Here is a 57,671-nt window from a genome sequence, read left to right as displayed (position 1 = left end):
ATTGTGAGGCTCATGGAGGAACAATAATAGCTGACGTAGTTGGGCTCGGAAAAACTGTAATCGCTTGTCTTGTGGCAAAGTCCTTAGGGAAAAGAGGTATTGTCATATGTCCTCCCCATCTTGTAGGAGATGAGAATAAAACTTCAGGTTGGAGAAAATATCTTGAAGATTTTAAATTATATGACTGGGAGGTAAGATCCTTAGGAAAATTAGAAGAAGTTCTTGAATTTGTAAAAGATAAAGAAGATATACAGGTAATAATAGTAGATGAAGCTCATCGTTTCAGAAATGAAGATACTCAAAGTTATCAGTACCTAAAGGAGATATGTAGGGGAAAAACAGTAATACTGTTAACTGCTACTCCTTTTAATAATAGACCTTCTGATCTATTTTCTCTTCTAAAACTTTTTACAGTTCCTAGAAGATCTTCCATAGTATTGGATGAAGATCTGGAAGGAAAATTTAATTTTTATCAAATATATTTTTATAGGCTTGCTTATATAAAAAATTATTGGAATTCAAGGGATAGAAAAAGAAAAAAAAGAGCAGAAAGATATTATCAAGAAATTTTTAGAGAAGACAAAATAGAGATAAGTAAAGTAAAATTTCTTACAAAGAAACTTGCTGAAGAAATCAGAGCCACTCTAGAACCTGTAGTTATAAGAAGAAATAGGCTTGATTTAAAATACTATGGGGAAAAAATAGATCTTCCTGAGGTAAAAGATCCCATAGAATGTTTTTTTGAACTCACAAAAGAAGAGTCAGAATTTTACGATGAGGTAATAAAAACCTTTGCTCCTTTGGAAGAAGGAGGAATATTTAAAGGTGCAATTTATTTTCCTGCTCGCTATGAGGAAACTGAACAAGAATCTTTATTAGAGGAAATATATGAAGGTAAAATTTCCCGCGAGGAACAATTTTTATACACTTATCAAAGAAATTTATATGATTTCATGAGAAGGCTACTTGTGAAAAGATTTGAAAGTAGTTTTGGAGCATTTAAAGAAAGTATTGAAAGATTTAGAGATGTGCATGAAACTGCTCTTGATTTTGTAAGAAAGACAAATAAATTCATTTTAGATAGAAAACTAATGGATGATCTTATAACTGCAGATCCAGATGCTATTCTCGAAGAATTAAGAAAATATGAGGAAGATTTAAAAAATAAAAATATAAACAGTAAATATTATAAAGTATATGATTTAGATAAATTTAAAGAAAAAACTAAATTTATAGCTGATATAGAAAACGATCTTAGTTTATTCAATGGATTAATTGAAAAGATTAAAAATCTTAAATTGTTAGAAAAAGATCCAAAGTCAGAAAAACTTATAGAAGAAATAAGATTTTACCTTCTTAAAAACAGAAAGGTGGTTATATTTACGGAATATCTAGATACTGCCATATATATAAAAAATATTCTAGAAAAGCATTTTCAAGACATTCTTCTTACTGCTTATGGTGATCTGAGCAGAAGAACAATCGAGGATATATACAAGAATTTTGATGCCCAGTACAAAAATCAAGAAGATAGGTATTACATATTGTTAACTACTGATAAACTTTCTGAAGGATTTAATTTAAACAGAGCTGGAGTTGTAATAAACTATGACATACCCTGGAATCCTGTAAGGGTAATCCAAAGAGTGGGAAGGATAAATAGGATCGGAAAAAAAGTATATGATGAGATATATATACTAAACTTTTTCCCCACAGAAAAAGGGGCAGATATAGTAAAATCAAAAGAAATTGCTCAGACAAAGATGTTTATGATTCACCATGTACTGGGAGAAGATGCAAAAATCTTTGATCCTGACGAAGAACCACAGCCTGCGGAACTTTATAGAAGGCTAAATACTTATATGGACGATGAAGAGGAGAGTTTCTTTACCACAATCAGGAAACAATATGAAAATATAGAAAAAGCTTATCCTGATATTATAGAAGAGATAAAAAATATGCCAGTAAGGGTTAAAGTAGCTAAAAAGGGAGATAAGGACGAGTTATTGGTATTTATAAAGAAAAACAAAGACCTATTTGTAGGTTATAAGGATTATCTTGAGAAGCAACCAATCTCCTCTACTTTCGAAGAAGTATACGAAAAAATCATAGCAGATAAAGATGAAAAAAGTTTACCATTGAGTGAAAATTTCTGGAGAAATTACCAATTAACTTTAGATAAAACAGCTTACAAGAGGCTTTACATCCCTAAAGGGAAAAGCTTAAGAGATAAAGCCTTTAACCTACTTAATTTCCTTTTACAGGAATGGGGAGGAAAAGAAAATAATCTCATAAGGCCTTATGAAAAGTTTATCTCAAATTTACTTGAGGATATTAGGAGTTTCGGTACTTTGTCAGACTTTACTTTATCTCAGATTGTAGAAATGGAAAAAATGAGCATTGAAGAAAAAATAAAAAGATTAGAAGAATTAAAAGATATTATAGGAGAGGACTTTTTGGAGAAGATAGATTTGAAGAATCATGCAGAGGAAGTTATAATAGCTATAGAAAATAGAAAAATACAAAATTCTTAAGAAAATGTCTAGCAAGCTTGAGTGTTTAATAGATAACCTAATAAAAAATTTTTCAAAAGAGAATTTAAAATCATATCTTGTCGGAAAAGACCCAAACTTCAATGTTTATGATAGAAATATTCCCTATACAGAAGAAATTTTTGAGGAAGTATACGAAATAGGAGAAAAAAGCCTTAGTGATAAAAATATAATAAAGGTTTATGCCATAAAAACAACAGGAGAGCTTAGTGAAAGAAGTAGTAAGAAGAAACAATATGAATTTGCTAAAAAATTATTAAAACTTGATGCTATTCAAGCTGGTATATTTGTATTTTTTGATGAAAAGCAAAATTTTCGTTTTTCTTTAATTTACTCGATCTTTTCTGGGGTAAAAAGAGACTTCAGTTATTACAAAAGGCATACATATTTTGTAACAAAAAACAAACCTTACCGTACCTTTAAAAAAGCTCTCTATGATGTGACCTTCGATACCCTGGATAACGTAATAAACGCTTTTAGCACTCAACCTATTACAAAAGAATTCTATACGGAAATTCAAAATTGGTACGCATGGTCTTTAAAACATGCTTATTTCCCAGGAGGTAAAATTGAGGAGAATCTTATAAGACTCCTTACTAGGATAATATTCGTATGGTTTCTTAAAGAAAAGGAGCTTATTCCAGAAGTAATCTTTGAACCTAATGAGCTTAAAAATATAGTAAAAGATTTTGGAATTAAAGATTATTATTATAATGTAATTCTTCAAAATCTTTTTTTTGCAACTCTAAATCAAGATAGAAAATTTAGGGATTTTGCTAAAGATTTAGGCTTTCCTGAAAATAGAAAAAATTTTGGAGTAAAAAATCTTTTTAGGTATGAAAAATATTTAAATATATCTGAAAGGGAGTTTATAAAAATCTTTGAGAAGATACCCTTTATAAACGGAGGACTTTTTGAGTGTCTTGATGACGATTCAAATTATATAGATGGATTCTCAAGGAGAGAAGATAAAAGAGCAAAAGTCCCAGATTTTCTATTCTTTTCTCCTGAAAGAACTGAAGATTTATCAGACTTTTACGGAGAAAAAAGAATAGTAAAAGTAAGGGGCTTGATAAATATACTTAATGATTATAATTTTACTGCCGATGAAAATACGCCTATAGATGTAGAAGTATCCCTTGATCCGGAGCTATTAGGACACATTTTTGAAAATCTTCTTGCCTCTTACAATCCAGAAACACAAACTACAGCAAGAAAAGCTACAGGCTCCTACTATACTCCAAAAGAGATTGTAGACTTTATGGTAGAAGAAGCCTTAATAGAATACTTTAAGACAAAAACAGAAATAAAAGAGGAAAGACTAAGAGAAATCTTATCCTATAAAGAAGATATAGATTTAAAAGAGGAGGAAAAATTTGCTCTTTTAAAAGCTATAGACTCAATAAAAGTTATAGATCCTGCAGTGGGCTCTGGTGCTTTTCCAATGGGAGTTGTACACAAACTTGTATATATACTCAATAGAATAGACTCTGATAATAAACTTTGGTATGAACTCCAGTATAATAAAGCTCTTAATGAGATAGAAAAAATACTTAAGATAAAAGATAAAGAAGAAAGGGAAAAATACCTAAAAGAAGTAAATGATAACTTTGATGAGAGTATAAATTATCCAGATTACGCAAGAAAATTGTACTTGATAGAAAACTCAATATATGGTGTAGATATACAACCTATTGCTGTCCAGATTTGTAAATTGAGATTTTTCCTCTCCCTACTTATTGATCAAAAGATCGATGAAAAAAAAGAAAATTATGGAATAAAACCTCTCCCTCATCTTGAAACTAGATTTGTATGTGCAAATACCCTCATAGGATTGGAAAAAACCAATCAAGTAAATATGGGAGACCATATACTAAAGGATTTAAAAGAACAGTTAAAAGATTTGTATAAGAAGCATTTTAATATAAAGACAAGAGATGAGAAAAAAAGACTTCAAAAGGAAGCTCAGGAAATTAGATATAAAATAAAAGAGATCTTGCTAAAAGAAGGTTGGAACGCTGAAAATGTAGAGAAAATAGCAAATTTTGATATTTTTGATCAAACAGCTCAAGGAGATTGGTTTGATCCAGAATGGATGTTAGGAGTAACCGATGGTTTTGATATTGTAATAGGAAATCCGCCATACGTAAGACAAGAAAAGATAAGAGATATAAAGCCTTTTTTGCAGAAAGAAGGATATAAGGTTTACTCTTCTACAGCGGATCTTTATGTTTATTTTTATGAGAAAGGATTTGATCTACTCAGAAAATCAGGTATCCTTAGTTTTATCTCAAGTAATAAATGGATGAGAGCTAAATATGGAGAAGGCTTAAGAAAATTCTTGAAAGATAATACTCAAATATTAAAAATAGTAGATTTTGGTGGATTTTCTGTTTTTGAACAAACAGTAGATACCTGCATAGTAATATTTAAAAAAGAACATCCTTGTAATAATCAAGTTAACTTTGTAAATGTTCCATCCATTATACCAAATCATACTCAAGTAATAGACTACATAAAATCAAACTGGAATAAAATAGAACAAAATTCATTTTCTGAAAAGAACTTTATTCTTGCAGATTACAGCATATTAAGATTAAAAGAGAAAATTGAAAAATTAGGAAAACCATTAAAAGAATGGGATGTAAAAATATACTTTGGAATTAAGACTGGCTTTAATGAAGCTTTTATAATAGATACTCAAACAAGAGACAAGATATTGAAAAATTGTAAAACTATTGAGGAAAGAAAAAGGACTGAAGATATTATAAAGCCTGTTTTAAGAGGAAGAGATATTGGAAGATATTGCTATGAATGGAAGGGACTTTGGATAATTAGTACATTTCCTGCTTTAAGCTTAAATATTAATAATTATCCTTCCCTAAAAGATTATCTACAAGGTTTTGGAGATAGACTTTTACAAGATGGAAGGCCAGGCCATAGAAAGAAAACTAACAATAAATGGTTTGAGACGCAAGATAATATAGCTTATTATCCAGAATTTGAAAAAGAAAAAATAGTGTGGCAAGAGATTGTTAGAGAACCTCAGTTTTATTATGATAAAGAAAAATTTTATATTGAGGCTACTGGTTTCATTATGACAGGTAACAACCTTAAATATCTCTGTGGTATTTTAAATTCAAATCCCGTAGCCTATATTTTCAAAAAGTTTTATTCAGGAGGAGGATTAGGAGAAGAAGGCTATCGTTATAAGAAAGCTTTCTTAGAGCAACTTCCTATTCCTCCAATTACTCCTCAAAATCTCAATATCATTAACCAAATTGAATCTTTAGTGGACAAGATTATAAAAATTAAGAAAGAGGAAGGCTGTCAAGCAGATACCTCCTATTTTGAGCAACAAATTGATCACCTAGTTTACAAGCTTTACGATCTAACAGAGGAAGAAATAAGCATAATTGAAAAAGGCGAATAGTTCCTTTTTTGTTTATAATATTCTTTATTCTAAAATCACTTCGATCTTTTTATACTTTCCTTCTCTTATCTCCTTTGAATAAGGTTCTGGAACTTTATCTCCTTTAATTATTATTTTCTCATCTTTATCTAAATCTGGATATAAAATATATTCTTTAATTTTTCCTCTTGCAATATCGCCAAAGGTAAAAGATCTTATTGGATTTATGTAATAAATAAGAATATCGTCTAAAAACCTTATCACATAAGAATTTTGGGGAATAAATATCTTTAATACTTTTCCATTGGAATAGTACTCAACTTCTTCATCTTTCTCAGTAAATAAGAATGAAGGCAAACTAGGTTCAAGTTTAAAGATTAATTTTTTATTTTCATCTAAATAAAAGGGATTTTTCCCAAGGGAAATTAGAAGAAGAATATTATAGAGTTCTGCTGTGCTTCCTGAAAGTCTTGCAGAAAATCCAGCCCCATGAATGCTAGGATCAGGATTTGCACTACTTACTATAAAGGATACATTTTCAAAGATGCTTCTTTTATATATTTTAGGATCCATAAAGGGAACAAGACAGGTCATCATATCATAAAAGAAATATCCTGGATCTGTTTTTAACATTTCAAGAAGATATTTATATTCCATATGAAGAAATATGCTTTCGTTTTCAAGCCATCCTGGAAGAAAAGCTCTCACTCTTCCAATCTCAAAAGAGGTATTCTCAAGGGGTTCGTTCAGCTTATACATTTTTAATTTTTTATCGTATATGTCACTTTTTTTCACATTTTCTATAATCTCAATCTTCTTTTGTATATCTTCTTCTGATTTTAGGAAATGTACTTGGGACTCAAGAAAAGAAGGTAGATTTTTTCTTTCAAATTTCTTAGGTTTTATAACAAGTTTTCCATCTTTTTCTATTATTTCATAATCAATAAGTTCATAATAAAAATAAGAATAGTAAATTCCCTTTTGTGGATTGAATGCTTGTTTTAGTCCCCTTTCAATTTTTTCTAAGAATAGATTTAGGTACTTTAGAAGATCTGATATTTTTATTGAAATTTCTTTTCCTTCTATTCCAAATCTTATTTTTTCCCTATAAATCTCCCTTTCCTTTGAGATTTTGTCCCAAAATTCAAAATTAGAAATCTTTTCATCAAGATTTTTAATTGTAAGCTCCATAAGAGAATTTAGTAAAGAATATACCTCAATAGGCAAGTTTATTTCCTTTTCTTCTAAATTATATTTCTCAACCCATTTTTTAATCATAAGAATTAATCTTTTTAATTCAAAGGTTTCATTTACTGATGATCCAAATATCCCTGGAAGCCCATTTAGAGCATCATTCCAGCCTGGTCTTCCTGCTTCCATTTCAATGCCAATATTATCTGGATCTAAAGTTGAGTATTTTATTGCAACAAGGGTTATAAGTTTTGAAAACAAATTAGTATAGTATATTTCTCCTCGTCCATTATCTTTTCTTACTTTATAAGGTTCTACATTTCTTGAATTTATAAGTCTTAACTTCTCTTCATCTTTAAATAAAGCTCTATACTGTCTTACTCCTTTTTCCGTTAATATATATCTCTCCTCTCTGGGAAGTACCCTTTCATAGTTGTCATAGTATGTAAATTCTTTTATGTTTAGTAATAAATCCTCCATTTTATCAGGAAATATAGATTCAAAGCTTTCTATAAGATCTAGATTGTAAAACCAGTGATCTATCCAATATCCTTCTCCAAATTCTGCATCTTCGGTTTTCTTACTGTTTACAAGTAGAAAGGATATAAACTCAATTATATCTCCTTTTTTGAGTTTAAAGTTATTTTTTTCTAAGATTTTTATTACATCATAAGGAATATAAGGTTTATATATTACTTTTTCTAGTTCTCTTTTTACATCTTCATCCACCCATTGGGATAGCTTTTCTTTCTCTTTCTCAAAAATATACTTTACCCCTTTAATTAGGAGAGGATTATATCCATCAAGCTGAATTAAATTCATAAAGTATAAAATGTTAAAATGTCCTACATTAGGATTAAAGTATATATCATTTCTTCTGTTTTGATTTATATCTCTAAAATTAGCATTTCCTTGAGAAAAATAATTTGCTTCAAGTCTAAAGAAGTTATAATCTCGCTCTAAATCGCCATGTTTTCTTGAAAAGAGATAAATAACATCCTTTTTATTTTCATATTCAATGGAAACGGGGAGTCCTCCTCTTAATACATTATCTAAAAAACTTTGTCTCACATATGAATTAAATTCTTTCACAGAAGTATAAACAAAAGCCTTATCTGTAATTTCTCTAATAATTAATTTATTCTCTTCTGCTTTAGCCTTAACAAAATCGATATTAGTATATTTTTTAACAAGCTCCTTTAATTGAGAAAGGGAATTGGCCCTTCCAAAAAAGGAAATTATTGCTCTTTCCTCAAAAGGATCTAAGTCGAAGGATATATAAGAAAAAGCAGAGGGAGTTCGGTTTCCATAATATACTGGCTTAGGCAACTCAAAATCCTTTTTTGAAAAATTCCAAGGATAGCTAAAATCGCTCGAAGGGAAAAATATTATATCAGGATCAATAACTACGGGAAGAAGATTTTTTTCTTCAGAAAAAGCAAAGTAAAAATGTCCCTCTTCTATAGGTTTTACTTCTGCTACATCTTGAAAGGATGTAGAAAGTCTATAATAAGGAAGGTTTTCTTCTAAATTATCTATTCGATACCAGGCTTCTATTGTTCGAGACATATTTTTCATAACTTCATTGGTTAAACCATAGGGTAGAAACTGAGGAAGTCCATCTATGATCTTAAGCTTTATTTTTTCTTTACTAAGATTTCTGATATTAAAAATACGTATTAAAGCTCCTACAGGTTCAGAGGGTAAAGTGAAATAGTTTACTTCGCAAGATAGATTTAAATTTTTATTTATTTCATATATAGTTAGATCATATGGGGTAATACTCATCTTATTTTCAATTTCAAAGTTTTTAAATCTTTCCGAAAAGGGCTCATATAAAATATCTTCTATTTTTATAAAGGTTCGAAAACCATATATGGGTGTAAGTCTATAGGCTTTATTAGCAGGATGAAATTCTAAAATTGCTCCATCTTTAGTTTCAAATCCAAAACTTGCAATACATTGTCCCCTATTCACGTAAAAGCACCACATTGGTATCCCTAAAATGCCAGCAATTCCTGGGAGAAAACTTGAAAAAGGAAAGGCATAGTTGTAATTGTAAATAATAAAAGTTAAATCTTTTTCGGGATCAAATCTGTAATCTACTTGGCGATTCATTCTTTCCTCCTATCCAGGAATAAGTTTCATACTAAAACTTAGTTTAGGTAATAATTAAAGACTTGTCAATTTATTCTAAGCTGATTAGTAGATAGGTACCAGTATAGTAATAGTAGAGGGAATAGAGAAGGAAGAGAGAAAGAAGAGGGAAAGAAAATAGAAAGGATTGAGGCTGCCCTCTCAATCCTTGATATAATTAAGTAATTGAACCTTTCCTTTCTTAATTAAACTCCTCCTATCTCTCTAAAAATACTATCAAAACTATTCTGAAAAGAAATAACTGGAAATCAGCTTTATACTAAACAATCTCTTGGATAAAAATTCCCTTCCTCTTTTTAATGGAATATTATGATGTGAAAAAAGAACAAGATTTATATCACATTCTATGGTTTAGAACTTATAATATCAGACATAAAATAGAGATAAGGATAGATAATGGGGAGGAATTTTGCTTAGGAAAGGAAGAATTCTTAGAGAAAGCTCAAAGATGGCAAGATACATGGAATTTAGCAAGACCAAGCTTTGGGATTGGCATGAATGGAAAATTTCTTAGTTCATCCTCATATTCTTGAGTTTCCTGTGATACTTATGTAGGAATTTATCTATATTTCTTAAAATTGGCACCTATGTCCATATCAAGTGCCATCTATAATGTTGCGATATTTTATTATCTTTAAATATTTTCTCTAATATGGATATTCCTTTGATAAACATTTATTACAGCTAAGAAAGAATATTATAAATTAATGCAAGGTTATCATTGTGATATAATATTGTATCAGATATATAAAAATTTTAGGAGAAAATATATTTATGTTTAGTAATCATAGAACTCATCATCTATTAATATTTGGTGATGCAGAGAATATGTATGAATTAAAGGATGAAAGTATTCACTTAGTCGTAACTAGTCCTCCTTATTATAATGCTCCTTTTGATTATCCTGATCTTTTTTCAAGTTATGATGAATATTTACATAAAATGAAAAAGGTCGTAAAAGAAATAAAGAGAGTATTAATTAATGGAAGGATTGTATGTTTAGTTTGTGATGATATTTTAATAAATAGTGAAAAATATCCTGTAGTTTCGGACTTAACACAAATTTTTTTGGAAGAAGGATTTATCTATAGAGATAAAATTATATGGCTCAAACCAGAGGGTTATGTCAGAATAAGTAGAAGAAGTGGAGTTCTCTTACAACATCCATATCCCATGTATTTTTATCCAGATAATCTTCAGGAAAGTATTTTAATATTTCAAAAGGGAAAAAAGTTTAATTATAGTTCTATTCCAGAAATTATTAAAGAAGCATCTAAAATTGATGTGAAAGAATATCTTGAAAATAAGTGGTATTTAAATGTGTGGAATATCACAAATGTTTTACCTACAAATAATCGGCTTGAAGAAGGTATAGCTGCATTTCCAGAAGAACTCCCTTATAGATTAATTAAACTTTTTTCATATGTTGGAGAAACTGTGTTAGATCCCTTTATGGGATCGGGAACAACCAACAAGATATCATTAATGTTAGGTAGAAATAGTGTGGGATATGATATTGATAAAGAACTTGTAAATATTGTAAAAGAAAAGCTTGGAATTAATAAAAATTGTTTATTCGAAAAGAATTATGAGATTGAAATAATAATTAGAGAAGATGCCAAGCAATTAAGAAGTTGGCTTTCTAATAAGGTTAATAAATTATTAAAAAATAATGGCAAAGGAAAAACAAAAAAAATTATCAGATGAGGATATTTTAAAAATTCTTGATTTATTGGAAGAATATGGAGAAAATCAATGGTTGATTTATTGGAAAAAACATTTAGCAGTATTAGACAATGATAAAATTATAAATGACAAAGAGAAAACATTAAGATATCTTTTATTAAGAGTTTTAATAAATCAACAAGCCCAAATAGATATTGTAAGAGCTTTGATTACTGAATTGTATAAAGAATTCAATGACTTACTTCTCTTTAAACCATATGTAATATCTGAATTAGATATAGTTAAGGTTTTTAAAAAAATATGTGGGGAAAGAGGATCGAAGTTATACAGAGTGGGCTTCTTAGGTGGTATTAAGCCTATCTCTCTTTTTACTTATAGATTTAAAGCATATGAAGGATTTATAAAATGGTTAGAGAAAAATAATATAACTTTTAAGGATTTTATGATTAATGAATTAATAAACAAAAGTCCCCGAAAGCTTTTTGATAAATTAAAAAAGCATGAAATTCTAAGTATAGGATGGGTAGGAAATGATCCTAAGGCATGCAGAATGTATATAAATTGGATTTTATTTTTATGTAAAAATATTTGGAATATATCTCAAATTAATCTTTATGATAGTTTTATGATTGTAGATGGTCATGTGGGGAAAATATTTTGTAGAACTGGTTTATTAGATGAAGTATTTTATGAAAGTAAAAGACCATATATAATAGAAGCTTCAAAAATGAGGAGTAAAATTGAAAATCTTGTTTTTATATATAAAAAAATCCCTTTTTATGTTGATAATGGAGCGTTTTTTATATATTCCAATGGATACTGCTTAGATATAGAACCAAATTGTAATAATTGTATTTTATACATTATTTGCAAAAAGTATATAAAATGGACTGCATATAGAAGATTTATTTAAACTTTACCAATCTTAAATTTAAGAAGTTCTTAAATAATATTTCAAGCTTATTTTAATACAATTTACTTATACTTTTAAATTGTTTCAAAATAATAAAAGTTACAAAAGTAAAAAAATTTTTAAATTTATGGTTTTAATCTTTCTATCAAATGATTTAAAAAAGCTTCATAATTCTTCCATCTTATAGCAACTTCTATCTCTTCTCCATCTTCGTCAGGTACAGTTAATCCTTCATCTGTAATTTTTAATTTAATAGGTTCTATCTCAAGAAAATTTTGAGAATATGCTAAATAAATAGCTACAGTATCAAATAGAGTAGATGACTCTATTTGATAATCTACCTTTGTCCATGGAACAAGCTCTGACCAAATTTTATAATTCTCAATAAGAGCTTTTAAAAGAGGATTTTCCGAGTTCAAGATCTTTTCATATCTTTCTCCCTCTAACTTTACAATTCCACAGGTATCAAGAGGAGTTATTATTTTATCTAAGAAATTTGAGGAAAATACTTTTCTTATTGATGGCACATCATATCTAACATTGGCTTCAGGCTCTCTTCCTTCTTTTCCTCCATATCCTTTATAGATACTTCCATGCATTCCTACAAACCTCGATTTTTTAACAATATCTGGACTTATTTCTAAAGCTTTTGCAATATTTGTAGCTATCCCTATAGAGATTATAGTTACAGGTTCTTTAGAGTTTTTTATGGTATCTACTATAGCATCTACTCCATCATATAATTTTCCTTTATATCTATCTAAATCAAAATCTTTAATCCAAGGTTCTTGAAAATTTAAAGAATCTTTCGGATTTCCCATTCCTATTCCGATGGGAATATCTGTTCTTTCCGCAATCTCTAAGAATTTTGCTACAATTTTTGCCCGATAATAGGTATCTCCACTTACAGTGGTGATAAGTTTTACATCAAGTTCAGGAGAATTAAGGAGCATCACTAAAGCCCAAGTATCATCTATATCCGTCCCTATATCAGTATCTAGAATAACAGGTATTTTTTTCATATTAAACCTTCTCAATATTTTATATCAGAAATTCTTCACTATTTATATCTTTAACTTTAACATTAAAAATAAATTTTAAAAGGGATTATGGTTACTATTAAAGATGTTGCCAGAAAAGCTGGTGTTTCCATAATGACAGTCTCTCGGGTTATAAATGGGATAGGTTATGTTCCAAATTCTATAGCCCGAAGCTTGACTCTAAAGAAAACTGCAACTAGAGGAGTTGAAGACACTGCAATTGAAAATCTAGAGATGGAGTAATTTTTACTTCTACCTCAGAAAAGAAAGCTCCGTTAAAATCCCTTTTTATGAAAAATATTCCTTTGATTGTTGGAAGTAAATCCATATCCACTGCTGTAGATAGGGTTGAAGGAGGACGGATATAGATTAACCAAGGAACTTCTTAACATGAAATATCCTCCCACGCAATCTTTGGAGGAAATAATCTTATGGCCATAGGAGCCATTCTTGCAATTAGAGAAATGGGCCTTTCTATTCCTGAAGATATATCCCTTGTTTCCTTTTCTTACAGTGGTTAAACAGCCTGCATATACCATGGGAGTTCTTGCGAAAGAACTATTAATAAGAAGAATCGAGAATAAGGATAAGATATATGATACGTCCTACCATTGATGGAAGATATGGAGGAATGAGAGAATCCCTTGAAGAACAAACCATGAGATTAGAAAAATCTTTTTTGGAGTATCCCTTACTGTGACTCCTTGTTGGTGCTATGGCTCCGAAACTATGGATATGACCTTGGATATACCAAAGGCAGTATGGGGATTTAATGGAACAGAAAGACCTGGTGCAGTTTATCTTGCTGCCGTTTCTGCAGCTCATAATCAGAAAGGTTTACCCGTTTTTAAAATATATGGGAAGGATGTACAAGATAAGGATGATTTTTCTATTCCCCCTGATGTTCAAGAAAAAATATTGAGGTTTGTAAGAAGTGGATTAGCAGTTTCCATAATGAAAAACAAGTCCTATCTTGCTATTGGTAGTGTCTCCATGGGAATAGCGGGATCTATAGTGGATCCTGACTTTTTTGAGGATTACTTAGGAATGAGAGTAGAATATGTGGATATGACAGAAATAATAAGGCGTATTGAAGAGAAGATCTATGACCAAGAGGAATTTAGAAAGGCCTTAACTTGGGTGAAAACTTATTGTAAAGAAGGAGAAGATCCTAATCCACCTGAAAAAAGAGTAGATGAGAAGAAGAAAAATGAAGTATGGGAATTTGTGGTTAAGATGGCTTTGATAACAAGGGATTTAATGGTGGGAAACAAGAAACTTGAAGAAATAGGCTACCCTGAGGAAAGTTTGGGACATAATGCAATAGTTGCTGGATTCCAGGGACAGCGCCAATGGACCGATTATTTCCCTAATGGAGATTTCATGGAAGCCATATTAAATTCTTCCTTTGATTGGAACGGCCTAAGACAACCTTATATTTTGGCTACAGAAAATGATAGTTTAAATGGTGTATGTATGCTCTTTGGACATCTTCTAACAAATACTGCACAGATTTTTGCAGATGTTAGAACCTATTGGAGTCCTTCTGCAATTCAAAGAGTTTCAGGCTGGAAACCAGAAGGTCTTGCTCAAGATGGAGTAATTCATTTAATAAATTCAGGTCCTGCAGCCCTTGATGGGACAGGAGAACAAGAGATTGATGGAAAACCTGCTATTAAGCCTTTCTGGGAGATTACAGAGGATGAAGTAATAAGATGCCTCAATGCAACAAGATTTTGCTATGCGGATTTAGGCTATTTTAGAGGTGGTGGATTCTCTACAAAGTTTCTAACGAGAGGAGGAATGCCTGTAACAATCTCAAGATTAAATATTGTAAAGGGATTAGGTCCCGTTTTACAAATCGCAGAGGGATACACTGTGGATCTGCCTAAAGAAGTGCATGAAATTCTCGATAGAAGGACTAACCCCACTTGGCCCACCACTTGGTTTGTCCCAAAACTTACAGGAAAAGGTGCCTTTAGGAATGTTTATTCCGTAATGGAGAACTGGGGAGCTAATCATTGTGCCATAACCTATGGACATGTAGGAGATTTATTTATAACCTTAGCATCCATATTAAGAATACCCATTTCCATGCACAATGTAGAAGAGGAAAGAATATTTAGACCTAGCGCCTGGAGTATGTTTGGAACTGAAGATCTGGAAGGAGCAGATTTTAGAGCCTGTAAAACCCTTGGACCTATTTATAAAAAAATATAAGGGGACTTATTGGGAGGTGGAAATATAGACAGAGAGTTTTTGATTGTAATGGAGGGAATCGAGAAAAGTTTTCCCGGTGTCCATGCCTTAAGAGGAGCGAAATTTGAATTAAGAGCAGGAGAGGTTCATGCTTTAGTTGGTGAAAGAGGTTATGGGAAAGGGAAGCCAGTGCCAAACTCCTTCATTAAGAAAGAAGGAAGCACTTCCATCTATCCAAAAAGCCTCTATGGAATCTAATGCTGGAGAGGATTTATCAGGAGTAGCAGGAGCAAGACAGATAATACCAGCTCCTAACATAGGAATAAAAGCTTCTTGAGTATTTTAAGGTCTCTTTTTACTTCTAAATAGCCTACGCATCCTTCATTTCCAAGGGAGGAAATATCCCCAACATTATGATAATAATTAAAAATTTCTGAGGAAACAGCAGGAGGATTTTTAAAAGGTGGAACAACAAGTAATTTAACATTAATTAAAAAGAATATCAACAAAAGAAATAATTCTGATGTATAATTTATATAAGTATTTAAAAGAATTTTTGATTTTTAGCTTTGGAGGTAGAAAAATGAGAAAATTTTTCATATATTTCTTAATTCTTTTCCTTTTCTCCACAACTTATGCCATGGAAAGTTTTTCTACGTACAATCTTTTTGTCCAATTAGACCCAAAAAATTTAAAAATCAATGGATATGTGGAAATAAATTACATTAATAATACCAATGAGAATATTTCAGAAATTTATTTTTATCTTCCTGCTAATCTTGGTAAGAAGGATAATCCCTATCTTCATCCTGTTGTAGAAGATTCCTATTATATTAATGGTTTTGATCCAGCATATACTGAAATAAGAAATATTTTTGACAAGAAAGGAAATAGATTAAATTATACTTTAGAAAAGGGAAAAATTTTATTTACCAATTATTCTTTAGAAGATAATTATTTAAGAGTTATTCTACCAGAACCCCTTTCTCCGAAAGGATCCTTTTATTTAAAAATCTTATTCTCCACAAAATTCCCTAAAGCATATATGGGAGATATGTCCTATGCTAAAGATTCCTTTATATGGAGATTTGGATGGTTTCCTCAAGAACTACATTTTATAAAGGGAGAATGGGATAAAGGAGGAAGATTAACCCTTTGTAATTTTAATATAGAATTAATGGTTCCAAAGGATTATGTAGTTGCTTTAGGAGTAGACGAACAAAAAGAAGAAATCGTAAATGAAAACTGGAAAAAGGTTATTGGAAAAAATTATAATCCTAAAAGATCTCTACCTATTGCTTTAAGTAAAAAATATCTTGTTTACAAACCAATAATACAAACTACACCCGAGATATCCCTTTATTTTTATCAGGGAAGAGAATATAAAGCAAGAATTTTAGCAAGTCTTGCCCAAGAGATTTTAGCTTATTATCAATCTTTATATGGACCATCAAAACACAAAAGAATAGTTATTGTGGAAGGACAAATAGAAGGTTTTTGGGGAATGACTGCGGATAATTTTATCCTTCTTGGAAATAGTGTTTTTTACTCATCAGATCTTTTCTCTCCCTTTCTTTTAGAAAGAATAAATGAGTGGCTTCTTGCTCATGAAATTGCCCATCTATGGTGGGGCATAGGAGTAGGAGCAGATTTTGACTGGGAAAATTGGATAAGCGAAGCTCTGTCACAATATTCTTCTATATATTATTTTGAGAAAAAATATGGCTCAAAAGGTGGAAATCTTTTCCCTGATTTAGGAGAGGATTATTTTCTAAACTATTTAAAAGATTATTTAGTGGGAGAATGGAATTTAAGGGAATCACAGGTGGAATATCCCTATTTAACATATATAAGGGATGGATGGGATGAGCCCATTGTTAAAGATTATTGGAACAGTAATTATAATGGATATACAAATAAAGTATATAACAAAGCCTATTTATTATTAAGAAGTTTAGCTTTTATGATTGGGGAAGAAAAATTTAATGAATTTTTAAGAGCTTTTTATGAAGAATATAATGATAAATTTGCAAGTACTGAAGATTTTAAAAATCTTATCAATAAAATAACAGGAAGGGACTTTACCGACTTCTTTAATACATGGTTTTATTCCACTGCAACTATAGATTGGCAAGTATTAAACTTTGAAAGTTTCAAATTTGGAGAAAATTGGATTACAAGGGTCCATTTAAAAAGAGAAGGGAATGGAATATTGCCTGTAGAAATTTTATTAGAGACCACAAAGGGAGAAAAATTAAGAAGAATTTATGATGGAAAAGAGAAAGAAATATACTTAGATTTTCAGACAAAGGATAAGGTAATAAGGGTAGAATTGGATCCTGATTCTATGATTCCAGATATTAACCGATTAAATAATTCCTTACCAAGAAAGGTAATTTATACTTCAAAAATAAAAAGACCTCTTGACGCCTATGTCATTTATTATGATCTTTATCCCTCTTTTTCTATTGATCTTTCTACAGGACAGATAACCAATCTTTCTTATAAAATAGAAGGATATGATCCTATAAATCACTGGTGGAGTCTTGAAGGATTATATTTTCAGGATATTTATGGATATTACCATCCAGGAACTATCTTTCAATTTATAAGATATCTACCAAGGGATGATTATTTTGGTTTTGCCCTTTTATTTATTCAACCTGATTATTATGCAGGTTTATTTACTCTAAGTAAAAGCTTTTGGGAGAAATTTTCTTTAGGAATAAGTGGAAACTTATGGCAGCCTTCCTATAGATTAAATTTAACATTGGGATATGACCTTTATTCATATTTTGATCTAAATCTAACAAGATTAAAAGATCTCTATAGTCTTGCAATGATTAACACTTTAAATTTCCGTTCCTCTTTACCTTTTCAATCGGAAAGATTTTATAAGCTCTCTTGGAATTTATTAAAATATTTCCTTGTTTTTCCTCATAGTTATTTAACTATTAATAATACAACAGGTTATATATCAATAGAAAAAGATCCCTCTGGTTTTATAAATAAATATGAAAGATTTAACCTAAAGGATTGGAAATCTTTGATAGATGATTATGAAGGAGACTTTAAATGGTCTTTAAATATTAACTGGAATATTCCCTTATTAAGGGATCAGGAAACTAAATTTTTTAACTTATTTATTCTAAGAGATATTCATTTAAATGTATTTACAGAAATTGGAGGAGTATGGAACAAAAATGAGAAAATAGATTATAAGGGATTAAAAATTGGATTAGGAATAGAAAATTCCTATAATTTTACAACATTTTTTGATATTCCCCTCTCTTTTGTTATAGGATATGCTTTTCCTGTTTATCTTGGAACAGAAAATCCTAAAGAAACTGGAAGATTCTATATGTATTTATCTACAGGACAATTTTAAAATTTGTCCACAATTTACAACTGCAATAACAAATATTTAAATTTATATATAAAAAAATAATATTGTAGTTGTAGTAGGGGCTGTGGATAATGTGGATAACTCAAATAGACCTTTTATATAAAAGGTTTTTACCTGTGGATAACTTTCCACATTTTATCCACAGTATCCCCATTTAAAAATTTATCCACAAAATTATCCACAGATTACCCAAGTTATCCACAGAGTTATCCACAGGTAATCCACAAAATTATCCACAACTGTGGATAAATGAAAAATCTTAGTTGTAAAAAGGAGCGGATAAAAAAAGAATAAAAAAGGGTTTTAAAAGATTCAATTATCTCCAAGGAGGATTCTTCTCTCTTCTGACATTTATCTCATCAATAACAGCATTACCTCGGAATTTTAAAAGAAATATTATAATTTCAGCAATTTCCTCAGGCTTTATCAAGGTTTCAGGATCTATGTCAGGTCTCATAATTGTTACAAGATCTGTTGCAACACCACCAGGTGCTATAACATGAACTCTTATTCCATCATCATGGACTTCTTGAGCTAAAACCTTTGTAAATCCCATTAAGGCATGTTTTGAAGCAGTATAAGCTCCTTGATTAATATATCCCTTTGTACCCACAACAGATGATATGTTTATTATCGTTGGTATATCGGATTTTTTAAGATAAGGGATTGCATATTTACATAAAAAGAAGGGTGCTTTAGCATTAACCGCCATAATTTCATCCCATTCTTCTTCCTTGGTTTCTATTATTGGTTTTGCTAAAGCAATTCCTGCATTGTTAATAAGGATATCTAATTTTCCAAAATACTCAATTACTTTTTCAATAATTAATTTTGGGGTTTTTGGATCCTTTAGATCAAAAGGACAAAGAAGAATATCTATTCCAAAATCCTTTAATTCATTTTTTAGAATAAGTAATCCTTCTTCTGCTCTACTATTGATAGCAAGATTTACTCCTTCTTGGGCTAATGCCTTTGAAATAGCCCTTCCTATTCCTCTACTGGCACCAGTAATTAATGCTATCTTTCCTTTAAGAGAAAGCATTATTTATATATTTTAACATTCTTTCATAATAAAAAATATAGAAATTACTCCTGTGATAATAGTTAAAGAAACTAAAAGAGATGCAAGCTTTACATTTAGATTTCTTTCACTGGAATATAAAATTGCTACTAAGGGGGCAGGAAGAAGAAGTCCAATAGATATTATCTTGGAGATTAAATTAGAAGGGAAAAAGTAAAAAATTATAAAAGAGAATAGAATTCCTGGAAGAACTCTTAAAATTAAGCCTAAAGTTAAGGCTTTTAATTCAGAGGTATTCAAGTTAAAATCCAAGAAAAAACCAATGGTGAAAAGAGCAAGAACATTGTTTGGCATTGATAATTGGGAGACAAAATCATAAAGGAGAGAAGGAAATTTGATATTGAAAAGATTAAGGATTATAGAGATTATGTAAATATCCAAGGGAAAAAATAATATTACATTCTTTATTATTTTATAAAAATCTATTTTACTTTGATTCACGGCAATTAGGGATACGGCGTAGGCTAAACCAAAAACCAAGAAAGAATTACCTATATCAAACATTGCCATTATAAATAAGCCTTCATCTCCACAAATGGATTGGATAAAGGGATAGGCAAATAGACCTACATTATATCCACATAAAGAGATAAGTAAAGTCCATTTTATTTTTTCTTCAAAGTTCAAAGATCTTAATATAAAAAATGAGAGTAAAAAGACCGATAGTCCCAATAATAATGAGGATATAGGAAGAATGATAAAATCCATTTGAATTTTAGTTGTTAAAAAAACTTTTAAGATTGTAGCAGGAAGGGTAATGTATACTATAAATCTGCTTAATACCTTTCCAGTATTTTCAGGAAGAATTCTCGTTTTTTTAATTAAAAAACCAAATAAAATTATAAGTATATTTATAATTATCTTCTCAATCATAAAAAGAAATTAGAATCCTATGCAGAATTCTTTTTTTAGATTATATCAATAATATATCTTCTTTCCAAGTTTTTAATTTTATGGTAATATTTAGTTATCTAAATATTTATAAGAAGAGATTTTTTATGAAAGAAGATAAGAATAATTCTCTTTATTCTTTATTTAAAGAGGTAATAAAAGAGCATTTTATAAGAAGAGAAAAACTCCTTTCTGGAATAAAACTTTATAGGGGGCAGGCACCTGTTCTTCTTTTATTACAAGAAAAGGAGGGACTAATTCAAAAGGATATAGTTAGAGAATTGAAAATAAAGCCATCAACCGTAACTTTAATTTTAAGAAGAATGGAAAGAAGGGGACTAATAAGGAAGGAAAAAGACAAGGAGGATAAAAGGTATTCGAGAATTTATTTAACAAATGAAGGAAAAAAATTTATAAGTAATCTAAGAGAGGTTTTTAATATTTTAGAAAAAGAATGTTTTATGAATTTTTCTGAGGATGAAAAGGAGCTATTAAAAAACTTTTTAAAAAGAATAAGAGATAATTTAAGAAAATTAAACGAGAATAGTGGAGGAAGCAAAAAATGCGCAGGTTGTTAATATATTTAAAACCTTATTGGATTTATGTCCTTTTAGCTCCATTGTTCATGGTAATTGAGGTTATATGTGATCTTTATCAACCAACTTTATTGGCAAGAATTATAGACGAAGGAATATTAAAAAATAATCTTCCTTTTATATTAAGAACAGGAGTTTTTATGATAATTATTGCTTTGATTGGAATGATTGGTGGAGTTGGTTGTACTATCTTTGCAAGTTATGCTAGTCAGAATTTTGGAAAAGATTTAAGATTAGATTTATTTAAAAGAGTTCAATCCTTTTCTTTTAAAAATATTGACAAATTTCATACCTCTTCTCTTATAACAAGGATAACAAATGATGTAAATCAACTGCAAAACCTTGTTATGATGTGCTTAAGAATTGTTGTGAGAGCTCCTCTTCTTTTCATAGGTGGAATTATAATGGCAATTTCCATTAATAGGTCTCTTTCTCTTATATTTTTATTTTCCATTCCAATTCTTATCTTAATCTTTATAATGGTTATGAAAAGAAGTTTTCCTCTATTTTCTGAGGTTCAGAAAAGAATTGATTGGTTAAACAATGTGGTTCGAGAAAATCTTACGGGAGTAAGATTAGTTCGAGCTTTTATGAGGATAGATTATGAAAAGGAAAGGTTTGGACATGCTAATTCTGCTTTAATGAATGCTGTTATAAAAGCTATCAAACTTATGATTTATGCTATGCCTATTTTTATGTTGATCATGAATCTTAGTGTATTGGGAGTTCTATGGTTTGGTGGTTTATTAGTTAAATCTGGAAATATGAAAGTTGGAGAAGTTATGGCATATATAAATTATATGTTTCAAATTCTTTTTTCTCTTATGATGATTGGTAATATTCTTATCTTTATATCTCGAGCTTCTGCATCTTCAGAGAGAGTAAGGGAAGTTTTAGATGAAAAAATTGATATAGTATCCTTTAAGAGTGATTCAACACCTATTTTGAAGGGAACAGTGGTTTTTGAAAAGGTATATTTTAGTTATGATGGTAAAAAGGGGTCAGTTCTTAAGGATATAAATTTTTCTGTACATCCTGGAGAGATTGTTGGTATATTAGGAACAACAGGTTCTGGAAAGTCAACATTAGTTAATCTTATTCCTCGGCTTTATGATGTATCTTCTGGAAGGATTTTAATTGATGGAATAGATGTAAGAGAGATAGATCTAAAGGTCTTAAGATCTGCAATATCTATGGTTCCTCAGGATACAGTACTTTTTTCTGGCACAATAAAGGAAAATGTACGTTGGGGAAAGGAAGATGCAACAGATGAGGAGATTATAAATGCTTGTAAAATAGCTCAGGCTCATGATTTTATTATTAATCTACCTAATGGTTATGATACCTTGATAGGTCAGAGGGGAGTAAATCTTTCTGGAGGACAGAAGCAGAGAATTGCTATAGCAAGAGCAATAATTAAAAAACCTAAAATTCTAATTCTTGATGATGCTACTAGTGCGGTGGACTTTGCAACGGAACAGAAAATATTAAAGGGATTAAGAGAGATTATGAAGAATTGTACTACTTTTTTGATTGCTCAGAGAATAGGAACAGTAATGAATGCTGATAGAATTATTCTTCTTGAAAATGGGAGAATTGTTGGAATTGGAAGTCATAATGAGTTGTTAAGAAATAATCCTATATATCAAGAAATATATAAATCTCAATTAGGAGAAGAGGTGCTTAATGGATAGGGAAAGAAGAGAAGAAAGAAGAGTACCACCTTTACCTATGGGACCTTTTAGGGGAGGTCCTGGAAGAGGATTTGGATCCTTTGAGGAGATAAAAATAAAGAATCCATGGGAAACATTGAAGAATCTCTGGAGATATTTAGGAGAATACAAATTAATGTTATTTTTCGTATTTATTCTCGTTCTTTTTTCGTCTATTTTAGGCATAATAGGTCCTTATATGATAGGAAAAGCTATTGATAGTTATATTATTCCAAAAAAGTACGATGGTTTTTTAAATTTCCTTATTCTTCTTTCAGGAGTTTATATTCTTGGATCTTTAGTGGCATGGCTTCAGGGATATATTATGTTAAAAACAACTCAAAATATAGTCTTTTCTATGAGAAAAGATTTATTTAATAAACTTCAGTACCTACCATTAAAATTTTTTGATACAAGACCTCATGGAGATATAATGAGTAGAATCACCAATGATATAGATAATATAGGTATGGTTTTGGGAAATAGCGTTATTCAATTGCTTTCTGGGATTTTTACATTAATAGGAATAATAATTGTTATGTTAAGAATAAGTATTCCCATGACCATAGTAAGTTTATTAACCGTTCCCCTTACCATTTATTCTACAGAATTTATAGCAAAAAAAACAAGAGAATATTTTTATGCAAACCAAACTCTTTTAGGAAATTTAAATGGAATAATAGAGGAAGATATTTCGGGAATTAAAGTTATTAAAATCTTTGGAAGAGAGAATAAAGAAATTGAAAGGTTTGATGAGGTAAATAAGGAGCTAACAAAAGTGGGAATAAAGGCACAGATATTTTCTGGTCTTGTAGGACCTATCATGAACCTTATTAATAATATTAGTTTTGCTATTATCTCAGGTTTTGGGGGGTACTTTGCCTATCGCAATTTGATATCTGTTGGTTCTATAGCAGTTTTTATTAATTATTCAAGACAATTTTCAAGGCCTCTTAATGAACTGGCAAATCAATATAATATGATTCAGTCCGCTATTGCCAGCGCGGAAAGAATATTTGAAATTTTAAAGGAAAAAGAAGAAGTAGAAGACGATAAGGATGCAGTTGAGCTTAGGGATGTAAGAGGAGAGTTTGAATTTAGAAACGTTTGGTTCTCTTATGAAAAAGGAAATCCTGTATTGAAAAATATTAATTTTCATATAAAACCAGGCCAAGTAGTAGCTCTTGTGGGTCCTACTGGTGCAGGAAAGACTACTATAATAAGTCTTCTCGCACGATTTTATGATGTGGATGAAGGAAGTATATTGATCGATGGAATAGAGATAAGAAAAATAAAAAGAAAAAGTTTAAGAGATATATTAGGTATTGTTCTTCAAGATACTTATCTTTTTTCTGTATCAGTTAAAGATAATATAAGATATGGAAGACTTTCTGCAAAGGATGAGGAAATAAAAGAGGCTGCAAGACTTGCTCATGCAGAACAATTTATTTTAAATCTTCCTAATGGTTATGACACTATTCTCTCAGAAGATGGAGGAGATTTGAGTCAGGGACAGAAACAACTTCTTGCTATTGCAAGGGTTATTTTAGCAAATCCTAAAATTTTGATTCTTGACGAAGCGACAAGTAATGTGGATACAAGAACTGAAAAATATATTCAAGCCGCTATGTTGAATCTTATGAAAGGAAGAACTAGTTTTATAATTGCTCATAGATTAAGTACTATAAAAAATGCAGATCTAATTTTAGTAATCAATAATGGAGAAATTGTAGAAAGAGGAACTCATAAGGAACTGTTAGAGAAGAAGGGATTTTATTACAATCTATATATGAGTCAATTCTCTGAGGAATTGGAAGTAGGATAGAATCTATTTTAATATTTTCTTCCAAAAGTTTAAAAGATCCCATAAGTTTTCAAAAAAGAAGTCAGGAGAATTTTTCAAAAGTTCTTCCTTTTTATTAAAATTAGATTGAATTGCTATTACCAGTTTTACTTTTGCTTTTTTCCCCATTATTATATCTCCTGAAGTATCACCAATATAAACAATTTCTTCAGGTTTTAGATTTAAAATGTCTAATATTTTAAATAAAGATTCAGGGTCAGGTTTCTTTTTTAAAGAATCCTCCCAGGTTATAAAACAATCGATAAATCTTTCAGGTTTAAGATGGAAAGATTCCTTTTCAATATCTAGTTTTGTACTTGCAGTGACCACTCCTTGTTTTATCCCATAATTTTTTAAAAAAGAAAGGTTCTCTAAAGCGCCATCTCTCCACTTAATACATGAATGATTAAAATATTTATACCATAAGTTATCTGCTATCTCCCAATAGTCTCTCTTTAATCCAAAATTCTTATACATTTCATACCAATTAGGGGCAAAATTTTCTCTATATTCTTCTAGAGAAATATTTATCCCAAAAAGGGAAAGAACTTTTTTTGTAGCATTAAAACATTCCAAAAATGAATCTACTAGAGTTCCGTCCCAATCCCATATAACTCCTTTTATTTCCATGTGGTAATACTAACTCCCAGAATAATAAATAATCCTCCCAAGATTTCTATGAATCCTAAGTTTTCTTTTAAAAAGATTAATCCCCAGAGGGCACCAAAAAGGGGAATTAAGTTTAATATATTAACTACCTGGCTCACTTCCATTTTTTTTAATCCGTAATTATATAGGAGATATCCTAAGGCAGAGCAGAAAAATGCTAAATAAAAAATCCCTAAAAGTCCTTCTTTACCCTTGGGGATTCTTAAACCTGTGAAAAAGAGTAGAGGAATAAATAAAAAGGCGCCATATATTAATTGAAAAGTTGTTAAAACTTCAAAAGGATAAATATGGTTAACCCTTTTTATCTCCCAGTTATATATTACCCAGGATAAACCTGAGAGAAGAATTAAGAAATTGCCAATAAGGTTCTGGATTTTAAATTTTATTCCTGCATTCCCTAGGATTAGAATTACTCCAAGAAGAGATAATATTATTCCTAAAATTCTTTCTTTGGGAGGATGCTTTTGTTCTTTGAAAATTTCCAAAAGTAAACCCATTGCAGGAAATGAGCCCACAAGTAAAGATCCTTCAGAGGCTGTAGTAAATTTTAATCCCCAATTTTCAAAAATAAAATATAGGGTTACTCCTAAAAAACCTGCTACAAATAAAGGTTTTTGATAGTCCCATTTTAAAGGAATATTTTTTACTTTGGGAAAGAAGATTATATATGAAAAAATTGATGCTAAAAAAAATCTTGTAAAGGCTAATTCAAAGGGAGAAACTTGTTTTAAAAGTATCTTTGATACTGAAAAGGATAGACTCCAGAATATACATGCTAGTGTGACACTTAATAAACCTAAAAGTTTTCCTTTCATAGCATGAATTTTTCTATGATTCTTTCTAATTCCTTTAAACTTCTATATTCTATGGTTATTTTCCCCTTTTCAGGAGATCTTGGTTGAATTTTTACTTTAGTTTCTAAATATTCTTGTAATTTTCTTTCCAAAACCATAATTTCTGGAATTTTCTCTATTTTCTTACCCTTTCTTCTTGCTAAGTCCTCTGTCTCCCTTACCGAAAGTTTTTCTTTAATAATCCTTTGGGCTAAGATCTTTTGCCAATTAGGATCATCTATGCTAAGGAGGGCTCTTGCATGTCCGTAAGTTAAATTTCCTCTTCTTACTTCTTCTTGAATCTCTAGGGGAAGTTGCAATAATCTTAAAAGATTTGTTATCTCTGTTCTACTTATATTAAGTTTGTTTGCCAATTCCTCATGGGTAACATTATACTTTTCAATATAGTTTTGAAAAGCCTTTGCTTTCTCTATTGGATTTAAATCTTCTCTTTGTAAATTCTCTATCAAAGATATCTCGTAGGCTTCTTGGTCCGATATATTTAATACAATAGCAGGTATTTTGGAAAGTCCTGCTATTTTTGCAGATTGATATCTTCTTTCACCTGCTACAATTTCGTATTTATCATCCTTTTGCCTCACTAATATGGGTTGTAGAACGCCTCTTTGCTTTATAGATTCAGAGAGTTCTCTAAGATTTTCGATATCTATGGTTTCTCTTGGTTGATAAGGATTGGGAAGTATTTTCTCTATTTCAATTTCTTTTATTTTACTCTCTTCCTCTGTAGGTATTAATGCAGAGAGCCCTCTCCCCAATCTTTTCTCTTTACCCATTTTTTATCAACTCCTTTGCTAATTCTTTATAAGCTAAGGCCCCTGATGATTCAGGAGCATATTCAAAAATAGATTGGGAAAAACTTGGTGCCTCACTTAATCTTACATTTCTTGGAATAATAGTTTTAAAAACTTTATCCTTAAAAAATTTTCTTGCCTCGTCTACTACTTGTTGAGATAAAGATGTTCTTCCATACATAGTAAGAAGAATTCCAAGAATTTCCAAGTCTCTATTTAAATTTCTTTTTATAAGCTCGATAGTTCTTAATAATTGAGAAATGCCTTCTAGAGCGTAGTATTCGCATTGAAGGGGAATAAGTACGTAGTGGGCACAGGTTAAAGCATTTACTGTAAGAAGTCCTAATGAGGGAGGACAATCAATAAATATATAATCAAAATCATCTATTATGGGCTCTAAAACTTTTTTTAATCTTAATTCTCTTAAAAAGGCTGAAACTAATTCTATCTCTGCTCCTGCTAAATCTATATTTGATGGAATTATATATAAGTTTTCTCGAAGAGAATTCTCTTCTTTTCTTAAGGGATATATTATTTCTTTTACATGAAGATCCTGAATTAAACTATCATAAAGACTCGGCCTTATATCCTTCCTTCCTATAATTCCACTAGTAGTATTACTTTGGGGATCTGCATCTACTAATAAGATCTTTTTTCCTAAGCTTCCAAGAGCAAATCCTAGATTTATAACTGTTGTAGTTTTTCCTACTCCACCTTTTTGGTTGGCAACAGCAATTATTTTTCCCATTTTTTACCTAATGTTTCACGTGAAACAATTTTTATTTTTTTAAGTTCTTTTATCATTTCTTCTACTTATAGAAGTCTTAGAAATTTTCCTGCATGTATCTTCTCTTCATTGGCAATATCATATAAAACCTTCTTTGCAAGCTCATTATCAGTAGATTCTGCTATCTCTTCGTATAATTGAGTAACCTTTCTTCCTAGAGAAAGAACAGAATATGACGTTCCAAATTCAGGCATTTTTTTTATCCTCCTAAATTTAAGTTTTTATTAAGTATGAAACTCAAGAATTTCTTCATCTTTCAACTCATAACTCTTTTCCACGGGAAGTCCTTTTATTTTACCATCTTTTGTGTAGAGTTTTGTATATTTTAGATTTTTGGCAATATCTTTATGAACTAATTCTGCAACATCAAGAACAGTGCTTCCTTTAGGGAGAATATATGGAGTATCGAGGTCAGGAGGGTATCCTGGTTTTTTAGTATAGATTCTCACAATATTTAATTCATTAAATATATTTCTTTTAATTTCTTCCATATTTATACCTTCCTTTGCGGAGATACAATATACATTTAATTCTTCTTTTAGAACATCTATTTCTTCTTTTCTTTCAAGAGGAGTTATAAGATCTATCTTGTTTATTATAATCATGCTTTTAACTTCTTTTATAGGAGCATAAGGATCCCTATCAGGGTTTTCTCTTACTAACTTAATTTTTTTATTACCTAATAGATCTTTAATCTTTAAATAATCGTCTACTAAGGATAAAGACTCCATGTCTAAAAATACAATTGTCAGATCACAATATCTTATAATATTGTAGATCCAAGATTCAGTATTTTCCCATAAAGGAGGAAGATCGATAAGCTGAATTTGAATGTTCTCATAAGGCATCATTCCTAAAGTATGATTTATAGTGGAAAAGGGATAATCTGCAATTAATGTATCTACATTTGTCAGAGTTTTAAAAAAGGTTGATTTTCCAGTATTAGGTGGTCCTATGATTACTACCTGTCCTGCTCCCTCTTTTTCAATATAATCCATTCCCCTTCCTCCCTTTTTTGGTCTTTTTTCTGCTTCTTCCATAAGCTGGGAAAGTTTTCTTCTAAGATCTGCCTTCATTTTATCTGTTCCTTTATGTTTAGGGAGAATGGCAAGCATTTCTTTTAATGCTTGTATTTTATCTTCTATAGTTTTTGCTTCTCTATATCTTTTTTCTGCCTCAAAATATTGGGGTGGAAGATTTGCTGGCATATCTTCTCCTTCCTTAAATTATGCAGACATCTTTATTTTATTTCTCTCCATTATTATTTTTAGAATCTCCAAATTAATTTTTTCACTTCTTTTATATTCATAAATATTAAAAGATGGCTCACCACAAATGTCAATTCCTATAATATTATGACAAGAAAAAGAAGAAATTAACTTAAAAAGGTCTTCTAAAGAAAAATCTCCTTGATCCCAATTGGTATCTAAATAACATTTATCCAGTATATCTTTATCAATACTCACATATAAAGGTAATTCTAATACTATATTTTTAAGTCTTTTCTCTAAGTCTTCTCTAGAATTTATTGATATTATTTTTTTGATATTTTTAAGTTTCATTGCTTCAAGAAGCCAAGATCCACAACTTATATAGTTTTCAAAAGTCTCTTTGGTATCAAAGTGATAGTCTATAGTAATTAAAATTATAGGTATGTTTATTCTTTTTAAAAAAATGTAAGTTAAATAATGATAATCACTTTTTCCTAAAAAAATTATACTTCTATTGAATTTTGGTATTCTATTTTCTATTTTCTCTAAATTTTGAAAGGAACATATATATTTTTTTTCGGGAATATCTCTTAAATCTATTTCTATTCCCAAAGATCTTAATCTTTCTTGGTAAAAATAAGTTTCATCCATATGTAAAATTAATATTGAAAAAGATTTTTTCCTGAACATAGGTAATACCAGGAGCAATCTTTACAAAAATCTTCAAAGATTATCTTATTCATTTTTTCAAAAATTATTTTACTTATATCATTATAGGAATATAGTCTATTCCTTTTTAATCCTAAAAAGCTAATTATATTTTTATCCTTCTTTTCTATATCTCCAATGTTTGATTCTCTTAAACATCTTCCTTTATAATAGGGACATTTATAGCATATATCATCTCCACTGATGACTAATAAAAATCTTTCACCCTTTTTTAATCTTTCCTTTATTAATTCCATGTTTTGGACAAATTCCTGCGAATACCCCTTTCCTTCAAAATGTAAAATACAAAGAAGATGGTGTCCTCTTATTTTCATAATAATTTTTCAAGATTTTCTCTTACTTTTTTAATAAATTCCTCAGTATTAACAAATTTTTCAACGGGAGGATCCGCTAAAGGTTGCAAATCTTTTGTCATTATACCCATTTCAATAGTGTTTACTACTGCTTTTTCTAACTTATCTGCAAATTCAGAAACTTCAGGAGTATTATCCAATTCTCCTCTTTTTCTTATAGCTCCTGTCCATGCAAAGATTGATGCAGTGGGATTTGTAGATGTGGGATTTCCTTTTAAGTATTCATAATAATGTCTCCTTACTGTCCCATGAGCTGCTTCGAATTCAAACTCTCCAGAGGGAGAGACTAAAACAGAGGTCATAAGTCCTAAGCTTCCGAAACCTGCAGCGATCATATCAGACATAATGTCTCCTTCATAATTCATGCATGCCCAAAGGATTCCTCCTTCATTTTTTATTAGTTGAGCCACTGCATCATCAATTAAAAAATATTTATATTTTATTCCAACTTTTTCAAAGTCTTCTCTTCTTTTTTCTACTTCCTCTTGAAAGATTTCTTTAAAATATCCATGATAGATTTTAGATATGGTATCCTTTGCAGAAAACCAAAGATCAACTTTTTCGGAGAGGGCGTAATTTATGCAGGATCTTGCAAAACTTCTTATAGATTTTTCTGTATTGTGTAAGACCATAAATACACCCTTTCCCTCAAAACTATGGACAGGAAAGGTATAAGTAGTATTATCTTTAAGAATAATCTCCAAATTTAAAGGTTTTTCTACTTTATACTCAAAGGCACTGTATATATCTCCATAGGCATGTCTTCCAATAATTATAGGTTTTTTCCAGGATTTTACTGCAGGAGGGATATTTCTTACTAAAATGGGTTTTCTAAAGACTGTTCCATCAAGATAGGCACGAATTGTAGCATTAGGACTTTTCCAGGCCTTTTTTAAATTATATTCTTTAACTCTTTCTTCATCAGGAGTTATGGTAGCACATTTTACACCAACTTTATATTCCTTTATTGCCTTTGCAGATTCTAATGTTACCTTATCTTCAGTTTTATCCCTATTTTCAATGCCTAAATCAAAATAAATCAAAGGAATATCTAAGTAAGGGAAAATAAGCTGTTCTTTAATCATTTTCCACATAACTCTTGCCATTTCATCTCCATCAAGTTCTACTATTGGATTTTTAACTTTTATCAAAATTATCCCTCCTTTTAAGTTTTAAAAAATAATACCCTATACAATGTAGCTATGACAAGGGGATAGTACTTCTATGAAAAAATTGATCTAGAAAATTTTATGGGTTATAATATAAAAATCTATAAAAAGGAGGGGAAAAAATGAGAAAAATTTTCCCATTTTTAATTCTTCTCTTACTTTTTCTTTCTTCTAATGTCTCCTTTGCTCAGGAGGGAAATTTCACCTTTGAGATTGGCGGAGTCTATCCCTTTGGATCAGGAGTTACATTGCTACTACCCTATGGAGAGATGAGTTTTTCCCAATCACTTTTTTCTATTTTAAGATTGGAGGCTTCTTTAGATATAATATTGATCCTTATAATACCAATTTTTTCTCCATCGGTAAGAATTGCTTTAGAACTTCCCTATGGTAATAACATTCCTTACCTAGGAGTAGGGACAAGAAATTTTATAGTTTGGGGAGAAGAAGCTTATGTTTCTCCTTTTGTTGCTGAAGTGTTTGTGGGTGCAAAAATGATAACAAGACGGGGACTTGTAACTCTTTGGGAATTAATCTATATAACATCTACTCAGATATTTACTGGACAACTTCCTCCTGAGGGATTCTTTGTAGGAAGAATAGGAATTGAGTTTTAATGTGAAATAAGTTTTTAATAATTTAAATTAGATTTTAAGCCTCGGGAGAGATCTCGAGGCTTTTTATTTTTAATATTTTTTATCTTGGAAATTAAAGAAGAATTCTTTATAATTTTTAAAGATTTTTAACAGGCATGGAGGTTTGAAAGTGACTTTAAAAAGAATTTTGATGGCTATGTTTATTAACTTTTCAATGGCACTAATGGAGGTTATTGGAGGAATTTTATCAGGAAGCTTAGCCCTTGTTAGTGATGCATTACATAATATAAACGATTTTTTTGCGCTATTAGTAAGTTTGCTAGCAGAGTTAATATCAAAGAATAAAAAGAGCGATAGGAATCATACCTATGGATATAGAAGGATTGAGATTTTATCCGCACTTCTTAATAGCATTCTTCTCTTTGGTGTTTTTATTTTTCTTATCCTTGAAGCCTTGGAAAGAATAAAATCTCCTAAGGAAGTACATGGTATTCAAACAATAACTATAGGTATTATTGGACTAATAGGAAATATTATTTCTGCTTATCTTTTACATGAAGATTCCCAACATAATTTAAATATTAAGGGGGCTTTTCTTCATCTTGTTTCCGATGCTATCTCTTCTTTAGGAGTAATACTCGGAGCTTTATTAATCATATTTTATAGACTTTATATATCAGATACAATTATATCCTTATTAATTGCAGGTTTTATTTTTTACAACTCTATTGATCTCATGAAGGATACAATCCATATACTGATGGAAGGAACTCCAAAAGGTATTGAAATTGAAGAGATACAAAAAGCTATATGTAAGGTTTCTGGAGTAAGAGATGTGCATCATATTCATGTTTGGCAAGTATCTTCTAAGGATCTTATTCTTTCTGCTCATATTGTAGTAGAAGATCAAAGGCTTTCCTTAGCTGAAAAGATAGTAGAGGAAGCTAAAAAGGTTTTAAAGGACCAATTTGGGATTACTCATTCCACATTAGAGGTGGAATCAGAAGATTTAAATAAAGAAAAAGAGTGTAATTGTGAATATTAATGTTTAACTTTTTACCCATATCTTTAGAAGAAGCAAAAAGAAAGGGCTGGTATGAGCTTGATATTATAATCATTTCAGGAGATGCTTATGTAGACCATCCTTCCTTTGGCTCTGCGGTAATAGGAAGATTTTTAGAATATCATGGATTTAAAGTAGGCATTATTCCTCAACCTAATTGGAGAGATAAAGAAGAGTTCAAAGTATTAGGAAAGCCAAGACTTTTTTTTGGTATTACAGCAGGGTCTGTGGACTCCATGGTGGCAAATTATACTCCAAATAAGAATAAAAGAAAAGAAGATGCCTATACAGAAGGAGGAGTTTCGGGAAAAAGACCCGATAGAGCAACTATTGTATATTCGAATGTAGTTCATGAATTATTTCCTGACGTACCCATAATTCTTGGAGGGATAGAAGCAAGTCTAAGAAGATTCTCTCATTATGATTTCTGGGATGATAGGGTAAGGCATTCGGTTTTATTAGACTCAAGAGCAAAAATTATTGTATACGGTATGGGAGAAAAACAAACTCTTCAAATTGCAAAAATGCTTTCTCAAGGGAAATCGTGGTATGAAATATATGAAATACCTGGAATTTTGTATTCATTAAAGGAAAGAGAATTTTTAGAACTTTTCAAAGATAAAGAGTATATGATGCTTCCTTCCTTTGAAGAGGTAGCTTCCGATAAGGAAAAATATTGGGAATTTCAAAAATTACTTATAGAGGGAATGAAAAGAAAAAAAATACTGGTCCAGAGAGATGGAAAAAGGTATCTTATTCAAAACCCTCCCCCTTTATACACTTCTGAAGATTTAAATTTAATCTATTCTTTGCCCTTTCAGAGGTTACCTCATCCCTCTTATAAAAATAAAATTCCTGCCTTAGAAACCGTAAAAACCTCTATTGTTTCCCATAGGGGATGTTTTGGAAGTTGCACCTTCTGCTCCTTAAATATTCATCAGGGATGGCAAGTAATATCAAGAGATGAGGAATCAATTTTAAGAGAGGTATATAGTTTAACAAAGAGGAAAGATTTTAGAGGAACTATTTCCGACGTAGGTGGTCCTACTGCAAATATGTATAAATTAAGATGTAGAATTCATAAAATGCCTGGTAGCTGTCCCAATAGAGATTGTCTTTATCCTTCTTTATGCAAATACTTAGAGGTAGATCATTCTGCTCAATTAAATCTTTTGAGAAAGATAAAAGAAATACCAAAAGTAAAACATGTTTTTATTGCATCAGGTATAAGATATGATCTTGCTTTAAAAGATGAGGAGTACATTAAAAATATAATAAAAAACGGGTATATTGGGGGACACTTATCTGTTGCTCCAGAGCATATAAAGGAGCATGTATTAGAAATTATGAAAAAACCAAAATTTGAAGTATATGAAAGATTCTTAGATCTGTTTAATAAATACAAGAAAATCTTAGGAAAGGAAATCTATACTATACCATATTTTATCTCTTCTCATCCTGGAGCAACTTTAAAAGATGCCTTTGATCTTGCAATGTATATAAAAAATTTGGGACATTATTTAGAGCAGATCCAGGATTATACTCCTCTTCCCTTAACTCCTGCTTCATGTGCCTTTTACACGGAGTTTCATCCAGAAAGAAAAGAGAAAATATATGTAGCTAAAAACTATGAGGAAAGAAGATTGCAAAGAGCATTAGCACAATATAAAGATAAAAAAAATAGAGAATTTCTATTGAAAAATAAAGAGAAAATTCCTATTCCCTTAGAGAAATTGTTTAAAATTTAGATTTATAAATAAATCATTTTTCTTGTCATTCCACCATCTACAATAAAGTTTGCTCCAGTTATAAAACCTGCTTCATCGGAAATTAAAAAATATACTAAGTTTGCTATATCCTCTGGTTTTCCTACTCGACCTACAGGATGCTGTTTATGATCAATTTCAGTAAGCTCTGGAGCTCTTCTTAAAGCTCTTTTTTTCCACTCCGAAACCTCTATCCATCCAGGACTTATACAATTTACCCTTATATCAGGTCCTAAGCTTATGGCAAGGGCATGGGTTAAGGCATAAATTCCACCCTTCGATGCAGAATAGGCTTCAGTGTTTGGTTCTGACATAAAGGCTCGTGTAGATGCTATATTAATAATAACTCCCTTTTCCTTTTTTAAATATGGATATGCATATTTGGCACATAAAAAAGCACCTGTAAGATTGACACCAATTACTTTGTTCCATTCTTCTAAGCTTAATTCTGTTATATGTTTATTAATAGAAATTCCTGCATTATTTATCAAATAGTTTATTTTACCAAATATATTTATTGTTTCTTCCACCATATTTTTTACATCTTCTTCCTTTGAAACATCGGTTTTTATAAACTTTATATTACCTATAGAAGAATACTCTTCTTCTACCTCTTTACCTGCGGATTCATCTATTTCTGCTATAACTACTTGAATATTATTTTCTAAAAACTTTTTTGCTATAGCTTTTCCTATTCCCTGGCCTCCTCCCGTTATTATGGCAACCTTATTCATAGGTTACTCCTCCAATAAAAATTTATATCAGTTTTTCTATAATTATACCTTGTTTTTGATAAAATAAAAAAACAATGATTTTTTAAAAGGAGGTCCTTATGAAAGGCTTAAGAATAATAGTCCCTAAAGAGAGGGAAATTTCTTTTGAGGAATTTGAATTGGAAGAAGAAAAATTAAGAGAAGATGAAGCTTTAGTAAAGAATATTTATACTATGATAAGTCCTGGAACAGAACTTTCCATTTATACAGGAATAGATCCTGAAGTATATGTTCCTACCTCTTGGTGTCATTATCCCTTTAAACCAGGTTATATTGGAGTTGGAAGAGTAATTAAGCTAGGAAAAAAAGTTGAAAATTTAAAAGAAGGAGATTTGATTTATTATTTTTCCAATCATGCATCCCATTCGATCATAAAAGCAGGAAATACTCTTGATCGTAGTTTTTTTGTGAAAGTCCCCTATGATATGGATTTAAAGCTTATTCCCATCACAAAATTTGGTACTATTGCATTAACCTCTTTACGGGTTTCCTCCTTAAATTCAGGAGATTCTGTTCTAATAGTTGGCTTGGGACTTGTGGGAAATTTAGCTTCTCAACTTTTTAAGATAGCAGGGGCAAAAGTTATAGGGGTGGATCTATCTAAGAGAAGACTTGATTTAGCTAAGAAGGCTGGAATTGATATTTTAATAAATCCCCAAGAAAAGAATTTAAGAGAAGAAGTATTAAGATTGACCCAAGGAAAAGGGGTAGAGATTGCAGTTGATGCTGTGGGAGATTCAAAGATAGTAATTGAAATAGCAGATTTGGTAAAAGACATGGGAGAAATAATTTTGCTTGGCACTCCAAGAAAAAGCTATATAGCGGATATTACTCCTCTATTAAGAATAGTTCATCTGAGATGGGTAACTATAAAAGGTGCCTTAGAATGGTGTTTCCCTCTTTATGAATCAGTAGGAAGTAAATTTTCTTATGAAAAGAATTCCCTATATATTCTTGAACTGATAAAAGATAAAAAGCTAATTGTTGAGGATTTAATAACCCATGTAATAAAACCTGAGGATTTTAAAAGTGCCTACGAAGGGCTTCTAAATAGAAAGGATGAATATATTGGTGTTTTAATTGACTGGAGAGATTAATTTTTTAATACGGAATAGATAGGATCTAATTTAGTCCTATCTATTCCTTGAGATGAGATTATTTTAAATACTTTTTACCTTTGCTCTACGAGTATAGGATATTCAGTTATAGGCTCATCTTCTAAATAAACCCTTACTATATATATTCCTGGCTTGGTAAACAGGAAGTCTGTAAGATCATCATAAATTGCAGTTATGCTCTTGGGACCTGTTTCAAAGATTTGAGGTTCTGACACATAGATTACATTACCATCAGGATCTAATACTTCAATATGTTGACTAAATTCTCCATCTCCAGAATACCACCCATTGACCACAATAAAATCATCTGTAGATGGAAATTTTGAGAAGGCAAAATACTCAAAAACTCCTAATATAGATTGAAGCCCATTATGATTTTCATATACCTCTATAGCGGGAATGGAAAAAACTAATACTGGAAATTCCGATTCCAATTTAAAGTCAAGTTCTTCTTCGAATAATTGAACAAATAAAGGCACTCTAAAAACTATTTTATTATTTAAGACTGCCTGAACCCAGTAAATTCCAGCTCTTGGGAAAACGATATTGTTAAAATCATGAGAGAAGGAATAGGTTTCATAGTTCTTAGCAAAAACTAGTTCTTCTTCTTTGGTTTCCTTTACAATATTATTTTTAGAATCAACAATTTGGACTTTTATTTTATGTTTTCCTGTTCCAAACCAACGGGAATATACTTTAAAATTATCTGTTCCAGGAAACTTTTTGAATTTTGTAATGCTGAATAAACCATCGATTAAGGTTAAGCCATAGTCGTCTTCTAGTATATCTTCTGCAATAGCAAGACCTATAATATAAGCTTTATTTTCTGTTTGAGCAAGAGTAATGTTTGTGAGAAGAAATATGGAAATAATTAGAGTTGTCAGAATAATAAGTTTTTTTAGCATTTTGCACCTCTTTTCTTTAAAAATTTTATGTTATATTATAAACCTAATACTAAAATTTTTAAATGTGATAAAAATCACATTTAACTGGAGGGATAAATGCCAAACGTAGAAATTAGAGGTGCTATAAGAATAGAAGAAGATAATCCTCTTAGTGTTAAGGATTTAATCTTAAAAAATCAAGAGACAATTAAAAATCTTTTTGCTGATAATGATTTTCCTGTTGCAATAAGACTAGAAAATCAAATAGAGGATCTTAATTATATTATTGATGATGATGTGAAATTGGATTTTATAAATTTAAAAAGTAACTTTGGAAGAAGAGTATGGGAGAGAAGTTATATTTTTCTTTTAAATTTAGCTTGTGAAAAAGTACTTCCAGATTTAAAGGTAATCGTAGAGCATTCCTATCATAAAAGTCTCTATGGAAGGTTTAAAAACTATATTCCAAAACAAAAGGATTTGGAAATTATAGAAGAAAAAATGAGAGAATTAGCAGAAAAAGATATTCCAATAGAAAAAGTGGTAGTTTCTAAAGAGGAAGCATTGAAGATCTTTAAAGAAAGAAAAGATGAAGATAAAATTAGACTCTTAAAATATATATATTCTAATAAAATTCCCTTGTATAAGATTGAGAATCATTATGAATATTCTTATCTTCCTTTAGTTCCTTCTACGGGTTATCTTAAAGTTTTTTCTCTAAAGCTTTATCAACCTGGGTTTATTCTTGTTTTACCCGATGAGAGGGATCTTTCAAGGGTAAGTGAATTTAAGGAGATTGTTAGATTATTTCAAGCTTTTTATGAGTATAAAAATTGGCTAGAAATATTAGGTTTGGTGGATGTGGCTTCTTTGAATTCTGCTATAGAAAAGGGGGAAATCTCTGAGGTTATAAAAGTGGCAGAGGCTCTCCATGAGAAAAAGATTGCCCAGATTGCTGATGAAATTTGTTCAAGGCTTCCTGATTTAAAATTAGTACTTATTGCAGGTCCATCTTCTGCAGGAAAAACTACCTTTAGTAAAAGATTACAGATTCAGTTAAAAGTAAATGGAATCAGACCTCAGGTTATTGAGATGGATGATTATTTTTTACCTCCTGAATTTATTGAAAGAGATGAGTTTGGAAACTACGATTTCGATAATCCTAAAGCACTGGATATAAAACTTCTAAATGAGCATTTGACAATTCTTATGAATGGAGGAGAGGTGGAGCTTCCTAAGTATAATTTTCAAAAGAAGAGAAGGGAAGAATCAGGAAGGGTAATAAAATTAGAAGAAAGAAGTTTAATTGTTATGGAAGGAATTCATGGTTTAAATCCTGAAGTTACCTCTTGTATTCCAGGATACATGAAATATCATATTTTTGTTAGTGCCTTGACCCATCTTAATATTGATAATCAAAATAGAGTTCCAACTACAGATGCAAGACTAATGAGAAGAATTGTAAGGGATAGTATATTTAGAGGATATGGAGTCTTAGATTCCATAAGGCAATGGCCGTCAGTAAGAAGGGCTGAAGATCTTTACATATTCCCTACTCAAGAGAGAGCGGATGTAATGTTTAATTCTGCATTGGTTTATGAATTCTCGGTTTTAAAGAATTTTGCAGAACCTATGCTAAGAGCGGTTCCTCCTTATTACCCAGAATATCCCGAAGCAAAAAGAATATTAGATATATTATCCCATTTTCTTCCCCTATCTCCCACCGAAGTCCCCATGACATCAATCCTAAGAGAATTTATTGGGGGAAGTTCTTTTAGTTATTAAGTTTGGGTTTACATAGGTACCTTTCTCCTAGAGGTATATAAAATTATCTTCCTATTCGTTTTTCCCTCCTACAGCTTTACGTTTTGAAAGATCCTTAATTTCTTGACAATTTCGAAAATATATAATAGCATAAAGAAAAAAAATGAAAATAGAAAATGAAAATAAATGAATACATATGGAATGGAGGGAGAAAATGTTAGCAGAAGAAAGAAGGACAAGAATTTTAGAGCTTTTAGAAAAGGAAAGGGGGGTTAAGGTCTCTGATTTAGTAAGAATATTTAATGTTACTGGCGCAACTATAAGAAGAGATTTAGAAGCATTGGAAAAAGAAGGATTCTTGAAAAGAACCCATGGTGGTGCTGTTCTTCCCCAAAGTTTTTCTTTTGAACCCTTATATGCAACAAAAAAGAGACAGAATTTAAAGGAAAAGATGGCTATTGGAATAAAAGCAGCAGAATTAATAAATGATGGAGAAACGATTTTCATAGAGACAGGTAGTACTACTCTTCAAATTGCAAGAAATATTAAGAATCGCCATGACTTAACCGTTGTTACAAACTCTATAGATGTTGCGAGAGAATTATTAAGTGCAAGAGGAATTGAAGTTATTCTCACAGGAGGAGTATTAAGAAAGGAGACAATAGCTTTAATAGGTCCCATAGCAGAAAGAGTTTTAAGAGAATTCAGAGTAGATAAAGCATTTCTTGGAATATCGGGAATTATCCCTGGAAAGGGCATGAGTACTGCAAGCATTGCAGAAGCTCAAATAAAAAAATTGATAATTGAAATGGGAAGAGAAATTATAGGAGTTGCAGATTATAGTAAATTTGGTAAAGAATGTTTTGCTTTTGTAGCACCTACAAAGGTACTAAGTAAGATTGTTGTGGATGATAAAGTTCCTTCAAAGTATATAGAGGAATTAAGAAATGAAGGGGTAGAAGTAATTGTATGTTCACCAGAGGACATTTAAAAAGAGGGAGGAAAAGCTATGCCCAAGGAAATAAATATTTTCCCAGAGTTTGAGCAGGGATACATAGAAGTTGGAGGAAAAATACCTAAATTTCAATACAACAAAACTCTAAGAGAAGAATTAGATAAAGGAAATATTACAAAGGAAGAAAGTATTGATCTTTTAAAATGTATGCTTCTTATTAGAAATTTTGAGGAAATGATCTATGAGTTAAGGGTAAATAAAGGAAAATATGGTCCCATAAGATATCTTTATATTGGTGCTTCTCATCTTTCAATAGGGCAGGAAGCAGTGCCCACAGGAGGAATATCGGTAATAACAAAGGATGATTATATAACAAGCACCCATAGAGGTCATGGAGATGCTTTAGCTAAAAGTTATTTTGGGTTAAAGGGAATGAATGAAAAGGAGTTAAAGGATTTTATTTTAAGAAATAGAGAAGTTTCAGATTTTTTAGGTTTTAATTGGGAGGATAAAAGTAAAGAAGAACTTTTTGAATTTGCTCTTCAAATTACTCTTTTTAGGGCTATAGCGGAGCTTTTTGGAAAAGAATGGGGTATTTGTAGGGGAAGAGGAGGTTCTATGCATATTGCAGATTTTAGCTTAGGACATTTGGGAGCCAATGCTATAGTAGGAGGAAGCATGGGAATTGCTGTAGGATCCGCTATGGCGTCAAGATTTCTTGAGGATGGAAGGGTGACTTTGTGTTTTATAGGAGACGGAGCTATGAATACAGGAATAGCTCATGAAGCGATAAATATGGCTTGTATGGCCCAATTTACTAATGGATTGATGGGGAAAAAATTTGGAATTCCTGTAATATTTATGATTATGAATAATCAATATGGGGAATCAGGTCAACAAAGGGGGGAAGTTACAGGAATAGATTATCTTGCGGAAAGGGGATTTGCCTATAACAAAAAGGGAATGTACGCAGAAGTTGTTAATGGGATGAATGTTCTTGCGGTAAGGGATGCAGTAAAAAGGGCAGTAGAAAGAGCACGAGAGGGAGAAGGACCTATTCTTCTTGAGTTTTGGGGATATAGGTTTATGGGGCATTCTCTTAGTGATGTTTTAGAAAAGCCTGAAGATGCTACCTACAGAAGCTACGAAGAACTGCAATTATGGAAAAAATATGATCCCATTGATTTATATTCACAGGAGCTTATTAATGCTGGCGTTTTAACTAAGGAAGAAATTGAGATTTTAAAAAGGGAATTTAGATTAAGAAATGAGAATATTACTGCAAAAGTTATTGAATCTCCCAATCCAGACCCAAAAGATATGACCCTTTATTTATTTAAAGAAAATGGAATAAATAATGATGTTCCAGAAAGATTTAGTAGGGTCCAAGTTATAAAGGAACCTTCTTTTAAGGATAGAGATCCTAATATTGAGATAACCTATAGAGAAGCTATTATCGAAGCCCTTTATCAGGAGATGAAAAGAGATAAGAGGGTTATACTATGGGGAGAAGATATTGCAGATTACGGTGGTTCCTTTGGAGCAACGAAGGGGCTTTTGGAGATTTTTGGTAGAGAGAGGATATTTAATACTCCTATTTCCGAAGCTGCTATTGTAGGGACAGGCATTGGAGCTGCAATGAGGGGATTAAGGCCGGTAGTAGAGATAATGTATATTGATTTTATTCTCATTGCTATGGATCAGGTGGCAAATCAAGCAGCAAAGATGAGATATATGTCTGGAGGACAGGTAGAAGTTCCTCTAACTATAATTACGACCATTGGAGGGGGAAAGGGTTATGCAGGACAGCATTCCCAAAGTATAGAATCCATCTTAACTCATATTCCTGGATTAAAAATTGTTGCGCCCTCGGATGCTTATGATGCTAAGGGATTGTTGATTGCATCAATTAGGGAAGATAATCCTGTGATTTATATAGAACATCAGAATTTATTACAAGATCCTCTTCTTTCCTCTTTTACTAAGAGAAAGGTTCCAAAGGAGGAATACATTGTACCCATAGGAAAGGCGGATATTAAAAGAAAAGCTAAGAATTATGAAAAAAGTATTACTGTGGTTTCTTGGTCTGCGATGGTTTATGCTGTTCTAAAAGCAGGAGAAGAATTGGAAAAGGAGGGAATAGAATTAGAAGTCGTTGATCTTAGAACTTTATATCCTTTGGATATGGATACTATACTGGAATCAGTAAAGAAAACAGGAAGACTTGCAGTTGTAACCCAAGGTGTATCTTTCATGTCTCTATCTTCTGAAATTATTACTCAAGTTGTGGAAAGAGGAAAGGATTTTCTAAAGGATAAGCCATTAAGGATTGGTGCTCCTTACTGTCCACCTCCTGCATCTCCAATTCTTGAGAAAGCCTTTTTACCTAATGATAAAAAAATTGTAGAAGAAGTAAGAAGATTATTTTTGGGAGGGAAATAAATGATTAAGAAAATAATTATGCCAAAAGTCAGCGAAGTAATGGAGGGGGGAACAATAATTACTTGGCTAAAAAAGGAAGGAGATTGGGTTGAAAAGGGAGAACCAATTTTAGAGATAGAAGTAGAGAAGGCAGTAATGGAATGGGAAAGCCAAGAGGAAGGATATCTAAGAAAGATATTGGTGAAGGAAGGAGAAACGGTTCCTATAGGGACTGTCTTAGCCTATCTTTCAGATACTTTGGAAGAGGAGATTCCAGGAGAAGAAAAGATTACAGAAGAAGTTAAAGAAGAGGATAAAAGAGAAGCAAAAAGAATTCCTCTTACATCTATGAGAAAAACTATTAGTGAAAGATTATCAAAGAGTAAACAGCTTATCCCACATTTTTATGTATTCACTGAGGTGGATATGACAGAGCTTGTTAATATCAAATCAAAGCAAGAAAACGAAATAAAAATTGATGATTTTATTATAAAAGCGACAGCAATAGCTCTAAAGGATTTTCCTTTAATAAACTCTCGATTTAAAGAGAATGAAATAGAGCTTCTGACGGATATAAACGTGGGATTTGCGGTAGCTTTAGGAGATGAAGGTCTTGTGGTTCCTGTTATAAAAAAAGCAGATAATAAAAGTTTAAAAGAGATAGCAAAGGAGAGGCAAAATCTCATTGAAAAGGCAAGGAGTGGTAAGCTTAGTCTAGAGGACATATCCGATGGAAGTATAACTATTAATAATGTGGGAGTATTTGGAGTTTCCTCAATTTTGGCAATTATTAATCCTCCCGAAGTGGCAATTGTTACCACAGGTGTTATCCAAGACAAACCTGTAGTTTTGAATGGAGAAATAAAGATAAGAAAGATGATGGAGATGACCCTTTCTGCGGACCATAGAGTTATTGATGGAGCTTATGGCTCCAGATTCATAATGAAGGTTAAGGAGTTATTAGAAAATCCAGGCTTATTAACTGAATAATTAAGGAGGTCTTTCTATATGTCCATAGAAACTATCGCATTAAGAATGTACGGTAAAATGGACTTAAGACTGGAAAGATTTGAACTTCCTGATATTAAAGAAGATGAAATATTGGCGGAAATAATTTCAGATACCAGCTGTCCTTCTACTTATAAAGAAATTACGCAAGGATCAGATCATCCAAGAGTTCCAAAAGATATAGATAAAAATCCTATAATAGTGGGACATGAGATGGCAGGAAGGATTCTTAAAGTGGGAGAAAAATGGAAAGGAAAATATGAAGAGGGACAAAAATTCACAATTCAACCTGCTTTGTTATATGAAGGGGGGCCTGTGGGAGTTTTAAGTGCTCCTGGATACTCCTATAAATATCTTGGAGGTCTTGCTACAAGGGTGATAATACCTAGGGAAGTTATGGAACAAAACTGTCTTTTGATTTATGAGGGAGATTCTTTTTTTAAAGGTTCCCTTGTGGAACCTCTCTCTTGCATCGTAGGAGCTGTAAATGCTCAGTATCATACAAAAGAAAACAGTTATGAGCATATTATGGGAATAAAAAGGGGCGGAAAATTAGCAATATTAGGGGGAGCAGGCCCCATGGGATTAGGATTTTTGGATTATTTTATAAATGGGCCCCAAAAACCAAGTTTATTAGTGATCACAGATATAGATGATGAAAAATTGGAAAGGGCAAGAAGGGCATATCCTGTAGAATTGGCAAGGGAAAAAGGAATTGATTTAAGATTTGTAAATCCTTTAAAAGATGAATCTTATAAAAAAATAAAATATGATGATATTTTTGTATTATATCCAAGTAGCAATTTGGTGGAAGAGGCAGATTTTCTTCTTGATAGGGATGGATGTATGAATTTCTTTGCAGGACCAACGGATCATAACTTTTCTGCTAAGATCAATTTCTTTAAGATTCACTATGATAAGCATCACATAGTAGCAACTTCAGGAGGAAATGCAGATGATATGTGGTATGCATTGGATTTGGTATCAAAAGGAATATTAAATCCCTCTCCCATGATAACCCATGTGGGAGGGATAAATTCTGCAAGGGATTTGCTTTTAAATTTTCCTAAGATTCCTGGTGGAAAAAAACTTATATATACTCATTTAAATTTTCCTCTAATAGATATTGATGATCTTGAAAGATTAAGTTATGAGGGAGAAAAGGAGCTTTGTTCCATATATAAAGATCTTTATGAAATTGTTAAGAAAAATGGAGGATGGTGGTGCTCTGAAGCAGAGGAATATCTTCTTAGTCAAGATCATTTAAAAATTAGAATATGAAAATAGCTGTTCAATTTGGAGCAGGGAATATAGGAAGAGGCTTTATTGCAGATCTATTAAAAAGATCAGGATATAAGATTGTTTTTGTAGAGGAAAATAAAGATTTAGCTTATGCTTTGAATAATAGAGGAGAATATCCTTTAAAATTATTTCAAAGGGATGGAACTATAAAAGATTTAATTATTGATAATTTTTTAGTTATAAATCCTGAAGATGAAAGTAAAATAGCTCAATATATATCTCAAGGAGAAGTAATTTTTACTGCTGTTGGAGTTAAGAATCTTTCTAATATTGCTCTCCTCATATCTCAAGGATTGAAAAAAAGATTTTATGAAAATCAATCCCCATTAAATATTTTTATTTGTGAGAACTCAAAATCCGCTCCAGAAATATTAAAAAAGGAAATATTTAAATATTTGAATCAAGAAGAGAAGAATTTTGTAGAGAATAAGGTGGGTTTTGTTTTAACTTCCGTTGCACGAATGGTTGCAGGTTCAGGAGAAAGACATGGATATGAAGATCCTTTATTAATAGTAACGGAAGAATATAACCTACTACCCTTTGATCTTAAAGCTATCAAGGGGAATATACCTCCAATTTTTGGACTTAAACCTTCTGAAAATTTTGAGCTGGAAATAGATAAAAAATTATTTATCCATAATTTAGGTCACTCAGTTCTTGCCTATTTTGGATATTTAAAGGGATATAAATTTATTCATGAATCTATAAAGGATAAAGAGATTAGAGAAGTATTTGATGGAGTAATAAAAGAAGTTTCTCAAGCTCTTTTTTTGAAACACAGAGATATTGATAAAAGGGAGTACAAAGAATACCTTGAGGATCTTATAAAAAGATTTGAGAATCCCCTTCTTATGGATCCCATAACAAGGGTAGCAAGGGATCCCATAAGAAAATTAGGTCCTTCAGATAGAATTATTGGTGGAGCAAGATTTTGTCTTTCTCACGGTATATTTCCTGAAAATATAGCTTTTACATGTACCTGTGTCTTTTTTTACGATTATCCTGAAGATAAAGAAGCAAAAACTCTTCAGGAAAAAATTAAAGAGAGTGGAATAGAATATGTTTTGATGAAAATTTGTGGCCTTTCTTTAGAAGAAGATTTTACTAAAAGGGTTATTTTTTATTATGAGGAAATAAATAAAAAATTTAAGGGGGTAATGTTATGAGACTTAAGGACAAAGTAGCAATAGTTACTGGTGGTGCTCAAGGATTAGGAGAGGCTCTTTGTTATAGATTAGCAAAAGAGGGTTGTTTTGTTACTGTTGCTGACATCAAATATGGTAAAGCCCAAGAGGTTGCAGAAAGAATTGTAAAAGAATATGAAAGACCAGCTATGGCAGTGAAATGTGATGTAACTAAAGAAGAAGATGTGAAAGATATGGTAGAAAAAACTGTGGAAAGGTATAAAAGATTGGATATAATGATTGCTAATGCGGGAATACTAATTGCCCATGATATAACAGAATTTCCTTTGGAGGACTGGAAAAAGGTGATTGATGTAAATCTAACAGGATATTTTTTATGTGCTCGAGAATCTGCAAAGGTTATGGTAAAACAAAGATCAGGAGTTATTATCCAAATAAATTCAAAATCTGGAAAAAAGGGAAGTTTTAGAAATTGTGCTTATTCCGCATCAAAATTTGGGGGTATTGGTCTAACTCAAAGTATTGCTTTGGATCTTGCCCCTTATAATGTAAGAGTTGTTGCGGTTTGTCCTGGAGACCTTTTGGATTCTCCATTATGGAGAGATAGTTTATATGATCAGTATGCAAAAAGATGGGGAATAAGTAAAGAAGAGGTAAGAGAGAGATATTTAAAGCAAATACCTTTAGGAAGGGCATGTACCTATGATGATGTAGCCAACGTGGTAGTTTTCTTAGCAAGCGATGAAGCATCCTATATCACTGGGGATGCAGTTAATGTTACTGGTGGAGTAGAGATGAGGTGATAAAATGGAGAAAAAGAAAGTATTTTTAGATATTGGAATAAATGGTGCGTTTTTAACAAGAAGATGGGAAAATCCTGAAAATTTTATTAAATTAACCAAGGAATTGGGATATGACTACCACTCCTTTTGTAGTGATGTATTAGATCCCTTTTTTAGTGGAGATGAAGAGTATCAAAGGGAAACTGCAGAGAAAATAAGAAAGTACGCAGAAAAATATAATGTAATTATATGGGACTATTATACCGGAATGGCAACTCATAGATTTCATGGCCTTTCTCATAGTGATGAGAGGGTAAGAAAGAGAATGAAGGAATGGATAATAAGGGCAATAGATCTTGCAAGGATTATGGGAGCGAGCTATATTGGTGGGCATTGGGATGCTATTCCTGTTGAAGTTTTGGAAGACGAAGAAGAAACAAAAAAGAGAGTTAAAAATGTTTACAAAGAGTTCCGAGAACTTTCTCTAATTGTTAAAGAGAAAGGACTTTTGGGAATATCTAATGAACAGATGTATATTCCCAGTGAAAAGCCTTGGACCTTAGAAGAAGCAGAAGAATTTTTAATTCAAGTAAATAAAGATAATAATGGTGCACCTGTATATATAACCATAGATGTAGGACATCAGGCAGGAATGCATTATGGACTTAATGGTGAATCCCTTTTATATACTGAATGGCTTAAAAAATATGCAGTCTTTTCGCCCATAATACATCTTCAACAAACAACTCAAGAGAGTAGTAGTCATTGGCCCTTTACAAAGGATTATAATCAAAAGGGACAAGTAAAGATCGAGGAGGTTTTGGCCGCAATAAAATATTCCTATGAGAATTACAAAAATAATTCTGTTTCTTATTATTTGAAACCAGTTGAAAAGATTATTTTAGTAGTAGAAGTGATTCCTTCCTCTACCAAAACAGAGTGGGATTTATTAAGGGAGTTAAAGGAAACTGCAGAGTATTTAAGAAGTTACATCCCTAAAGGAGGAATATACTATGAGTTTGATGGATAAAAATATGGCAAAAAGAGAGTTAGTTGAGATTGGAAGAAAAATTGCTGAAAAAGGATTAGTGGTAGGTCCTGGAGGAAATACCAGTGTAAGATTACAGGATTTAGTTTATATGAAAGCAAGCGGGGTATCCTTCGAATATGCAGAGGAAGAAGACTATATAGGAGTAGATTTAAATACAGGAGAAGTTATAGAAGGAAGTAAAAGACCCACATCAGAAATTTGGCTTCATTTGGAATGTTATAAGGTTAGAAAGGATATAGGAGCAGTAGTGCATACCCATCCCCCTTTTTCCATCGCTTACGCCTTCCAAAATGAATCTTTAAAACCCTTTACTCCTGATATGGTTGCTCTTATTGGTTCAGAGATTCCTGTCATTGAATATGTAGTTCCTGGAGGAAAAGATTTTGCTTTTGCAGTGGGTAAAGTAATAAAAAATCATAATGGTGTACTTATTAAAAATCATGGATTAGTTACAGTGGGATCCAATCTGAAAGAAGCCTATTATAGGACCTTACTTATAGAAGAGGGAATTAAAACGATTATCTTTGCAAAACTATTGGGAAATATGGTATTCTTTACAAGGGAACAGATTGAAGAGATTAATAATTTGGAAGCAGAAAAATATCGCAAAAAGTTGTTAAAGGGAGGATTTGGGGATGAAGAGGAGTGAATATGAAAGGGCGAGAAAAAAAGCTCTTGAGTACTTTGAAAAGGCTCATATAGTTTTAACCGAAGAAGAAAAGAATAAAATTGAAGTAGCAGACTTTGGACTGGGAAGACTTGATGAAATTGGCTTAGAATTGTTAGTGTATGTAAATACAGATAGAGTATGCGCAAAGGAATTAGTGCTTTTTCCAAGACAGATATGTCCAGAACATAGACATCCACCTATAGGAAAAGAGGAAGGAAAAGAAGAAACATTTAGGTGTAGATGGGGTAAAGTCTATCTTTATGTTGAAGGAGAGCCTACAAAAAATCCTAAAGCTATAATTCCAGAGGATAAAAAACAATATTTTACTGTTTGGCATGAAATTGAATTAAATCCAGGAGAACAATATACTCTTCCACCCAATACTCTCCATTGGTTTCAAGCTGGAGATGAAGGTGCGGTGATATCAGAATTTTCCACAAAAAATACTGATGAATACGATATCTTTACTGATCCTGAGATAAAGAGAATTCCAATAATAGAAGACTAATCTGGGGGGCAATTTTATGCCTAAAGAATTTTTAATAAAGGAACTGCCCTTTGAAAAGATTTTTGACTCAAAAGTCAGAAATATAACTTTATCCTTTTTTGATCTTTCAAAATATTTAAATTCTCCCCAAAATTTTGATAGATTTGAATTTTTAGAAATAAAAGGAGAAAATTCCCATTTTACCCTTTTGTATTCTAAAGGATCCTATATTGCAAGTTCCTATATAGAAATGGATAATTTAATTTTAAACCAAAATGCATTATCTTATTTTCCTCCTACAAATAAAAATCTTATTATTAACATATTTAGTATATATAATGAAGAAATAGTAAATAGTATCTTAGCTTTATATTATGGAGAAATAAGCTACAGTAGTCTTGATTATGAAGTTCTTGATATCTCAAGATTTTTTGATTTATTATATGAAGAAAGATTTACAGGAATATTAACTTTTTCAGGAGAAACAAAGGAATATATATTTTGTAATGATGGGAAGGGACTTATATTAGACAGGGGAAGAATAAAGGAGTTATTTCCTATGAGGGAATTTATTCACCATATTCCTGACTCATTAATTCCCTTACTTTCTAATCCTAAAACAAAATTATCAATGTTTTCTTTTAAAAAAGAAAGAAATATAAAACCCCTTGAATTGAGATTTATAAAATTGGTTTCTTTGGAAGAATATATAAATATGGCAGAATATGTCAAAAAATTGGCAGGAGGAAGAGCTTTATTAATTTTTGAAAAATATTTTAAGCCTAATTCCTCAAAATCTGAGTATCTATTTAATTTAGATGAGTTTCAAAGAGAGATTTCTAAATTAATTGGTAAAAACTTGTCTTTTGCTATTATTAAATTTATAGAAGATCAATTAAATTTAACATGATGGGGAAGGTTTTATACTATTTTTCTCTAATTTTTATATTTATTTTAATTCTGGGAAATATTCTTATAACCCCTCTATTTCCTTTTATCGATCTTGAGATACTTTCCTTTTTACTAGTAATAATTCTTTCTCTTTCTGCTATAAATATGGAGCTCAATGATCGAAGCTTTTTTATAATACTAATTACTTATTTTCTTCTTTTATTAGTACATAAACTTGTGGAACTTCCTTATAAAGATCTGGTAAATAATCTTTTAGAAGTTTTGCTCCTTTTATCCTTTTTTCTATTAATAAAACCCTATTTAGGTATGAAAATAAGACCTAATTTTGTGATTCCCCCTTTATTTTATTTTTTTATCTTTCTTTCTTCATTGTATTTTAACAAAATGAATATTTCCCTTTTTGTTAATTCCTTCATAATTTTATTTTTAATTTTGAAAATCTTTATTCATCTATGGGGAGATTATATGTTTCCATGGTTATATATCCTTTTAGGATTTCTTTTCAAATATTTTGGAAGCTTAATGAATATGACTGATCTTTCCTTTTTCTTAGCGATCTTTATTTCTTTAGGAGTTTTAAAATATTTAATAGTATATAGGATTTAGAAAAAGAATAAGAAGATTGATAACATGTGATAAGAAGAGTATAATTAGTAAGAAGCCAACCTCTCCAGAACCTCACCTCCCCACCTCCCCCTCCTGGATAACTGGAGAGGTTGGCTAAAAAAGTAATGATGGTAAAGAGAAATTTTATTTATTTAGGAATATTGTTAATTTCTTCTTCTCAATTGTATTTTTCCCTTTTTCTTACTCGTTTCTTTTCCATTTCTCAGGGATATCATTGGGCTTTTTTTGTAATTGGACTTGCCCTTCTGGGAAGTGGTGCAAGTGGAACTCTTTTATCCTTAAAGAAAGACTTTAACAAAGAAAAATTATTAAAAATAATTCATCTTTCAGCCTTATTTTTTCCTCTTTCTATTTTCTTTTCCTATTTATTTAATAATACCTTCCCCTTTGATCCTTATCTTCTTCCTTGGTATCCTCAGCAATTTATTTTATGGATCCTAAATTTCATTATCCTTCTTATTCCCTTCTTTTTAATAGGCCTTATTATAGTTTCCGTCCTTTTTCTTTTTCCTGAAATATCCTCGAAAATCTATGGGTTAACATTTTTAGGAGGAAGTTTTGGAATAATTCTTTTAAATTTAGTTTTACCTAAAATGGATGAGTTCTCAAGCTTAATATTTTTGATAATACTTTCCCTTTTAGGAACAATTTTTCTCTCATCCCATAAAAAGTTTTTTCAAATTGAGATTATACTTCTTTTCTTTTTTATTCTTTTATTTTTTACAAAGTTCTTCTATATTCCCATAAAATTTTCTCCTTATAAAGATTTGGAACAGGTTAAAAGATATCCCCAAACGGAAATTCTAGAAACAAAAAGAAATGCCTTTACAAGATTTGACTTAATAAAATCTCCTGTGATACGGTTTGCACCAGGCTTAAGCTATAAATTTACTGGGGAAATTCCCTACAGTTTTGGATTCACCATAGATGGTGAAAATATCAAGGGGATAATAAAAGAAAATGGATTTACTGATTATTTACCCCAAAGTAGTTGCTTTTTACTTTTAAAGGATCCAAAGGTGTTAATTATTGAGCCTTCAGGGGGATTGGATATTGTTATTTCGAGGGAAAAAGGGGCAAAGGAGATTTTAGGGGTTACTGATAATCCCTTTATAGGAGAACTTTTAAAAAGCAATTTTCAGGATTTAAATATTATAGTTGAGAATCCAAGAGTATTTTTAAAGAGAATTAAAGAAAATTTTGATTTAATTATATTTTCTCTAAAGGAATCCTTTCATGTTATTACTTCAGGCTCCTATTCATTAAACGAAAACTATTTATATACTAAAGAGTCTATAAAAGATTCTTTTTCCTTACTTACGCCCTCAGGAATTTTATGTTTTACAAGATGGCTCCAAAGACCTCCAACGGAAGAGCTTCGGTTATTTATTACTGTTTACTATGCTCTTGGGGATTTAGGTATTGAAAATATTGAGAAACACATAATTGCCTTTAGAAGCTTAAATACCATGACCATTCTTGTTAAGAAATCTCCTTTTACTCAGGATGATATAAAAAGAATTAAAGATTTTCTTTTTGAAAAGGCTTTTGATCTAGTTTATTATTTTAATATAAAAGAAGATGAAATAAATAAATTCTGTGTTCTACCGCAGGAAATATATTATGAGAATATAATAAAATTTTTAGAAAAGAAAGAAGACTTCCTTAGAAAATATCCTTTTAGAATAGATCCTCCTTTTGATGATAAACCTTTCTTCTTTCACTTTTTTAAAAGCCCTCAAATTCCAGAAGTTTTAGAAAAATGGGGAAAAACGTGGCAACCTTTCGGAGGAGCAGGCTTTATTATTATCTTTCTTATTCTTCTTTTTGTAATAATTCTTTCTTTTATCTTAATCCTTCTGCCCTTAATTATTCGAAAAAAAGCCTTTCCTAAAAACATAAAGATATTAATAATTTTCCTTTATTTTAGTCTTATTGGACTTTGCTATTTATTTGTTGAAATTCCCTTAATGCAAAAATTTATACTCTACCTAAATCAACCCATATACTCCTTTTCTGTTATTCTCTCTTCTTTACTTTTATTTTCAGGAATTGGAAGTATTTTTTCTAAGAAACTTAAAAGATTCTTTCCCTATACCCTTTTTCTTTTAGGCTTTTTATTAATTCTTTCTCCTTTCCTTCTTTCTTATATTATTGAAAACACTCTTTTATATCCTTTCTTTATAAGAATTCTTATAAGCCTATTCTTTGTGGGGATTTTGGGATTTTTAATGGGAATACCCTTTCCTACTGGATTGGAAATTTCAAGAAAATATTCTGAGGAATTAATACCATGGGTTTATGCTATTAATGGATTCTTTTCTGTAATAAGTTCCTTTTCTTCCTCTTTAATTTCTCTTTCCCTTGGATTTTCTTTTGTTATCCTTATTGCAGGAATATTATATTTCATTTCGGGAATTTTACTTTCTTCTTTGTAGGGGGACAAAAAGAACACCTCCAAGATCTGTAAATTTTAACTTTCCGTCCTTCTTTTCTATTAACCACAGGGTTTGATACATACCTGGAGGTCCAACGGGAATGACCATCCTTCCCCCTTCTTTTAGTTGCTGAATTAAAGGAGGAGGAACATGATCAGGAGCACAGGTTACGATGATGGCATCGTAAGGAGCATATTCTTTCCAACCATAGTATCCATCATCCCACTTTACCATTACATAAGTATATCCTAGGGCTCTTAATCTCTCCTTAGCTCTATCTGCTAACTCTTTTATAATCTCCACTGTATATACTTTTTTTGTTATCTCTGCAAGAATTGCTGCCTGATAACCAGAACCTGTACCTATCTCTAATACCTTTTCATCCCCCTTTAATCTAAGAGATTCTGTCATAAGAGCTACAATATATGGTTGGGAAATGGTTTGTCCAAAACCAATGGGTAAGGGAAAATCTCCATAGGCAGAATTCCAAAGACTTTTATCTACAAAAAGGTGTCTTGGAACTTTTAACATCGCCTTTAACACTTTCTCATCCTTTACTCCCCTTGATTTTATAAGATTTACCATCTCTTCCCTTTTCTTTTCTAGCTCTTCAGTAGTGGAAGAAAAGGATGGATATAAAAGAAAAATCAATAAAATTAAAAGAATAATCTTTCTCACTTTTAATCACCATCAAAGTATAGTTCTTTCTCAGATTATATCATAAAAAACCCTCCCCCTATTCTAAAGGGAGAGGGCTTGAGAGGGGGAGTTAGAATTTTAAATCAATGGAGTTTTCCCAGAGTCCATGAATATTACAGTAGGATCCTGCAAAGATTTTACCTTCCTTTGAGGTTTTAAAAAGACATTCACCTACAGGTTCAGTATATACAGAACTTGTATCAGGACCTTGAATAGAAGCACCATGGGAAGAGAATTCAAATTTTGCTATTTCGTAAGGATATTTTTCTCCATCTGGTAAAAAGTAAACTGCAATCCAAGCTATGTAATGGGAAGAAGTATTGGGATGAGGAATTTCTTTTCCTACGGAAACTCTTAGTTTTACCCCCTTTTCCTTATCCTTTTCTAAGATTTCAATTACTGGAACATGCTTCTCCTTTGTCCAGTCTGCCTCTTGAAAGAGCTCTTTTAATTTATCCATAATCCTCACCTCTTTTTTAAAATAAAAATCATTCTTAATTAATTTTATAGTTTAATGAAGAAAATTTCAATCCATAAATAAGATTATCCTGAATTCTCTATAGATCTTCTTTTTAACTCTAAGTAAATTTCTCTTACTGTTTTTTTAAATATAGGATGTAAAAAATCAGGCTCTATTTCAAATAAAGGTTCCATAACAAAGATTCTATTATGAGCATCGGGATGAGGAATGATAAGTTTTTCATGATTTATTATCAAATCATCATAAAATATTATATCTAAATCTATGATCCTTGGACCCCATTTAATGGTTCTTACTCTTCCCATTTCTTTTTCCACTTCAAGAAGAAGATCCAAAAGTTCAAAGGGGGATAAGTCTGTTTCTATTAGGCATACCGCATTTAAAAAATTATCTTGATTTTTATAACCGTAAGGTTCTGTTTCAATTATGGAAGAAATTTTTATAATATTAAGACCTTTATCTTTTAGTCTATTTAAAGCTTCATCTATATTTTTTATTTTATCTCCTAAATTGGTTCCAATTCCTATGAATGCTTTATGCATTTTATTGCCTCTAATACTTTCAAAATTCTTTTATTTTCTTTCACATCATGAACCCTTATTATATCTACATCATTCAAGAAACATAAAGCTGTAACACCTAGAGTACCTTCAAGTCTTTCTTCTGGAGGGAGATCTCCAAGAGCTTTTCCAATAAAAGATTTGCGAGATGCTCCTATTAATATGGGTTTTTTTAAACTTTTAAGTTCTCTTAATCGGGAAAGAATTTCTAAATTATCTTCGTATCTTTTTCCAAAACCAATTCCAGGATCTATGATTATTTTATTTTCTTCTATTCCGTTATCTGTCATAAATAATATTCTTTCTATAAAAAATTCAGAAATTTCTTTGATTACATCTTCATAATATGGATTTATCTGCATATCTTTTGGGGTTCCTTTCATATGCATTAAAATATAAGGAGAGTTATATTCTTTAACAACTTTAAGTAAAGCCTTATCAAATCTAAAAGCACTAATATCGTTTATTATGTCTGCCCCCTTTTTAATTGCTTCCTCTGCAACTCTTGCTCTAAAAGTATCTACAGAGATTAAAACTTTTGGGAAATTTCTTCTTATTTCTTCTATAGCAGGAATAACTCTTTTCAGTTCTTCCTCTTCCTCTATAAAATCGGAACCAGGTCTTGTAGATTGTCCGCCTATATCTATGATATCAACTCCATTTTCAATCATATTTTGAGCGGTATTTAAAATATCTTCTATATTTGTCTTACGAGATCCAGCATAAAAAGAATCAGGGGTTACATTTATTATTCCCATAACTAAGGTTCTATTGAACTTTAACTCTCTATTCCAAGGGGTAAAGATAATTTCAGGTTTTTTTTTCTGAAAATATGTTTTTAACTCATTAATAACCTTAGGAATATCAAAGTAAGGATTATTCTCCATCTTCTGTAAGAGAATATCATACTGCTTTTTTGTACCAATAAATATGATGTCAGTTTTATCTACTTTGCAATCTACAGAATTTTTATGTACAATTGCATCTCCTCCAAGAGAAAGCATTTCCTGTTTGAAAATGTTCGCTGTAGGAGTAGATATATCAAATACCTTTAAAAGAATTATACGAGTTTTTCTCTCAAATATAGGAAAAGAAGCAGGATGAGCCCCTATTTTTTCCATTTCTTTTTTTAGAAATTCTGGAGTGATTTCTAAAATCATTTCTTATTTTCCCATCCCTTTTCTACAGAGGCAAAGGCCTCATGACTATGAATGCTTTCAAAACTTGTGACTTCAACTTTATACCATGTTATTTTATTATTTTTTTCTAACTCAGAAACTACATCTCTTACCACATCTTCTACAAATTTTGGATTTTGAAATGCATACTCTGTAATATATTTTTCATCTCCACGTTTCAATAAAGAATAAATAGGAGCACTGGCAGAATTTTCAGCAATGGAAACCAGATCCTCAAACCATATCATCTTTTTTGATCTGATATAGATCTCTGCTATTGCTCTCTGATTATGAGCACCAAAATTACTAATCTCTTTAGAACAGGGACATAAAGTATGGATAGGTACTTTTATTCCTACAATCATATCAAGTTTTTTATATAACTCTGCTTCAATAACACATTCTATTCTATTTGGAACAATAATATGGGATACAGGTGTCTTTTTATAAATAAAATAAGGAAATATTATTTTAATATGACTATTATCTGCTTTTAATTTATTTTTCACCTTTTTCAAAATATCTTCTAATTTTTCAGGATTTAACAATTCCATCTCGTTTAATATCTCAACAAATCTACTCATATGTGTTCCTCTTACATCATATCTTAAATCCACTGATATATCAAAACTTGCAACAGTATTTTGTATACTTCCTTCCTTTGTTACAACCTTGATAGGCCATGAAATATTTTTTATACCAACCTTTCTTAAATAAATGCCTCTATAATCCTTTTCATTCTGTACATCTCTCAATTTTCTCACCTCTGTATATTACTCCACTTTCTTGTGTTTCCCATACTTGTATTTCATAAAGATGACAATTTTTTCTATTGAGTTTTTTCTCTAACTTATCCCATATCCAAATTGCAATATTTTCTGCTGTGGGCTGAGATATAATTTCATTCAAATATGAGTGATCTAAAATATTGATTACTTCCCTTTTAACTATTTCTTTTAGTTCTACAAAATCTATAACCATGCCTTCTTCATCAGGATAGCCTTCCACTATAACTACAAGTTCATAGGTATGTCCATGTAGTTTTTCACATTTTCCTTTATATGATATCAAATTATGAGCAGAATCAAACTTAAACTTTTTAATAATAAACATAAGTATCTTTTTTCCTAATTATATCATCTTTATTGATAGAGAGTTAATTATATAAGGATATTGAGATATTTCTTTTATTATTTTTTTACACCTATAAATAAAAGATCGCTATTAAAAGGGATTCTTTTTATTAAAATATTTTCCCCCTCTCTTTTTATCTCAGGTACAAATATTATTCTTTCCTTAAGTTCTATTCCTTCCCATTCATAATCTTCTTCTAACTTAAGCTTTATATCTAAATTAAATGGTGTATAAATTAAAATCTTATCTTTACCTTTAGAAATCCTTATCTCCTCACTACCATCAACTAACACTTCATTATTTGGCTCTATATCAAACAGTTTATATTTTTCAAATATCTCTTTTGCAAAACTCACATCATATACTCCAGGAAATTTTATTGCATCTCTCCAGTCATAAGGTCTTCCATAACCCTCTACAACTTTATATTCCCCTATTCCCTTTTCCCATGACCATATCCCATGGGCTCCATAGGTAATACCTGCCTTTGCTCCTGACAATAAACTTTGCCATACAGCTTTTCTCACATCATCCCTTGTAAATCTTCCATATTTTTTAAAGTTTCCAATGGATCCTAGTCCTTCATAACAAGGCTCTCCATTAACTATAGGTCTT

At 30.9% G+C, this 57,671-nt stretch carries 51 protein-coding genes and 2 pseudogenes (1 of these 53 running past the window's edge); 31 read left to right on the top strand and 22 right to left on the bottom strand.

Going from position 1 to position 57,671, the window contains the following annotated elements:
- A protein-coding gene (locus NZ841_06205; GenBank protein MCS7202348.1) for a helicase-related protein crosses the window boundary here: on the top strand, nt 1–2,534 show its 3' portion. Its footprint begins 820 nt before the window's first position; the window shows 2,534 of its 3,354 coding nt (coding positions 821–3,354); its start codon lies off the left edge, out of view; its stop codon occupies nt 2,532–2,534.
- A 4-nt stretch (nt 2,535–2,538) separates the two neighbouring features.
- A complete protein-coding gene (locus tag NZ841_06200) occupies nt 2,539–5,985 on the top strand; it encodes an Eco57I restriction-modification methylase domain-containing protein (protein MCS7202347.1) in 3,447 nt (1,148 codons plus the stop codon).
- Between the two features lie 24 nt (nt 5,986–6,009).
- Here NZ841_06200 and NZ841_06195 read toward each other — a convergent pair whose 3' ends face one another.
- A complete protein-coding gene (locus tag NZ841_06195) occupies nt 6,010–9,273 on the bottom strand; it encodes a hypothetical protein (GenBank protein ID MCS7202346.1) in 3,264 nt (1,087 codons plus the stop codon).
- 353 nt (nt 9,274–9,626) lie between these two features.
- Here NZ841_06195 and NZ841_06190 point away from each other — a divergent pair, with 353 nt between their 5' ends.
- The 3 genes from NZ841_06190 to NZ841_06180 all read left to right on the top strand — a co-directional run bounded on the left by NZ841_06190 (nt 9,627) and on the right by NZ841_06180 (nt 11,911).
- Nucleotides 9,627–9,845 carry a hypothetical protein gene (locus tag NZ841_06190; GenBank protein ID MCS7202345.1) on the top strand — a complete coding sequence of 73 codons (219 nt, stop codon included), beginning with the start codon at nt 9,627–9,629 and terminating at the stop codon, nt 9,843–9,845.
- 241 nt (nt 9,846–10,086) lie between these two features.
- On the top strand, nt 10,087–11,019 hold the full coding sequence (locus tag NZ841_06185) for a site-specific DNA-methyltransferase (protein ID MCS7202344.1): 933 nt from the start codon (nt 10,087–10,089) through the stop codon (nt 11,017–11,019).
- Nucleotides 10,985–11,911, top strand: coding sequence for a hypothetical protein (locus NZ841_06180; protein MCS7202343.1), 927 nt, complete (start codon nt 10,985–10,987; stop codon nt 11,909–11,911). Before NZ841_06185 ends, NZ841_06180 begins: the two co-directional genes overlap by 35 nt.
- 125 nt (nt 11,912–12,036) lie before the next feature.
- Here the strand turns inward: NZ841_06180 and NZ841_06175 are convergent, their stop codons facing one another.
- Complete coding sequence (locus tag NZ841_06175; protein MCS7202342.1) at nt 12,037–12,933, bottom strand: nucleoside hydrolase; 897 nt, start codon at nt 12,931–12,933, stop codon at nt 12,037–12,039.
- 87 nt (nt 12,934–13,020) lie between these two features.
- Between NZ841_06175 and NZ841_06170 the strand changes: the two are divergent.
- The 6 genes and pseudogenes from NZ841_06170 (at nt 13,021) to NZ841_06145 (ending at nt 18,538) form a co-directional block, all read left to right on the top strand.
- A pseudogene (locus NZ841_06170) lies at nt 13,021–13,104 on the top strand (LacI family DNA-binding transcriptional regulator).
- A 278-nt stretch (nt 13,105–13,382) separates the two neighbouring features.
- On the top strand, nt 13,383–13,472 hold the full coding sequence (locus NZ841_06165; protein ID MCS7202341.1) for a substrate-binding domain-containing protein: 90 nt from the start codon (nt 13,383–13,385) through the stop codon (nt 13,470–13,472).
- Between the two features lie 175 nt (nt 13,473–13,647).
- Nucleotides 13,648–15,171, top strand: coding sequence for an L-fucose isomerase (locus NZ841_06160; protein ID MCS7202340.1), 1,524 nt, complete (start codon nt 13,648–13,650; stop codon nt 15,169–15,171).
- Between the two features lie 48 nt (nt 15,172–15,219).
- Nucleotides 15,220–15,330: pseudogene (locus tag NZ841_06155) on the top strand (multidrug ABC transporter ATP-binding protein).
- Complete coding sequence (locus tag NZ841_06150; GenBank protein MCS7202339.1) at nt 15,323–15,487, top strand: hypothetical protein; 165 nt, start codon at nt 15,323–15,325, stop codon at nt 15,485–15,487. The pseudogene NZ841_06155 and the gene NZ841_06150 overlap by 8 nt, the downstream one beginning before the upstream one ends.
- A 246-nt stretch (nt 15,488–15,733) precedes the next feature.
- On the top strand, nt 15,734–18,538 hold the full coding sequence (locus NZ841_06145) for a M1 family aminopeptidase (protein ID MCS7202338.1): 2,805 nt from the start codon (nt 15,734–15,736) through the stop codon (nt 18,536–18,538).
- A 334-nt stretch (nt 18,539–18,872) separates the two neighbouring features.
- Here NZ841_06145 and NZ841_06140 read toward each other — a convergent pair whose 3' ends face one another.
- Both NZ841_06140 and NZ841_06135 read right to left on the bottom strand, forming a co-directional pair.
- Nucleotides 18,873–19,598 carry an SDR family oxidoreductase gene (locus NZ841_06140; GenBank protein ID MCS7202337.1) on the bottom strand — a complete coding sequence of 242 codons (726 nt, stop codon included), beginning with the start codon at nt 19,596–19,598 and terminating at the stop codon, nt 18,873–18,875.
- A gap of 12 nt (nt 19,599–19,610) precedes the next feature.
- Nucleotides 19,611–20,510, bottom strand: coding sequence for an AEC family transporter (locus NZ841_06135; GenBank protein ID MCS7202336.1), 900 nt, complete (start codon nt 20,508–20,510; stop codon nt 19,611–19,613).
- A gap of 125 nt (nt 20,511–20,635) precedes the next feature.
- Here NZ841_06135 and NZ841_06130 point away from each other — a divergent pair, with 125 nt between their 5' ends.
- The 3 genes from NZ841_06130 to NZ841_06120 are packed head-to-tail and all read left to right on the top strand — an operon-like array spanning nt 20,636 to nt 24,661.
- Nucleotides 20,636–21,106 (top strand): MarR family transcriptional regulator, encoded by a 471-nt coding sequence (locus tag NZ841_06130; protein MCS7202335.1) that lies wholly within the window; start codon nt 20,636–20,638, stop codon nt 21,104–21,106.
- Complete coding sequence (locus tag NZ841_06125) at nt 21,091–22,818, top strand: ABC transporter ATP-binding protein/permease (GenBank protein ID MCS7202334.1); 1,728 nt, start codon at nt 21,091–21,093, stop codon at nt 22,816–22,818. Before NZ841_06130 ends, NZ841_06125 begins: the two co-directional genes overlap by 16 nt.
- The gene (locus NZ841_06120; protein ID MCS7202333.1) at nt 22,811–24,661 is read left to right on the top strand and encodes an ABC transporter ATP-binding protein/permease; all 1,851 of its coding nucleotides are present in this window, start codon (nt 22,811–22,813) and stop codon (nt 24,659–24,661) included. The genes NZ841_06125 and NZ841_06120 overlap by 8 nt, the downstream gene beginning before the upstream one ends.
- Before the next feature lie 3 nt (nt 24,662–24,664).
- On the opposite strand, the gene NZ841_06115 is transcribed toward NZ841_06120, so the two are convergent.
- The 9 genes from NZ841_06115 to NZ841_06075 form a co-directional block, all read right to left on the bottom strand.
- Nucleotides 24,665–25,309, bottom strand: coding sequence for an HAD family hydrolase (locus NZ841_06115; GenBank protein MCS7202332.1), 645 nt, complete (start codon nt 25,307–25,309; stop codon nt 24,665–24,667).
- Nucleotides 25,300–26,163 (bottom strand): DMT family transporter, encoded by an 864-nt coding sequence (locus NZ841_06110; protein MCS7202331.1) that lies wholly within the window; start codon nt 26,161–26,163, stop codon nt 25,300–25,302. The genes NZ841_06115 and NZ841_06110 overlap by 10 nt, the downstream gene beginning before the upstream one ends.
- The gene (locus NZ841_06105) at nt 26,160–26,975 is read right to left on the bottom strand and encodes a ParB/RepB/Spo0J family partition protein (GenBank protein MCS7202330.1); all 816 of its coding nucleotides are present in this window, start codon (nt 26,973–26,975) and stop codon (nt 26,160–26,162) included. Before NZ841_06105 ends, NZ841_06110 begins: the two co-directional genes overlap by 4 nt.
- A complete protein-coding gene (locus NZ841_06100) occupies nt 26,968–27,741 on the bottom strand; it encodes an AAA family ATPase (GenBank protein MCS7202329.1) in 774 nt (257 codons plus the stop codon). The genes NZ841_06105 and NZ841_06100 overlap by 8 nt, the downstream gene beginning before the upstream one ends.
- A 65-nt stretch (nt 27,742–27,806) precedes the next feature.
- Nucleotides 27,807–27,974 (bottom strand): hypothetical protein, encoded by a 168-nt coding sequence (locus tag NZ841_06095; GenBank protein ID MCS7202328.1) that lies wholly within the window; start codon nt 27,972–27,974, stop codon nt 27,807–27,809.
- Between the two features lie 30 nt (nt 27,975–28,004).
- Nucleotides 28,005–28,988 carry a 50S ribosome-binding GTPase gene (locus NZ841_06090; GenBank protein MCS7202327.1) on the bottom strand — a complete coding sequence of 328 codons (984 nt, stop codon included), beginning with the start codon at nt 28,986–28,988 and terminating at the stop codon, nt 28,005–28,007.
- An 18-nt stretch (nt 28,989–29,006) separates the two neighbouring features.
- The gene (locus tag NZ841_06085) at nt 29,007–29,642 is read right to left on the bottom strand and encodes a hypothetical protein (protein ID MCS7202326.1); all 636 of its coding nucleotides are present in this window, start codon (nt 29,640–29,642) and stop codon (nt 29,007–29,009) included.
- Between the two features lie 8 nt (nt 29,643–29,650).
- Nucleotides 29,651–30,034, bottom strand: coding sequence for a DUF1284 domain-containing protein (locus NZ841_06080; protein ID MCS7202325.1), 384 nt, complete (start codon nt 30,032–30,034; stop codon nt 29,651–29,653).
- Nucleotides 30,031–31,224 (bottom strand): NADP-dependent isocitrate dehydrogenase, encoded by a 1,194-nt coding sequence (locus NZ841_06075; protein MCS7202324.1) that lies wholly within the window; start codon nt 31,222–31,224, stop codon nt 30,031–30,033. Before NZ841_06075 ends, NZ841_06080 begins: the two co-directional genes overlap by 4 nt.
- Nucleotides 31,225–31,364: 140 nt before the next feature.
- Here NZ841_06075 and NZ841_06070 point away from each other — a divergent pair, with 140 nt between their 5' ends.
- From NZ841_06070 to NZ841_06060, 3 genes are all read left to right on the top strand, one after another.
- A complete protein-coding gene (locus tag NZ841_06070) occupies nt 31,365–31,859 on the top strand; it encodes a hypothetical protein (protein MCS7202323.1) in 495 nt (164 codons plus the stop codon).
- A 148-nt stretch (nt 31,860–32,007) separates the two neighbouring features.
- On the top strand, nt 32,008–32,883 hold the full coding sequence (locus NZ841_06065) for a cation diffusion facilitator family transporter (protein MCS7202322.1): 876 nt from the start codon (nt 32,008–32,010) through the stop codon (nt 32,881–32,883).
- Nucleotides 32,883–34,649, top strand: a complete 1,767-nt coding sequence (locus NZ841_06060; GenBank protein MCS7202321.1) for a YgiQ family radical SAM protein — start codon at nt 32,883–32,885, stop codon at nt 34,647–34,649. Before NZ841_06065 ends, NZ841_06060 begins: the two co-directional genes overlap by 1 nt.
- Before the next feature lie 2 nt (nt 34,650–34,651).
- Here NZ841_06060 and NZ841_06055 read toward each other — a convergent pair whose 3' ends face one another.
- Entirely contained in the window at nt 34,652–35,401 is a 750-nt protein-coding gene (locus NZ841_06055) for an SDR family oxidoreductase (protein MCS7202320.1), read from the bottom strand.
- Nucleotides 35,402–35,499: 98 nt separating this feature from the next.
- On the opposite strand from NZ841_06055, the gene NZ841_06050 reads away from it, so the two are divergent.
- Nucleotides 35,500–36,537 (top strand): zinc-binding dehydrogenase, encoded by a 1,038-nt coding sequence (locus NZ841_06050; protein MCS7202319.1) that lies wholly within the window; start codon nt 35,500–35,502, stop codon nt 36,535–36,537.
- 74 nt (nt 36,538–36,611) lie between these two features.
- Here the strand turns inward: NZ841_06050 and NZ841_06045 are convergent, their stop codons facing one another.
- On the bottom strand, nt 36,612–37,463 hold the full coding sequence (locus NZ841_06045) for a hypothetical protein (GenBank protein ID MCS7202318.1): 852 nt from the start codon (nt 37,461–37,463) through the stop codon (nt 36,612–36,614).
- A 96-nt stretch (nt 37,464–37,559) separates the two neighbouring features.
- Here NZ841_06045 and NZ841_06040 point away from each other — a divergent pair, with 96 nt between their 5' ends.
- From NZ841_06040 to NZ841_05980, 13 genes are all read left to right on the top strand, one after another.
- Nucleotides 37,560–39,227 (top strand): nucleoside kinase, encoded by a 1,668-nt coding sequence (locus tag NZ841_06040; GenBank protein MCS7202317.1) that lies wholly within the window; start codon nt 37,560–37,562, stop codon nt 39,225–39,227.
- 193 nt (nt 39,228–39,420) lie between these two features.
- Nucleotides 39,421–40,197, top strand: coding sequence for a DeoR/GlpR family DNA-binding transcription regulator (locus tag NZ841_06035; GenBank protein ID MCS7202316.1), 777 nt, complete (start codon nt 39,421–39,423; stop codon nt 40,195–40,197).
- An 18-nt stretch (nt 40,198–40,215) separates the two neighbouring features.
- Nucleotides 40,216–42,603 carry a dehydrogenase E1 component subunit alpha/beta gene (locus NZ841_06030; GenBank protein MCS7202315.1) on the top strand — a complete coding sequence of 796 codons (2,388 nt, stop codon included), beginning with the start codon at nt 40,216–40,218 and terminating at the stop codon, nt 42,601–42,603.
- On the top strand, nt 42,604–43,572 hold the full coding sequence (locus tag NZ841_06025; GenBank protein MCS7202314.1) for a 2-oxo acid dehydrogenase subunit E2: 969 nt from the start codon (nt 42,604–42,606) through the stop codon (nt 43,570–43,572).
- A gap of 18 nt (nt 43,573–43,590) precedes the next feature.
- On the top strand, nt 43,591–44,871 hold the full coding sequence (locus NZ841_06020; protein ID MCS7202313.1) for a zinc-binding dehydrogenase: 1,281 nt from the start codon (nt 43,591–43,593) through the stop codon (nt 44,869–44,871).
- Entirely contained in the window at nt 44,868–46,058 is a 1,191-nt protein-coding gene (locus tag NZ841_06015; GenBank protein MCS7202312.1) for a hypothetical protein, read from the top strand. The genes NZ841_06020 and NZ841_06015 overlap by 4 nt, the downstream gene beginning before the upstream one ends.
- The gene (gene srlD / locus NZ841_06010) at nt 46,055–46,840 is read left to right on the top strand and encodes a sorbitol-6-phosphate dehydrogenase (GenBank protein MCS7202311.1); all 786 of its coding nucleotides are present in this window, start codon (nt 46,055–46,057) and stop codon (nt 46,838–46,840) included. Before NZ841_06015 ends, srlD begins: the two co-directional genes overlap by 4 nt.
- Before the next feature lie 4 nt (nt 46,841–46,844).
- Nucleotides 46,845–47,849, top strand: coding sequence for a sugar phosphate isomerase/epimerase (locus NZ841_06005; GenBank protein ID MCS7202310.1), 1,005 nt, complete (start codon nt 46,845–46,847; stop codon nt 47,847–47,849).
- Nucleotides 47,833–48,519 carry a class II aldolase/adducin family protein gene (locus NZ841_06000; GenBank protein ID MCS7202309.1) on the top strand — a complete coding sequence of 229 codons (687 nt, stop codon included), beginning with the start codon at nt 47,833–47,835 and terminating at the stop codon, nt 48,517–48,519. Before NZ841_06005 ends, NZ841_06000 begins: the two co-directional genes overlap by 17 nt.
- A complete protein-coding gene (locus NZ841_05995; GenBank protein ID MCS7202308.1) occupies nt 48,506–49,048 on the top strand; it encodes a D-lyxose/D-mannose family sugar isomerase in 543 nt (180 codons plus the stop codon). The genes NZ841_06000 and NZ841_05995 overlap by 14 nt, the downstream gene beginning before the upstream one ends.
- Nucleotides 49,049–49,064: 16 nt before the next feature.
- Complete coding sequence (locus tag NZ841_05990; GenBank protein ID MCS7202307.1) at nt 49,065–49,937, top strand: hypothetical protein; 873 nt, start codon at nt 49,065–49,067, stop codon at nt 49,935–49,937.
- Entirely contained in the window at nt 49,937–50,545 is a 609-nt protein-coding gene (locus NZ841_05985; protein ID MCS7202306.1) for a hypothetical protein, read from the top strand. The genes NZ841_05990 and NZ841_05985 overlap by 1 nt, the downstream gene beginning before the upstream one ends.
- A gap of 110 nt (nt 50,546–50,655) precedes the next feature.
- Entirely contained in the window at nt 50,656–53,004 is a 2,349-nt protein-coding gene (locus NZ841_05980) for a hypothetical protein (GenBank protein MCS7202305.1), read from the top strand.
- On the opposite strand, the gene NZ841_05975 is transcribed toward NZ841_05980, so the two are convergent.
- From NZ841_05975 to NZ841_05945, 7 genes are all read right to left on the bottom strand, one after another.
- Nucleotides 52,987–53,682 (bottom strand): protein-L-isoaspartate(D-aspartate) O-methyltransferase, encoded by a 696-nt coding sequence (locus NZ841_05975; GenBank protein MCS7202304.1) that lies wholly within the window; start codon nt 53,680–53,682, stop codon nt 52,987–52,989. The two genes, NZ841_05980 and NZ841_05975, sit on opposite strands and share 18 nt — an antisense overlap.
- A 91-nt stretch (nt 53,683–53,773) precedes the next feature.
- Nucleotides 53,774–54,163, bottom strand: coding sequence for a desulfoferrodoxin family protein (locus tag NZ841_05970; GenBank protein ID MCS7202303.1), 390 nt, complete (start codon nt 54,161–54,163; stop codon nt 53,774–53,776).
- A gap of 83 nt (nt 54,164–54,246) precedes the next feature.
- Nucleotides 54,247–54,726, bottom strand: coding sequence for a 2-amino-4-hydroxy-6-hydroxymethyldihydropteridine diphosphokinase (gene folK, locus NZ841_05965; GenBank protein MCS7202302.1), 480 nt, complete (start codon nt 54,724–54,726; stop codon nt 54,247–54,249).
- Nucleotides 54,708–55,904: a dihydropteroate synthase gene (gene folP / locus NZ841_05960; protein ID MCS7202301.1), complete on the bottom strand. Its 1,197-nt coding sequence runs from the start codon at nt 55,902–55,904 to the stop codon at nt 54,708–54,710. Before folP ends, folK begins: the two co-directional genes overlap by 19 nt.
- Entirely contained in the window at nt 55,901–56,686 is a 786-nt protein-coding gene (gene folE2 / locus NZ841_05955) for a GTP cyclohydrolase FolE2 (GenBank protein ID MCS7202300.1), read from the bottom strand. The genes folP and folE2 overlap by 4 nt, the downstream gene beginning before the upstream one ends.
- On the bottom strand, nt 56,658–57,035 hold the full coding sequence (gene queD / locus NZ841_05950; protein ID MCS7202299.1) for a 6-carboxytetrahydropterin synthase QueD: 378 nt from the start codon (nt 57,033–57,035) through the stop codon (nt 56,658–56,660). Before queD ends, folE2 begins: the two co-directional genes overlap by 29 nt.
- A gap of 77 nt (nt 57,036–57,112) precedes the next feature.
- Nucleotides 57,113–57,671, bottom strand: a 559-nt coding sequence (locus NZ841_05945) for a DUF4038 domain-containing protein (GenBank protein MCS7202298.1), incomplete at its 5' end; no start/stop codon positions are given.

Origin of the sequence: Dictyoglomus sp., from assembly GCA_025060475.1 — a bacterium.
Lineage (GTDB): Bacteria > Dictyoglomota > Dictyoglomia > Dictyoglomales > Dictyoglomaceae > NZ13-RE01.
The sequence above is the reverse complement of the archived record's forward strand: the minus strand, read 5'-3'. Positions and strand labels throughout refer to the sequence as shown.

Excerpts from the sequence above, each read along its gene's own strand:
- NZ841_06050 (MCS7202319.1), top strand. The coding sequence starts at position 35,500 with ATGAAAGGCTTAAGAATAATAGTCCCTAAAGAGAGGGAAATTTCTTTT.
- NZ841_06100 (MCS7202329.1), bottom strand. The coding sequence starts at position 27,741 with ATGGGAAAAATAATTGCTGTTGCCAACCAAAAAGGTGGAGTAGGAAAA.
- NZ841_06200 (MCS7202347.1), top strand. The coding sequence starts at position 2,539 with ATGTCTAGCAAGCTTGAGTGTTTAATAGATAACCTAATAAAAAATTTT.
- NZ841_06000 (MCS7202309.1), top strand. The coding sequence starts at position 47,833 with ATGAGTTTGATGGATAAAAATATGGCAAAAAGAGAGTTAGTTGAGATT.
- queD (MCS7202299.1), bottom strand. The coding sequence starts at position 57,035 with ATGTTTATTATTAAAAAGTTTAAGTTTGATTCTGCTCATAATTTGATA.
- NZ841_06040 (MCS7202317.1), top strand. The coding sequence starts at position 37,560 with ATGCCAAACGTAGAAATTAGAGGTGCTATAAGAATAGAAGAAGATAAT.
- NZ841_06140 (MCS7202337.1), bottom strand. The coding sequence starts at position 19,598 with ATGCTTTCTCTTAAAGGAAAGATAGCATTAATTACTGGTGCCAGTAGA.
- NZ841_06145 (MCS7202338.1), top strand. The coding sequence starts at position 15,734 with ATGAGAAAATTTTTCATATATTTCTTAATTCTTTTCCTTTTCTCCACA.
- NZ841_06150 (MCS7202339.1), top strand. The coding sequence starts at position 15,323 with ATGGGAAAGGGAAGCCAGTGCCAAACTCCTTCATTAAGAAAGAAGGAA.
- NZ841_05990 (MCS7202307.1), top strand. The coding sequence starts at position 49,065 with ATGCCTAAAGAATTTTTAATAAAGGAACTGCCCTTTGAAAAGATTTTT.
- NZ841_06030 (MCS7202315.1), top strand. The coding sequence starts at position 40,216 with ATGCCCAAGGAAATAAATATTTTCCCAGAGTTTGAGCAGGGATACATA.
- NZ841_06090 (MCS7202327.1), bottom strand. The coding sequence starts at position 28,988 with ATGCCAGCAAATCTTCCACCCCAATATTTTGAGGCAGAAAAAAGATAT.
- NZ841_06135 (MCS7202336.1), bottom strand. The coding sequence starts at position 20,510 with ATGATTGAGAAGATAATTATAAATATACTTATAATTTTATTTGGTTTT.
- srlD (MCS7202311.1), top strand. The coding sequence starts at position 46,055 with ATGAGACTTAAGGACAAAGTAGCAATAGTTACTGGTGGTGCTCAAGGA.
- NZ841_05985 (MCS7202306.1), top strand. The coding sequence starts at position 49,937 with ATGGGGAAGGTTTTATACTATTTTTCTCTAATTTTTATATTTATTTTA.
- NZ841_06070 (MCS7202323.1), top strand. The coding sequence starts at position 31,365 with ATGAGAAAAATTTTCCCATTTTTAATTCTTCTCTTACTTTTTCTTTCT.
- NZ841_06080 (MCS7202325.1), bottom strand. The coding sequence starts at position 30,034 with ATGAAAATAAGAGGACACCATCTTCTTTGTATTTTACATTTTGAAGGA.
- folK (MCS7202302.1), bottom strand. The coding sequence starts at position 54,726 with ATGCATAAAGCATTCATAGGAATTGGAACCAATTTAGGAGATAAAATA.
- NZ841_06015 (MCS7202312.1), top strand. The coding sequence starts at position 44,868 with ATGAAAATAGCTGTTCAATTTGGAGCAGGGAATATAGGAAGAGGCTTT.
- NZ841_06195 (MCS7202346.1), bottom strand. The coding sequence starts at position 9,273 with ATGAATCGCCAAGTAGATTACAGATTTGATCCCGAAAAAGATTTAACT.
- NZ841_06110 (MCS7202331.1), bottom strand. The coding sequence starts at position 26,163 with ATGAAAGGAAAACTTTTAGGTTTATTAAGTGTCACACTAGCATGTATA.
- NZ841_05995 (MCS7202308.1), top strand. The coding sequence starts at position 48,506 with ATGAAGAGGAGTGAATATGAAAGGGCGAGAAAAAAAGCTCTTGAGTAC.
- NZ841_05970 (MCS7202303.1), bottom strand. The coding sequence starts at position 54,163 with ATGGATAAATTAAAAGAGCTCTTTCAAGAGGCAGACTGGACAAAGGAG.
- NZ841_06125 (MCS7202334.1), top strand. The coding sequence starts at position 21,091 with ATGCGCAGGTTGTTAATATATTTAAAACCTTATTGGATTTATGTCCTT.
- NZ841_06060 (MCS7202321.1), top strand. The coding sequence starts at position 32,883 with ATGTTTAACTTTTTACCCATATCTTTAGAAGAAGCAAAAAGAAAGGGC.
- NZ841_06115 (MCS7202332.1), bottom strand. The coding sequence starts at position 25,309 with ATGGAAATAAAAGGAGTTATATGGGATTGGGACGGAACTCTAGTAGAT.
- NZ841_06085 (MCS7202326.1), bottom strand. The coding sequence starts at position 29,642 with ATGGATGAAACTTATTTTTACCAAGAAAGATTAAGATCTTTGGGAATA.
- NZ841_06055 (MCS7202320.1), bottom strand. The coding sequence starts at position 35,401 with ATGAATAAGGTTGCCATAATAACGGGAGGAGGCCAGGGAATAGGAAAA.
- NZ841_06020 (MCS7202313.1), top strand. The coding sequence starts at position 43,591 with ATGTCCATAGAAACTATCGCATTAAGAATGTACGGTAAAATGGACTTA.
- NZ841_06045 (MCS7202318.1), bottom strand. The coding sequence starts at position 37,463 with ATGCTAAAAAAACTTATTATTCTGACAACTCTAATTATTTCCATATTT.
- NZ841_06105 (MCS7202330.1), bottom strand. The coding sequence starts at position 26,975 with ATGGGTAAAGAGAAAAGATTGGGGAGAGGGCTCTCTGCATTAATACCT.
- NZ841_06180 (MCS7202343.1), top strand. The coding sequence starts at position 10,985 with ATGGCAAAGGAAAAACAAAAAAAATTATCAGATGAGGATATTTTAAAA.
- NZ841_06025 (MCS7202314.1), top strand. The coding sequence starts at position 42,604 with ATGATTAAGAAAATAATTATGCCAAAAGTCAGCGAAGTAATGGAGGGG.
- NZ841_06005 (MCS7202310.1), top strand. The coding sequence starts at position 46,845 with ATGGAGAAAAAGAAAGTATTTTTAGATATTGGAATAAATGGTGCGTTT.
- NZ841_06130 (MCS7202335.1), top strand. The coding sequence starts at position 20,636 with ATGAAAGAAGATAAGAATAATTCTCTTTATTCTTTATTTAAAGAGGTA.
- NZ841_06185 (MCS7202344.1), top strand. The coding sequence starts at position 10,087 with ATGTTTAGTAATCATAGAACTCATCATCTATTAATATTTGGTGATGCA.
- NZ841_06095 (MCS7202328.1), bottom strand. The coding sequence starts at position 27,974 with ATGCCTGAATTTGGAACGTCATATTCTGTTCTTTCTCTAGGAAGAAAG.
- NZ841_06120 (MCS7202333.1), top strand. The coding sequence starts at position 22,811 with ATGGATAGGGAAAGAAGAGAAGAAAGAAGAGTACCACCTTTACCTATG.
- NZ841_06175 (MCS7202342.1), bottom strand. The coding sequence starts at position 12,933 with ATGAAAAAAATACCTGTTATTCTAGATACTGATATAGGGACGGATATA.
- folP (MCS7202301.1), bottom strand. The coding sequence starts at position 55,904 with ATGATTTTAGAAATCACTCCAGAATTTCTAAAAAAAGAAATGGAAAAA.
- NZ841_06035 (MCS7202316.1), top strand. The coding sequence starts at position 39,421 with ATGTTAGCAGAAGAAAGAAGGACAAGAATTTTAGAGCTTTTAGAAAAG.
- NZ841_06165 (MCS7202341.1), top strand. The coding sequence starts at position 13,383 with ATGGCCATAGGAGCCATTCTTGCAATTAGAGAAATGGGCCTTTCTATT.